Origin of the sequence: Ensifer sp. 22460 (assembly GCF_052044935.1) — a bacterium.
Lineage (GTDB): Bacteria > Pseudomonadota > Alphaproteobacteria > Rhizobiales > Rhizobiaceae > Ensifer.
Genome location: NZ_JBQENZ010000010.1, coordinates 163,211 through 208,016, shown reverse-complemented (window position 1 = coordinate 208,016; position 44,806 = coordinate 163,211). Strand labels below are relative to the sequence as shown.

General features: G+C 63.2%; 45 protein-coding genes (1 of these 45 only partly in view). 25 read left to right on the top strand and 20 right to left on the bottom strand.

Annotated elements, in window-relative coordinates:
* The 6 genes from nirB to ACTJKM_RS15375 all read right to left on the bottom strand — a co-directional run.
* Positions 1-2,094 (bottom strand): nitrite reductase large subunit NirB (gene nirB / locus ACTJKM_RS15400; RefSeq protein WP_440660557.1); only part of this gene is annotated, 2,094 nt, incomplete at its 3' end.
* A gap of 4 nt (positions 2,095-2,098) precedes the next feature.
* On the bottom strand, positions 2,099-2,899 hold the full coding sequence (locus ACTJKM_RS15395) for an ABC transporter ATP-binding protein (RefSeq protein WP_058326260.1): 801 nt from the start codon (positions 2,897-2,899) through the stop codon (positions 2,099-2,101).
* 14 nt (positions 2,900-2,913) lie between these two features.
* A complete protein-coding gene (ntrB, locus tag ACTJKM_RS15390) occupies positions 2,914-3,807 on the bottom strand; it encodes a nitrate ABC transporter permease (protein ID WP_082663437.1) in 894 nt (297 codons plus the stop codon).
* 58 nt (positions 3,808-3,865) lie between these two features.
* On the bottom strand, positions 3,866-5,158 hold the full coding sequence (locus ACTJKM_RS15385) for a CmpA/NrtA family ABC transporter substrate-binding protein (RefSeq protein WP_058326259.1): 1,293 nt from the start codon (positions 5,156-5,158) through the stop codon (positions 3,866-3,868).
* Positions 5,159-5,504: 346 nt separating this feature from the next.
* Positions 5,505-6,806, bottom strand: a complete 1,302-nt coding sequence (locus ACTJKM_RS15380; RefSeq protein ID WP_425986052.1) for a CmpA/NrtA family ABC transporter substrate-binding protein — start codon at positions 6,804-6,806, stop codon at positions 5,505-5,507.
* 38 nt (positions 6,807-6,844) lie between these two features.
* Positions 6,845-7,432, bottom strand: coding sequence for an ANTAR domain-containing response regulator (locus ACTJKM_RS15375; protein WP_058324614.1), 588 nt, complete (start codon positions 7,430-7,432; stop codon positions 6,845-6,847).
* 177 nt (positions 7,433-7,609) lie between these two features.
* Between ACTJKM_RS15375 and ACTJKM_RS15370 the strand changes: the two genes are divergently transcribed.
* The 3 genes from ACTJKM_RS15370 (at position 7,610) to ACTJKM_RS15360 (ending at position 10,157) form a co-directional block, all read left to right on the top strand.
* Positions 7,610-8,416 (top strand): AraC family transcriptional regulator, encoded by an 807-nt coding sequence (locus tag ACTJKM_RS15370; RefSeq protein WP_058324613.1) that lies wholly within the window; start codon positions 7,610-7,612, stop codon positions 8,414-8,416.
* A gap of 91 nt (positions 8,417-8,507) precedes the next feature.
* On the top strand, positions 8,508-9,425 hold the full coding sequence (locus tag ACTJKM_RS15365) for a DMT family transporter (protein ID WP_058326258.1): 918 nt from the start codon (positions 8,508-8,510) through the stop codon (positions 9,423-9,425).
* A gap of 33 nt (positions 9,426-9,458) precedes the next feature.
* The gene (locus tag ACTJKM_RS15360; RefSeq protein WP_058326257.1) at positions 9,459-10,157 is read left to right on the top strand and encodes a B3/B4 domain-containing protein; all 699 of its coding nucleotides are present in this window, start codon (positions 9,459-9,461) and stop codon (positions 10,155-10,157) included.
* 77 nt (positions 10,158-10,234) lie between these two features.
* Here the strand turns inward: ACTJKM_RS15360 and ACTJKM_RS15355 are convergent, their stop codons facing one another.
* Positions 10,235-11,818 carry a peptide chain release factor 3 gene (locus ACTJKM_RS15355; protein ID WP_058324610.1) on the bottom strand — a complete coding sequence of 528 codons (1,584 nt, stop codon included), beginning with the start codon at positions 11,816-11,818 and terminating at the stop codon, positions 10,235-10,237.
* Positions 11,819-11,909: 91 nt separating this feature from the next.
* Between ACTJKM_RS15355 and dut the strand changes: the two genes are divergently transcribed.
* On the top strand, positions 11,910-12,383 hold the full coding sequence (gene dut / locus ACTJKM_RS15350) for a dUTP diphosphatase (RefSeq protein ID WP_058324609.1): 474 nt from the start codon (positions 11,910-11,912) through the stop codon (positions 12,381-12,383).
* 53 nt (positions 12,384-12,436) lie between these two features.
* Here the strand turns inward: dut and ACTJKM_RS15345 are convergent, their stop codons facing one another.
* The gene (locus ACTJKM_RS15345) at positions 12,437-12,874 is read right to left on the bottom strand and encodes an Lrp/AsnC family transcriptional regulator (RefSeq protein WP_057248242.1); all 438 of its coding nucleotides are present in this window, start codon (positions 12,872-12,874) and stop codon (positions 12,437-12,439) included.
* A gap of 131 nt (positions 12,875-13,005) precedes the next feature.
* On the opposite strand from ACTJKM_RS15345, the gene ACTJKM_RS15340 reads away from it, so the two are divergent.
* Positions 13,006-13,920: a DMT family transporter gene (locus ACTJKM_RS15340; RefSeq protein WP_058326256.1), complete on the top strand. Its 915-nt coding sequence runs from the start codon at positions 13,006-13,008 to the stop codon at positions 13,918-13,920.
* Positions 13,917-14,222: an NIPSNAP family protein gene (locus tag ACTJKM_RS15335; protein ID WP_057247940.1), complete on the top strand. Its 306-nt coding sequence runs from the start codon at positions 13,917-13,919 to the stop codon at positions 14,220-14,222. The genes ACTJKM_RS15340 and ACTJKM_RS15335 overlap by 4 nt, the downstream gene beginning before the upstream one ends.
* Before the next feature lie 70 nt (positions 14,223-14,292).
* Here the strand turns inward: ACTJKM_RS15335 and ACTJKM_RS15330 are convergent, their stop codons facing one another.
* A complete protein-coding gene (locus tag ACTJKM_RS15330; protein ID WP_058324607.1) occupies positions 14,293-14,925 on the bottom strand; it encodes a LysE family translocator in 633 nt (210 codons plus the stop codon).
* A gap of 175 nt (positions 14,926-15,100) precedes the next feature.
* Here ACTJKM_RS15330 and ACTJKM_RS15325 point away from each other — a divergent pair, with 175 nt between their 5' ends.
* Positions 15,101-15,718, top strand: coding sequence for a LysE family translocator (locus ACTJKM_RS15325; RefSeq protein ID WP_058326255.1), 618 nt, complete (start codon positions 15,101-15,103; stop codon positions 15,716-15,718).
* A gap of 136 nt (positions 15,719-15,854) precedes the next feature.
* Positions 15,855-16,823 carry a cysteine synthase A gene (gene cysK, locus ACTJKM_RS15320; protein ID WP_058326254.1) on the top strand — a complete coding sequence of 323 codons (969 nt, stop codon included), beginning with the start codon at positions 15,855-15,857 and terminating at the stop codon, positions 16,821-16,823.
* Positions 16,824-16,888: 65 nt separating this feature from the next.
* Here the strand turns inward: cysK and ACTJKM_RS15315 are convergent, their stop codons facing one another.
* The 9 genes from ACTJKM_RS15315 to rsmI form a co-directional block, all read right to left on the bottom strand.
* Positions 16,889-18,421 (bottom strand): YifB family Mg chelatase-like AAA ATPase, encoded by a 1,533-nt coding sequence (locus ACTJKM_RS15315; RefSeq protein WP_058326253.1) that lies wholly within the window; start codon positions 18,419-18,421, stop codon positions 16,889-16,891.
* A 222-nt stretch (positions 18,422-18,643) separates the two neighbouring features.
* Positions 18,644-19,591, bottom strand: coding sequence for a glutathione synthase (gshB, locus tag ACTJKM_RS15310; RefSeq protein WP_058326252.1), 948 nt, complete (start codon positions 19,589-19,591; stop codon positions 18,644-18,646).
* A gap of 146 nt (positions 19,592-19,737) precedes the next feature.
* The gene (locus ACTJKM_RS15305) at positions 19,738-20,727 is read right to left on the bottom strand and encodes an endonuclease (protein ID WP_058326251.1); all 990 of its coding nucleotides are present in this window, start codon (positions 20,725-20,727) and stop codon (positions 19,738-19,740) included.
* Positions 20,724-21,836: a sn-glycerol-3-phosphate import ATP-binding protein UgpC gene (locus ACTJKM_RS15300; protein ID WP_057247933.1), complete on the bottom strand. Its 1,113-nt coding sequence runs from the start codon at positions 21,834-21,836 to the stop codon at positions 20,724-20,726. Before ACTJKM_RS15300 ends, ACTJKM_RS15305 begins: the two co-directional genes overlap by 4 nt.
* Before the next feature lie 66 nt (positions 21,837-21,902).
* Positions 21,903-22,745 carry a sn-glycerol-3-phosphate ABC transporter permease UgpE gene (ugpE, locus tag ACTJKM_RS15295; RefSeq protein ID WP_057247932.1) on the bottom strand — a complete coding sequence of 281 codons (843 nt, stop codon included), beginning with the start codon at positions 22,743-22,745 and terminating at the stop codon, positions 21,903-21,905.
* A 10-nt stretch (positions 22,746-22,755) separates the two neighbouring features.
* Positions 22,756-23,760 (bottom strand): ABC transporter permease subunit, encoded by a 1,005-nt coding sequence (locus ACTJKM_RS15290; protein WP_244495502.1) that lies wholly within the window; start codon positions 23,758-23,760, stop codon positions 22,756-22,758.
* 5 nt (positions 23,761-23,765) lie between these two features.
* The gene (locus tag ACTJKM_RS15285) at positions 23,766-25,064 is read right to left on the bottom strand and encodes an extracellular solute-binding protein (RefSeq protein ID WP_057247931.1); all 1,299 of its coding nucleotides are present in this window, start codon (positions 25,062-25,064) and stop codon (positions 23,766-23,768) included.
* Positions 25,065-25,225: 161 nt separating this feature from the next.
* Positions 25,226-25,594 carry a YraN family protein gene (locus ACTJKM_RS15280; RefSeq protein ID WP_057247930.1) on the bottom strand — a complete coding sequence of 123 codons (369 nt, stop codon included), beginning with the start codon at positions 25,592-25,594 and terminating at the stop codon, positions 25,226-25,228.
* On the bottom strand, positions 25,584-26,513 hold the full coding sequence (gene rsmI / locus ACTJKM_RS15275; RefSeq protein ID WP_057247929.1) for a 16S rRNA (cytidine(1402)-2'-O)-methyltransferase: 930 nt from the start codon (positions 26,511-26,513) through the stop codon (positions 25,584-25,586). Before rsmI ends, ACTJKM_RS15280 begins: the two co-directional genes overlap by 11 nt.
* Before the next feature lie 252 nt (positions 26,514-26,765).
* Between rsmI and dnaN the strand changes: the two genes are divergently transcribed.
* From dnaN to ACTJKM_RS15240, 7 genes are all read left to right on the top strand, one after another.
* Complete coding sequence (gene dnaN / locus ACTJKM_RS15270) at positions 26,766-27,884, top strand: DNA polymerase III subunit beta (protein WP_057247928.1); 1,119 nt, start codon at positions 26,766-26,768, stop codon at positions 27,882-27,884.
* Between the two features lie 237 nt (positions 27,885-28,121).
* Positions 28,122-28,724, top strand: a complete 603-nt coding sequence (pmtA, locus tag ACTJKM_RS15265) for a phospholipid N-methyltransferase PmtA (RefSeq protein WP_082615696.1) — start codon at positions 28,122-28,124, stop codon at positions 28,722-28,724.
* A gap of 4 nt (positions 28,725-28,728) precedes the next feature.
* A complete protein-coding gene (locus ACTJKM_RS15260; RefSeq protein ID WP_058324596.1) occupies positions 28,729-29,316 on the top strand; it encodes a histidine phosphatase family protein in 588 nt (195 codons plus the stop codon).
* A gap of 3 nt (positions 29,317-29,319) precedes the next feature.
* The gene (gene pyrF / locus ACTJKM_RS15255) at positions 29,320-30,024 is read left to right on the top strand and encodes an orotidine-5'-phosphate decarboxylase (protein WP_058324595.1); all 705 of its coding nucleotides are present in this window, start codon (positions 29,320-29,322) and stop codon (positions 30,022-30,024) included.
* A gap of 105 nt (positions 30,025-30,129) precedes the next feature.
* The gene (locus tag ACTJKM_RS15250) at positions 30,130-30,417 is read left to right on the top strand and encodes a DUF1330 domain-containing protein (RefSeq protein WP_057247925.1); all 288 of its coding nucleotides are present in this window, start codon (positions 30,130-30,132) and stop codon (positions 30,415-30,417) included.
* A gap of 121 nt (positions 30,418-30,538) precedes the next feature.
* Entirely contained in the window at positions 30,539-31,519 is a 981-nt protein-coding gene (locus tag ACTJKM_RS15245) for a complex I NDUFA9 subunit family protein (RefSeq protein ID WP_057247924.1), read from the top strand.
* A gap of 239 nt (positions 31,520-31,758) precedes the next feature.
* Positions 31,759-31,920, top strand: coding sequence for a hypothetical protein (locus tag ACTJKM_RS15240; RefSeq protein WP_093236169.1), 162 nt, complete (start codon positions 31,759-31,761; stop codon positions 31,918-31,920).
* 238 nt (positions 31,921-32,158) lie between these two features.
* On the opposite strand, the gene ACTJKM_RS15235 is transcribed toward ACTJKM_RS15240, so the two are convergent.
* The gene (locus ACTJKM_RS15235) at positions 32,159-32,965 is read right to left on the bottom strand and encodes an undecaprenyl-diphosphate phosphatase (protein WP_440660556.1); all 807 of its coding nucleotides are present in this window, start codon (positions 32,963-32,965) and stop codon (positions 32,159-32,161) included.
* A 162-nt stretch (positions 32,966-33,127) separates the two neighbouring features.
* Between ACTJKM_RS15235 and ACTJKM_RS15230 the strand changes: the two genes are divergently transcribed.
* The 10 genes from ACTJKM_RS15230 to ACTJKM_RS15185 all read left to right on the top strand — a co-directional run bounded on the left by ACTJKM_RS15230 (position 33,128) and on the right by ACTJKM_RS15185 (position 44,772).
* The gene (locus ACTJKM_RS15230; RefSeq protein ID WP_057247922.1) at positions 33,128-33,820 is read left to right on the top strand and encodes a glutathione S-transferase family protein; all 693 of its coding nucleotides are present in this window, start codon (positions 33,128-33,130) and stop codon (positions 33,818-33,820) included.
* The gene (gene queG, locus ACTJKM_RS15225; protein ID WP_058326250.1) at positions 33,801-35,003 is read left to right on the top strand and encodes a tRNA epoxyqueuosine(34) reductase QueG; all 1,203 of its coding nucleotides are present in this window, start codon (positions 33,801-33,803) and stop codon (positions 35,001-35,003) included. Before ACTJKM_RS15230 ends, queG begins: the two co-directional genes overlap by 20 nt.
* Positions 34,991-35,866, top strand: a complete 876-nt coding sequence (locus ACTJKM_RS15220) for an SDR family oxidoreductase (protein ID WP_058326249.1) — start codon at positions 34,991-34,993, stop codon at positions 35,864-35,866. The genes queG and ACTJKM_RS15220 overlap by 13 nt, the downstream gene beginning before the upstream one ends.
* 460 nt (positions 35,867-36,326) lie before the next feature.
* Complete coding sequence (locus tag ACTJKM_RS15215; protein ID WP_057247919.1) at positions 36,327-36,701, top strand: septal ring lytic transglycosylase RlpA family protein; 375 nt, start codon at positions 36,327-36,329, stop codon at positions 36,699-36,701.
* A 136-nt stretch (positions 36,702-36,837) separates the two neighbouring features.
* Entirely contained in the window at positions 36,838-38,127 is a 1,290-nt protein-coding gene (locus ACTJKM_RS15210; RefSeq protein ID WP_057247918.1) for an RsmB/NOP family class I SAM-dependent RNA methyltransferase, read from the top strand.
* A 189-nt stretch (positions 38,128-38,316) separates the two neighbouring features.
* Positions 38,317-39,597 carry an imelysin family protein gene (locus ACTJKM_RS15205; RefSeq protein WP_058326248.1) on the top strand — a complete coding sequence of 427 codons (1,281 nt, stop codon included), beginning with the start codon at positions 38,317-38,319 and terminating at the stop codon, positions 39,595-39,597.
* A 46-nt stretch (positions 39,598-39,643) separates the two neighbouring features.
* Complete coding sequence (locus ACTJKM_RS15200) at positions 39,644-41,176, top strand: di-heme oxidoreductase family protein (RefSeq protein WP_440637215.1); 1,533 nt, start codon at positions 39,644-39,646, stop codon at positions 41,174-41,176.
* Positions 41,176-42,291, top strand: coding sequence for an imelysin family protein (locus tag ACTJKM_RS15195; RefSeq protein WP_058326247.1), 1,116 nt, complete (start codon positions 41,176-41,178; stop codon positions 42,289-42,291). Before ACTJKM_RS15200 ends, ACTJKM_RS15195 begins: the two co-directional genes overlap by 1 nt.
* A gap of 327 nt (positions 42,292-42,618) precedes the next feature.
* Positions 42,619-43,608, top strand: a complete 990-nt coding sequence (locus ACTJKM_RS15190) for a magnesium transporter CorA family protein (RefSeq protein WP_110878108.1) — start codon at positions 42,619-42,621, stop codon at positions 43,606-43,608.
* 78 nt (positions 43,609-43,686) lie between these two features.
* Positions 43,687-44,772 carry a DUF1513 domain-containing protein gene (locus ACTJKM_RS15185; protein WP_058326246.1) on the top strand — a complete coding sequence of 362 codons (1,086 nt, stop codon included), beginning with the start codon at positions 43,687-43,689 and terminating at the stop codon, positions 44,770-44,772.
* Positions 44,773-44,786: 14 nt separating this feature from the next.
* On the opposite strand, the gene ACTJKM_RS15180 is transcribed toward ACTJKM_RS15185, so the two are convergent.
* On the bottom strand, positions 44,787-44,806 hold the 3' end of the coding sequence (locus ACTJKM_RS15180; RefSeq protein WP_058326245.1) for a GNAT family N-acetyltransferase. 535 nt of this gene lie beyond the right edge of the window; the window shows 20 of its 555 coding nt (coding positions 536-555); the start codon falls outside the window, past its right edge; the stop codon is at positions 44,787-44,789.

The following is a 44,806-nucleotide window of genomic DNA, read 5'->3' as shown; positions in this document are numbered from 1 at the left end:
GACGCCGATATCCTTGCAGGTGGCTTCGGCACAATTTCGCGGACAGCCGGAGACCGCCATCTTCAGCTTGGCCGGCGTCCACGAGCCCCACATGAACTTTTCGATGCGGATGCCGAGCCCCGTCGAATCCTGAGTACCGAAGCGGCACCAGTCGGAGCCGACGCAGGTCTTCACCGTGCGCAGCCCCTTGGCATAGGCCTGGCCGGAGACGAAGCCGGCCTTGCCGAGATCCGCCCAGACCGCCGGCAGGTCTTCCTTCTCGATGCCGAGCAGGTCGATGCGCTGGCCTCCCGTCACCTTGACCAGGGGGATATCGAACTTGTCGACCACGTCGGCGATCGCCCGCAATTCCCCGGAATTGGTGACGCCGCCCCACATGCGCGGCACCACAGAATAGGTGCCGTCCTTCTGGATATTGGCGTGGACGCGCTCGTTGATGAACCGTGACTGGTAGTCGTCGGCATATTCGTCCGGCCAGTCGCAGACGAGGTAGTAGTTGAGCGCCGGGCGGCACTTGGCGCAGCCGCAGGAGGTCTTCCACTCCAGCTCCTGCATCACGGCAGGAATGGTCTTCAGACCTTTTGCCTTGATCAGCCGGCGCACGTCATCATGGCCGAGCTCGGTGCAAGTGCACATCGGCTGGACGGCAGCGGGATTGTAGGTGTCTCCGAGCGTCAGCGACATCAGTTGCTCGACGAGGCCGGTACAGGAGCCGCATGAGGCGGACGCCTTGGTATGGGCGCGCACGTCGTCGAGCGAGGTCAGGCTCTTGGTCCCGATCGTCGAGACAATCTTGCCCTTGCAGACGCCGTTGCAGCCGCAGATTTCCGCATCATCCGGCAAGGCTGCAACGGCCGCCATAGGGTCCAGCGGCGACCCTCCCTGATAGGCCTGGCCAAAGATCAGCGTGTCGCGCATTTCGGTAATGTCGGTGCCACGCTTCATCAGATCGTTGAACCAGGCGCCGTCGCCGGTCTCGCCGTAAAGCACCGTGCCGATGATGCGGTTCTCCTTGAGCACCAGCCGCTTGTAGATGCCGGCGGTAGCATCGCGAAGGACGATCTCCTCGCGTCCGTCGCCGTCGGCGAAATCGCCGACCGAATAGAGGTTGATGCCGGTCACCTTCAGTTTTGTCGGCGTATCGGAATGGACAAAGGCGGCGCTGCGATCGCCGGCCAGGTGACGCGCGGCAACCCGCGCCATCTCATACAGCGGCGCCACCAGGCCATAGACCATGCCGCCGACCTCGGCGCATTCGCCGAGTGCCATGATGTGCCCGTCGGACGTCTGCATACCGGCGTCGACGACGATGCCGCGGTTGGTGGCAAGCCCCGCCTCCTTGGCAAGGCCGACATTCGGTCGGATGCCGACCGCCATCACGACCAGTGTCGCCGGGATGATCCGGCCGTCGTCGAGTTCAATGCCCTCGACCTTCTCCTCGCCGACGATCCGCTTGGTATTCGCTTTGGTGATGACCTTGATGCCACGCTCTTCGACCGCCCTCTGCAGCAGGTAGCCGGCGGACGGGTCGAGCTGCCGCTCCATCAGCGTCGGCATGACGTGCAGGACGGTGACGTCCATGCCGCGTGCATTGAGACCGGCTGCCGCTTCGAGGCCGAGAAGACCGCCACCGATGACGACAGCCTTTTCGCGCGACTGGGCCGCAAGCAGCATCGCCTGCACATCGTCGAGATCGCGATAGGTGATGACACCGCGCAGGTCCTTGCCCGGTACCGGAATGATGAATGGCACCGAACCGGTCGCGATCACGAGCTTGTCGTAACTCTCGGTGACGCCATGGTCGGAGGTGACGGTCTTGGCGTCACGGTCGATGGCGATGATCTTGTGGCCCTTGTAGAGCGTGATCTCGTGCTTGATGTACCATCCGTCGCCGTGGATGATGATCTGCTCGTAGTCCTTCTCGCCCGAAAGCACCGGCGACAGCATGATGCGGTCGTAGTTGACGCGCGGCTCGGCGTTGAAGATCGTCACCGCGTATCGGCCCGAGGCCTTCTCGAAGAGTTCTTCCAGCATGCGGCCCGGCGCCATGCCGTTGCCGATGATCACGAGCTTTTCAGTGGTGTGTTCAGCCATGGGATCACTCCGCAGCTTCGACGAAGCGGTGGCGCTCGTAGAGGAACTTGAGCACGGCTTCGCGGCATTTGAGGTAGGTTCGGTCGCCGGCAAGCTCGATGCGGCGGCGCGGTCGGGCGAGCGGCACGTCGAGGATTTCGCCGATGCGGGCTGATGGGCCATTGGTCATCATCACGATGCGATCGGAAAGCAGCACCGCCTCATCCACGTCATGGGTGATCATCAGCACCGTGTTGCCGAGCTCGGCATGGATCTGCATCACCTGGTCCTGCAGATGCGCGCGGGTCAGCGCGTCCAGCGCACCGAAAGGCTCGTCGAGCAGCAGCACCTTCGGCTCCATGGCAAGCGCGCGGGCGATGCCGACGCGCTGCTTCATGCCGCCGGAGATTTCGGACGGGCGCTTGTCCGTCGCATGCGCCATCTGCACGAGTTCAAGATTGCGCATCGTCCAGTCGTGGCGCTCGGCCTTGCTCTTGGTGCGCGAGAAGACCTTGTCGACGCCGAGGCGGACGTTCTCGTAGACGGTCAGCCAGGGCAGCAACGAGTGGTTCTGGAAGACGACGGCGCGATCCGGCCCCGGCTCGTCGGCAACGCGGCCGTCGAGCAGCACGACGCCGGTCGTCGCCAGCGTCAGGCCGGCGACGATGTTGAGCAAAGTCGACTTGCCGCAGCCGGAATGGCCGATGATGGAGATGAACTCGCCCCTGTCCACCGACAGCGACACCTGCTTCAGCACGTCGGTGCGCACGCCGCCGCGTTCAAAACTCTTGTCGATCAGTTCCAGCGAAAGATAGCTCTTGGTCATGGCTTTCCCCTCTCTCAAGCGGTTGCGGTGCCGCGGGTGACAACGCGGCCGACGAGGGCGATGAGGCGATCGAGCAGGAAGCCGACGATGCCGACATAGATCAGCGCGACGATGATGTCGCTGATCAGCGAGGAGTTCCAAGCGTCCCAGATGAAGAAACCGATGCCCACGCCGCCGATCAGCATCTCAGCCGCGACGATCGCCAGCCAGGAGAGGCCGATCCCGATGCGCAGGCCCGTGAAGATGTAGGGCGCCGCGGCTGGCAGCATGATCTTGGCAAAATATTCAAAGGCGTTGAGGCGCAGCACCCTCGCGACGTTCTGATAATCCTGCGGGATGTTGCGGATGCCGACAGCGGTATTGATGATGATCGGCCAGATGGCGGTGATGAAGATCACGAAGATCGCCGAGGGGTTGCCGTCTTGGAAAGCAGCCAGCGACAAAGGCAGCCACGCAAGCGGCGGCACAGTGCGCAACACCTGGAAGATCGGATCGAGCCCGCGCATGGCAAGCTGGCTCTGGCCAACCAGTGCGCCGAGCGCGATGCCGACGACCGCCGCGAGCGCATAGCCGACCGCGACGCGCTGAAGGCTCGCCGCGATGTGCCAGAAGAGCCCCTGGTCGACGCCCTGGCCGATATAGAAGGGGTGGGCGATCAGCTCCCAGCTTTCCTCCAGCACCCCGGTCGGCGACGGCAGGCTGGAATCGGGCGCCGAACAGACGACCTGCCAGGTGATGAGGATCAGCGACAGCGTGACGATGAGCGGCGCGATGTTCGCGGCACCGGCGGCGAGTCTTTCGAGCAGCGGACGACTGCTTCCGGGTTTCGCCGAGCGGGTAAAGGCGATCACGCGCGCGGCAGGTCGCGGCGCCGACGGGCCCTTGAGTTTGAGGTTGGTGACGGTCATGCCGTTCTCCTTGGTATTCGAAAGCGGATGCTGGCGGCCGGCCAGCATCGGCGATGGCTCAGGCGACGCGCGAGATCGAAAGGCTCTTGAGGTAGGCTTGCGGATCCGCGGGATCGAAGATCTTGCCGTCGAAGAATTTTTCGACGCCACGCGAGGTGGATGCCGGCACGTCGGTGACACCCAGATCCTTGGCGGCCTCACGCCAGATATCCTCGCGGTTGACCTTGGCGACGAGCGCCTTGACGTCGGTATCGGGCGCGAACTTGCCCCAGCGGATATTCTCGGTGAGGAACCAGGTATCGTGGCTCTGGAAGGGATAGGAGGCGTGATCGCGCCAGAACTTCATGAAGTGCGGGCTCTGTTCGACGACCTTGCCATTGCCGTAGTCGTATTCGCCCTTGAGGCGATCAACGATGTCCTTCGGCGGCACGTTGAACCAGCTGCGCTTGCCGACGATCTTCGCCAGTTCGTCCTTGTTCGCCATGTCGTCGCACCATTGCGCCGCCTCCTGGATCGCCATGGTAAGCGCCTTGGCAGCACGCGGATTCTTCTCCACCCAGTCGGCGCGCATGGCGAAGGACTTTTCCGGATGCTCGTTCCAGATTTCGGCGGTGTTGACGGCGGTGTAGCCGATCTTCTGGTTGACGAGCTGCTCGTTCCAGGGCTCGCCGACGCAGAAACAGTCCATGGTGCCCACCTTCATGTTGGCGACCATCTGCGGCGGCGGCACGACGATGGTTTCGACATCGCTATCGGGATCAATGCCACTGGCGGCGAGCCAGTAGCGGATCCAGAGATCGTGGGTGCCGCCGGGGAAGGTCATAGCCACCTTGGCGGCGGCACCTTCGGCCTTCTTTTTGGCGAAAGCTTCCTTGAGCGCGGATGCATCGAGGCCGACCTTGAGGTCGGCATAGGCCTGGCCGACCGAGATTGCCTGGGCATCGAGGTTGAGGCGCGCAAGGATCGCCATCGGCAGCGGCTGGTTGTTCTGAGTAACCTTGCCGGTCGAGATCAGATAGGGCATCGGCGTCAGGATATGGGCGCCGTCGATGCCGGCGCCGGCGGAGCCGAGCACCAGGTTGTCGCGGGTCGTGCCCCAGGAGGCCTGCTTGACCACCTCGACTTCGGTCATGCCGTATTTGTCGAAGAGGCCCTTCTCCTTGGCGATGATCAGCGGTGCCGAGTCGGTGAGCGCGATGAAGCCGAGCACGGCCTTGGTGGTTTCCGGCCCGGAGCCTTGCGCAAAGGCACCGGATGGGAAGGCCGACTTGACCGCGCCGAAGAGCGCAACGGTCGCGGTGGTCTTCAGCAGGCTTCGGCGGGTCAGACCGCCGGTCGAAAACTTGGTCATGCGCAGGTTCCTCTGCTGGCCGGATAACGGACATAAAAAAACGCCGCTCGGTGCTTGCGTCCGGGATCGGGAGGAACCCTCGGAAAACAAAAACCTTGCGACGTCGGTGTCGTTGGCAAACGCGATCTGGCGTTTGAGATAGCTTCAATCGCCGTTGACCGAAGCATTTCTAGAAAAGCAAGGGCCGTGCCAGTTCGCCGCCACGCCCCTTAGTGGTTTGAATTCAAATCGTAATTTCCGGATGCAGATGCGGCGCCCATAAATGCGCCTATTGTAGACTCTGCTGAATTATTGTGCGGTGCACATATTCCGCATCGGGATTCTGCACAAACATGGTGCGCCATCCTCAACCCTCCTGCTCGACCGAAACGCTCTCCGCCAAAGCGCGAACGGGGAAAGTGCGAACATAGGCCCCGATATCTGCGGGATCGAAAACGTGCCCATCCATGAAGCGTTCGCCCGGCCTCTCGCCTTCGACACGAATAGCGGGAGCGGCGGGAGCGGCGGCCCCGCCGAGCGCCTGGCGATAGAGGTCGGGGCGATAGGCGGCAGCCGCCAGCGCCTGCATCTCGGGCGATAGCCGCACTTGCCCCCAGCGCGCCATCTGGCTGTAGATCCACAGTGCCTGGACGGGACGAGGGTAGTTGGCGTGGTCGCGATGAAAAACGAAGTAGTCGTCGATCACTCGCCTGTTGCCGGCCGCATCGATGGCGAACTCTCCGGCGAGAACCCGGCGGATGATTTCGACCGGGGCACCGATGTAACGGGGGGCGGCAAGCAGTTCGGCAAGCGTGCCGCGATTGTCCGGCTCATCACACCAGCGCGCCGCCTGGTCGAGCGCCACGAGCAGGCGCGATACGGTCTCGGCATTGCTGTCCGCCCACTCCGGCCGCATGCCGATCACCTTTTCCGGCGCCAATGGCCAAATGTCCTGCTTGGCGGCGACGATGCGCCCGAGCCCACGCTCGGAGGCCACCATGTTCCAGGGCGCGCCGACGCAGAAACCATCGATGGCGCCGGCGGCAAGGGCATCCGAGGTTAACGGCGGCGGTACCACCACAAGCTTGACGTCGCGGTCCGGATCGATGCCGCCTGCGGCAAGCCAGTAGCGGACCTCGTAATTGTGCGAGGAGAAGGGATAGGTGACGCCGAGCCTTGGCGCCGCCTCGCCGCTTTGGCGCATGCGGGCAAGCACCGCGGCGAGCGCACGCGCATGGGCGAGCGCATCCTCTACTTCGCCAAGGGCGCCTTCCTCCTGCATGCGGGCGAAGAGCCGATTGGAAAGCGTGATCGCATTGCCGCCACGCCCGAGCGAGAAAGGGGCGATCGTCGGCGAGGGATTGGAGCCGAGGCCGAGCATGGCGGCCACCGGCATCGGCGAGAGCATGTGGGCTATGTCGAACTGACGAAAGGCGAGGCGGTCGCGCACATTGGCCCAGGAGACGTCCTTGACGAGATCGAGCGTCAGCCCCTCCTTGCGAGCGAAGCCGAGTTCCGCCGCCACGATCAGCACGGCGGCATCGACCAGCGGAATGAAGCCGGCTCGGATCGTCCGTGCCCCCTCGCCGCCCAGTCTCACCGGCGCCGGCAGCCCGTCGCCCACCGCCGCGCCGGGTCGCGAATTGTCGATGGTCGTCATGATGTTCACTCCGGTGTCTCCTTCCGACAGCATCGGAAACCGCGCTCTCACATCAGCAGGCCCGCGGCCGTGACCACGCTCTGCGCGATCTCCGACATCTTCTTCTTTTCGTTCATCGCCGTCTGGCGCAGCAGCGCGAAGGCCTCGTCTTCCGAAAGTCCGCGCATCTTCATCAGGATGCCCTTGGCGCGCTCGATCACCTTTCGCTCTTCCAGCGCCGATTTCGCGTCGGCGAGCTCGCGCTGCAGCCGGCTGAAGGCGTTGAAGCGGCTGACGGCCATGTCGAGGATCGGTTTGACGCGTTCCTTCTTCAGCCCGTCGACCACATAGGCGGAGACGCCCGCCTCCACCGCCGCCTCTATCGACGCCGTATCGGAGCGGTCGACGAACATGGCGATCGGCCGCCCGACGGTGCGGGTGAGCTGGAACAGATGCTCCATCATGTCGCGGTTGGGGTTTTCGATATCGATGACGATGACATCGGGCCTGAGCGTGTCGATGGTGCGCGCGACGCCCTGGACCTCGTGAATGACCGTGACCTTGCGATGGCCGGCCTCATGCAAGCCTTCCTCGATGATCGAGGCGCGGATGGCGTTCTCGTCAATCACGAGAATGGTGAGGTCCCGGTGTGTCATCGCTCGATCATGATGCAGCGCAGCATTTTTCGCAACAGGATTTGCCTATTGTTTTGACATTTGTATTATATGCATAAAATTTAGGCGAATCGCCAATCGATTGGGCGAGGTTCGCGACGATAGCGGGATGCGGTCGGACGATGTAAAAGACGTGGGAGCAAAAGGATCGGCGCGCGGATGGCAAAGGGTCAGTTCAGGATGCTGCGCAGCGCTACCGCGGGCATTGACGCGGTGGAGGCGGAAACGCGCCATTCCTTCGCCCGCCATACCCACGAGCAATTCGGCATCGGCCTCATCTACCAGGGCGCCCAGAAATCGCTCAGCGGCCGCGGCATGGTCGAGGCCGGCGCCGGCGACCTGATCACCGTCAACCCCGGCGAGGTGCACGACGGCGCACCGATCGGTGACGCCGGCCGTTCCTGGCGCATGCTCTATTTCGATCCTTCCGTCATTGCCACCGCCGCCGAGGATATCAGCCAGGGCCGCTCGGACGCTGGAGAATTTGCCTTACCGGCTTTTAAGGACGCCGAAGCGGCAAACCAATTCCGGGCACTGTTCACGGCGATCACCGGTCCCAAAGCACAGGATGAGACGATCCGGCGCGAGGAGCGGCTTCTGCTGCTGCTTGCGAGCGTTCTTGCCACCGGCAGACCCCAGCACCACGAAAGACCGGCAACCGTCACCGCTGCAAAAACGATGATCGACGACGATCCGACGGCGACGATCACGCTTACCGACCTCGCCGTCGAAGCAAAGCTCAGCCGCTTCCAGCTCGTGCGCAACTTCGCGAGAGCGGTCGGCCTGACGCCGCATGCCTATATCGTCCAGCGCCGCATCGATCTCGCCCGCCGACTGATCGGCGCAGGCACACCGCTGGCAGAGGCCGCATTCGCGGCCGGCTTTGCCGACCAGAGCCACATGACGCGCGTCTTCGTCAGTAAATACGGCCTTTCGCCCGGCATCTATGCCGAGGCCAGGCGGTAGCACCCGCAATTCCGTTCAAGACCCGCCTCCACCTCCGGCGCATTGCTCGACCTGCGCATCGACAAGCGCGGCACTGCAACGGAGAACGGACATGTCGGAAAAATTTCAGGGCTATCTCTATCTGTCGCTGGCGATGATCCTCGTCGGCAGCACGGTGATCGCCAGCAAGATCATCGCCGCCGGGCTTGCGCCCTTCACCGCGACGGCCATGCGCTTCGCCATCGCCTTCCCGCTGTTCCTGCTGCTGAAGTGGATCACCGAGACGCCGTGGCCGAAACTCGGGCGGCGCGACTGGCTGATCCTCATCGCCCAGGCGGGTGCCGGTAGCGTCGGCTACACCACCCTGCTGATCGCCGGTCTCAGCCTGACGTCCGCAACCGACGCAGGCGTGGTGATCGGGACCCTGCCGATCGTTTCCGCCGCAATCGCCATCCTGCTTCTCGGCGAGCGCCCCGACCGCCGGATGCTTGCGGCGATCGCGCTCGCCGCTGTCGGCGTGCTGACCATCGTCTTCAAGCCCGGCGAAGGCGCCGCGCACTCCCCGTTCGGCATCGCCCTCATCTTCGGCGCCGTCATCTGCGAGGGCCTGTTCATCCTCATCAACAAGCGCGTCAGGGCCGAGATCTCTCCGCTTGCCCTTTCGACGCTGATGGCAGGTCTCGGCCTCGCCGTCGCCCTCATCCCCGCGCTCTTCGAGGCACCTTCGGCCGCACGGATCGACAAGGGCGCGATCGTTGCGGTTCTCTACTATGCGCTCATTCCGACGGTGGCGGGCTTCGTGCTCTGGTATGCCGGCTCCGCACGGGTGAGCGGCACCGAGGCTTCCGTCTTCACAGCGCTGGCGCCCGTCTCCGCCGTGCTCTTTGCCTTTCTTCTGCTCGGCGAGCCGGTCGGCACTCACCAGTTGCTTGGGATCGGCTGCGTGCTCGCCGCCGTACTTGGCCTGACCGTGCCCCAGATCCGCGCCAGCCGAAGGACAGCGCGCGCCTTTCAGGCAGGGAAGGCTTGAGCCAGAATGAACGCATCTAATCCGAGGGCCTCCATGCACTTCCAACACGCAGACGATATCTGGCGCGACTTCCCGGAGCTCAACGTCGGCGCACTCTTCATCGACAACGTACGCAGCGAAGTTTCGGTCGAGGACCATGTTCGCCGCTTCCAGGCGATCGCAGAGGACCGCCTCGGCGCCGGATCGGAAAGCGATCTGCCGGAAATCCAGGCATGGCGCCGAACCTTTGCCAGGATGGGGCTGAAGCCGACACAGTATCGCTCCGCCTCCGAGGCGCTGCTCCGGCGCTTCCGGAAAGAAGGCAGCCTGCCGGCGATCCATCCGCTGATCGATCTGTGCAACGCCGCCTCGCTCGCCTCCGCGATTCCCATCGCGGTCTTCGACCTTTCGAACGTCAGCGATTTTCTGCACGTCCGCCGCGCGGTCGGCAACGAGACCTATCTGACCTTCGCAGACGAAACGGAAAACCCGGAACCCGGCGAAGTGATCTTCGCGGATGCCGAAGGACGGGCCCATGCCCGGCGCTGGACCAACCGGCAGAGCGGCCATTCGGCGATCCGGCCGCAGACGGCGCATGCGCTGATCGTTGCCGAAGCCATGCACGAAACGGCGCGAGAGGACGTCGCGCGTTTGATGACTGCGCTTTCGGAAGCGATCTCTGCAGCTTGGAGCACTCGCCCGAGCATGGCCATGCTGGATCGCTCGTCACGGCGTTTCGATTTTTCGATTTAGGGAAGTCGTTCCGACACGGCGCGGCAGGCGCCGGAAAACCGGCCGATGCCTCAGGCACCGGCCGGACGAGAAATCGATCACGCCGCCTTGGCGACGTGATACTCCTTGATCGCGACCATCTTAATCGCCGGATAGCGTTCCGCCTCGTAGCGCAGCGAGAAGCTGTCCTGCGCCAGGAACACCGGGTCGCCATCGAGGTCGCGGGCGATGTCGCCGCGACGGGCCGTGACGAACTTGTCGAGTTCGGCAGGCTGATCAGCCGAGATCCAGCGGCAGACCGAGAAGCGCGACATTTCGAAGGAAACCGGCAGGCCGTATTCGGCGCTGAGGCGCTCCTTCAACACGTCGAGCTGCAGCGCGCCGACGACGCCGACGATTGCCGGCGAGCCGTCTTCGGGCGAGAAGAGCTGCACGACGCCCTCTTCCGCCATCTGCTGCAGCGCTTCCTTCAGCTTCTTGGCCTTCATTGCATCTTCCAGACGCACGCGGCGCAGGATTTCCGGCGAAAAATTCGGCACGCCCTGGAACACCAGCGACTCGCCCTCGGTCAGCGTGTCGCCGATCCGGAGCGTGCCGTGGTTGGGGATACCGACGACGTCGCCGGCATAGGCGGTGTCGGCGAGCTGGCGCTGCGACGCGAAGAAGAACTGCGGGGCACTGAGGCCCAGCTGCTTGCCGGTGCGCGACAGCCGCGCCTTCATGCCGCGCTCCAGCTTGCCGGAGCAGACGCGGGCAAAGGCGATGCGGTCGCGATGGTTCGGGTCCATGTTGGCCTGGATCTTGAAGACGAAGGCCGTCATCTTGTCGTCGGTGGCGTGCACCGTGCGGATATCCGCCACCTGGTCACGCGGCGGCGGCGCGATGTCGCCGAGCGCGTTGATGAGATCGCGCACACCGAAGTTGCGCAGCGCCGAACCGAAGAAGACCGGCGTCAGGTGGCCTTCGAGGAAAGCCTTCTTGTCGAAGGGCTTGCAGGCCTCGATCGCCAGCGTCAGCTCGTCGGTGAAGGCGTCGCGCTCGTTCTCAGGCAGCCGGTGGGAAGCCATTTCCGGACCGTTGACCTTGGTCGGGATTTCCTGCGTGTCGGAGCCGCGCACGGTGTCGTGGGCGAGATTGTAGGAGCCGCAGAAGGTCTTCGAGCGGCCGATCGGCCAGGTCACCGGCGCGCAGTCGAGCGCCAGCTTTTCCTCGACCTCGTCCAGGATCTCGAAGGGATCGCGGCTTTCGCGGTCCATCTTGTTGACGAAGGTGATGATCGGGATGTCGCGCATGCGGCAGACTTCGAAGAGCTTCAGCGTGCGCGGCTCGATACCCTTGGCGGCGTCGATGACCATGACAGCGGCATCGACCGCCGTCAGCGTGCGGTAGGTGTCGTCAGCGAAGTCTTCGTGACCGGGTGTGTCGAGAATGTTGAAGACGTTGCCGCCATATTCGAAGGTCATCACCGAGGTGACGACCGAGATGCCGCGCTCGCGCTCGATCTTCATCCAGTCCGAACGGGTCTGGATGCGATCCTTCTTGGCCTTGACCTCGCCGGCGAGCTGGATGGCGCCGCCGAACAGCAGCAGCTTTTCGGTGAGAGTGGTCTTACCGGCGTCCGGGTGGGCGATAATCGCAAATGTGCGGCGGCGGGAGACCGCCTCGGCGAGAGTTTCAGCCATGTCGTAGAATCCTGTGAGTTGCCGCGTCCTTTACAGGCTCGGCCCCGATTATGCAATTGACCGAGGCGCCCGCCGCCCGGCTTATGCGGTCATGAGCACGCACCCCTCCGTTTCCCGCCCGACCCTCAACCTCGTTCGCCTGCCGCATGGCGAAGGCCTCGAGCTGCCCGCCTATGAGACGGCAGGCGCCGCCGGCATGGATTTGCGCGCAGCCGTTCCCGGCGATCGGCCGCTCATGCTCACCCCGGGCAAACGCGCCCTCGTTCCGACCGGCTTCATCTTCGAGGTCCCCGTGGGCTATGAAGCGCAGATCCGCCCGCGCTCGGGCCTTGCCTTCAAGCACGGCATCACCTGCCTCAACACCCCCGGCACCATCGACAGCGACTATCGCGGCGAGGTGAAGGTGCTGCTCATCAATCTCGGTGACGAAGACTTCCTCATCGAGCGCGGCATGCGCATTGCCCAGATGGTGATCGCGCCGGTCACGCAGGTCACCGTTCGCGAGAGCGACAATGCCAGCGAGACGACGCGCGGCGCCGGCGGCTTCGGCTCGACCGGGGTTTAATCTACGCAATTCCGGACGGAAAACCGCTTCACACTTTTCCTGGAATTGCTCTCTTAAATTAACGGCGGCAAGCGGCGCTTGACCGGCGAAGACTTGACGATCGAGGTGTTGGTTTGCGCCTTCTCGGCGATCCGGTCGAGGATCGTGTCCAACTGCGCCATGTCGCGCACGAAGAGCTTGGCGATGAAGCAATCGTCGCCGGTGACCTTGTCGCATTCAACGATTTCGGGCGTGTCCTGGATTAGCCGCTCGACGATGTGCAGCATGCCCGGCATCGGCCGCACGCGGATGACCGCCTGCAGGGGATAGCCGACTTTCTGGGGATTGAGAGCGATGGTGAAGCCATCGAGAACGCCGCGCTCTTCCAGCTTGCGCAGACGATCCGCAGCACTCGGCGAGGAAAGGCCTGCCTCCTGCGCCAGCTCCTTCAGCGATACCCGGGCATTGGCTGCCAGAATGTCTAGGATCCGTCGGTCAATCTCGTCCAGCATCACGGCACCATAAGTCATTGCAACAAACAGAACTTCGATAATTAGGCAATCTAACACAATTGCCTTCGTTCATCCATGGGAAAGGCTGCAAGCACCGGCTATTCTCCGATCACCAACATGGAGCGGCGAACATGAATACCGAACTCAAACGCGGCAGCATCGAGATGACAGCCGCGATGCTGATTTCCGGAACCATCGGCTGGTTCGTGCTGAAGTCGGGGCAGCCGGTGACGAGCGTCGTCTTCTGGCGCTGCGTCTTCGGCGCCGTGACACTCGTCGGCATTGCCTGGTTTCTCGGTCTGTTCGACCGCCGCCACTTCAGCCGACGGATGCTGCTGCTTTCGATCGTCGGCGGCGTCGCAATCGTCGTCAACTGGCTGCTGCTCTTCGCCGCCTATTCCCACGCGTCGATCTCGATCGCGACGATGGTCTACAACACCCAGCCCTTCATGCTCTTGGGGCTCGGCGCGCTGTTCCTCGGCGAGAAGATCACGGCCACCAAGATCTTTTGGCTGTCGGTCTCGTTTGCCGGCATGCTGGCGATCATTTCGGCCAAACCCGGCCACGGCTTCGCGCCGGAAAGCTATCTGATCGGCGTAGCACTTTCGATCGGCGCGGCCTTCTTCTACGCGATCGCAGCGATCGCGACGAAGCTGCTCAAGGGCACGCCGCCGCACCTGATCGCGCTGATCCAGGTGATCACAGGCACCCTGATGCTGGCGCCGATGGCGCTCGCAGCGCCCGCCCCGTCTGGTACCGGGCAATGGACGATCCTGGTCACGGTCGGCATCGTCCACACGGGACTGATGTATGTGCTGCTCTATGGCGCGATCCAGCGGCTGCCGACGCATATGACCGGCGCGCTCTCCTTCGTCTATCCGATTGCCGCCATCGTCGTCGATCGCATCGCCTTCGGCCATCAGTTGCAACCGATCCAGATCCTCGGCTCGATCGCCATCCTCATTGCCGCCGCCGGCATGAATCTCGGCTGGAAACTTCGCCTGCCCTCTTCTATCAAGCGGGAGCGCGAAGGGAGAGCCGCATGATCACCTGCTATCTGAAATACGTCATCGACCCTTACAAGGCCGCCGAGTTCGAGCACTATGCCAAGCTCTGGATTCCGCTCGTCAATCGCCTCGGCGGCACGCATCACGGCTATTTCATGCCGCATGAAGGGGCGAACAACATCGCGCTCGCGCTCTTCAGTTTTCCGAGCCTTGCGGCCTATGAAAGCTACCGCCAGGAAATGGCCGCGGATCCGGAATGCCAGGAAGCCTTCGCCTATGCCGAGAAGACGCGCTGCATCGTCAGCTATGAGCGCAGCTTCATGCGGCCGGTTTTCGAGTGAGCAGTTCCAGGAAAAGTGTGAAGCGGTTTTCCGTCCGGAATTGCGTCACCTGAAAGAACGTGAGCGCGGATTAACGCCGCGCCTCCGATGCCATGCTCAGCGCAAAGCCGAAAAGCGCCGTACCCATGGCCCAGCGCTGCACCACCATGAACAGCGGCCGCCCGGCGAGGAAGGCCGCGATGCCGCTGGCGGCAAGCGCGATCATCGCGTTGACGGTAACGCTGGTCATGATCTGGATCGACCCGAAGACCAGCGACTGGCCGAGCACATTGCCGAGTTCCGGCCGGATGAACTGCGGCAGCAACGAGAGATAGAGCACCGCCACCTTGGGATTGAGCAGGCTCGTCAGAAACCCCATGACGAACAGCTTCTTCGGCCCGTCCTTCGGCAGATGGCGGACCTGAAACGGCGAGCGGCCACCCGGCCGCACAGCCTGCCAGGCGAGATAAAGAAGGTAGCCGGCGCCGGCAATTCTCAGCGCATCATAGGCAAAGGGAACGGCGAGAAGCAGCGCGGTGATGCCGAGTGCGGCCGAAATCATGTAGACGACGAAACCGAGCGCCACGCCGCCGAGCGAGATCAATCCGGCGCCCGGCCCCTGGCTGATCGAACGCGAGATCAGGTAGATCATGTTCGGCCCCGGCGTCAGCACCATGCCGAGTGCAAGGAGGGCAAAGCCGATGATATCTTTCAACTCGGGCATTGAGAGGCGCCTTTCGCTCGTTTTCTGCAAGCTCTACCGATCCCGCGTCGGCGGACAACGCCAGACTTGTCACCCGATCAATTTTGTCGTCAGGCGCCCATCGGTCGTCGTTCCTTGATTTCCCTTTTTTGTCCGTCTGCGCTAGAAATCGGCATCGCCACCGGAAGGAATGCCCATGACGCTCGCGGCTCTCATCGCCTATAGCGGCGCACTCTTCATCGCTGCGGCCATACCGGGTCCCGGCGTGACGGCGCTCGTCGCCCGCGCGCTGGGCTCCGGTTTCCGCGAAACCTTCTTCATGGGTCTTGGCATCGTGCTCGGCGACATGATCTACCTGACGGCTGTCGTGCTCGGGCTGGCGTTGATCGCCCAGACCTTCACCACGGTCTTCCTGGTGGTGAAATTCGCAGGCGTCCTCTATCTCGGCTACATCGCCTGGAAACTCTGGACCGCGGGGCTGCTGCCCGAGGACATCAAGGCGAAACCGTCGACGAGTGCCGCCATGTCCTTCCTCTCCGGCCTGCTCGTCACCCTCGGCAACCCGAAGACGATGCTGTTCTATGTGGCGCTGGTGCCGACGCTGATCGACATCGCAGACATCGGCCCCCGCGACTACGGCCTTTTGCTGGCGGCAACCTTCCTGGTGCTGTTGGCCGTGCTGGTTCCCTATATGCTGCTCGCGGCGCGCGCACGGCTGCTGCTCAAGCAGCCAAAGGCGCTGCAAGCACTGAACCGGGTCGCAGCCAGCGTGTTGGCGGGAACGGCCGCCTATATCGCCGTCCGCGCGAGCTGAAAAAACTTTTCCTGAACAACAACTTCGCCGGTGCTTTTTCCTCCGGCGGATCGTCGCTGCGTCTTTGTCGTGCTGGAATTGAGCAGTCATTGTTCCTATTCTCATAGCTGACAGTTCACGCCCAAGGGAGAAACCCATGTCCGACACACGCAAGCCCGGCCGCGGCCGCGTCTATTCCTCGATCACGGAGACGATCGGCGATACGCCCATCGTGCGGCTGGACAAGCTTGCCAAGGAGAAGGGCGTCAAGGCGAACCTGCTCGCCAAGCTCGAATTCTTCAACCCGATCGCCTCGGTCAAGGACCGCATCGGCGTGGCGATGATCGAGAGCCTGGAAGCCCAGGGCAAGATTACTCCCGGCCGCACGACCCTGATCGAGCCAACCTCGGGCAACACCGGCATCGCGCTCGCCTTCGTCGCCGCCGCCAAGGGCTACAAGCTGATCCTCACCATGCCGGAAACGATGTCGGTCGAGCGCCGCAAGATGCTGGCCCTCTTTGGCGCCGAGCTGGTGCTGACGGAAGGTGCCAAGGGCATGAAGGGCGCGATCGCCAAGGCGCAGGAACTGGTCGAGACGCTGCCCGACGCCATCATTCCGCAGCAGTTCGAGAACCCGGCCAACCCGGAAATCCACCGCAAGACGACCGCCGAGGAAATCTGGAACGACACCGAAGGTGCTGTCGACATCTTCGTGTCCGGCATCGGCACCGGCGGCACGATTACCGGTGCCGGCCAGGTGCTGAAGGCGCGCAAACCCTCGATCAAGGTGATCGCAGTCGAGCCGGAAGAGTCCCCTGTGCTTTCCGGCGGCAACCCGGGCCCGCACAAGATCCAGGGCATCGGCGCGGGCTTTGCGCCGGTGATCCTCGACACCTCCGTTTATGACGAGATCGTCACCGTCAACAGCGGCGAAGCGATCGAGGCTGCTCGCCTCGTCGCCAGGCTCGAAGGCGTGCCGGTCGGCATCTCCGCCGGCGCAGCACTGACGGCGGCGATCGAGGTTGGCCAGCGCGAAGAAAACGCCGGCAAGACCATCGTCGTCATCATCCCGTCGTTTGCCGAACGCTATCTCTCGACCGCGCTGTTTGAAGGCCTCGGCGGCTGATCGACAAGCCTTCTCCCACGAAAGGAAAGGGCGCCTCGCGGCGCCCTTTTGTTTCGAACCGACCGCTACGCCGCCGCCTGCAGCCTCTCGCCGGCAATGCGGTAGGAAATCGCTTCGGCCAGATGGATGCGGCCGACGGTCTGCGCGCCATCGAGATCGGCGAGCGTGCGTGCGACCTTCAGCACGCGGTGGTAACCGCGGGCGGAGAATTTCATTTTCTCGGCAGCGTCCCGGAGGAGTTGCAGGCCCGCTGCGTCGGGCTCGGCGATCTTCTCGATCATCGATGTCGAACACCGGGCGTTGCTCGTCAACTCCGGATGACCGAGGGCGGCGAAGCGGTCGGTCTGCAGGGCACGGGCGCGGGCAACACGACGGGCGACGACTTCGCTGCTTTCGGCTGCGGCCGGCTTCAACAGATCGGCGGCGCTGACGGCCGGAACGTCGATGCGGATATCGATACGGTCCATCAGCGGGCCGGAGATGCGCGCCTGGTAATCGGTCATGCAGCGCGGGCCGCGGGCGCAGCTGCGCCCGGGTTCACCGGCCATGCCGCAGCGGCAGGGGTTCATGGCGGCGACGAGCTGGATGGCGGCGGGATAGCTCACCCGGTGATTGGCGCGGGCGATAATGCATTCCGCCGTTTCGAGCGGCTGGCGCAGTGCGTCGAGCACCTGCGGCGTGAACTCCGGAAACTCGTCCAGGAACAAGACGCCATGATGGGCGAGCGAGGCCTCGCCGGGCTTGGCGCGTAAGCCGCCACCGACCATGGCGGCCATGGTTGCGGAATGGTGCGGCGTGCGGAACGGCCGCCGATCCGAGAGTTTGCCGCCCGGCAACTGCCCGGCGATCGAGTGGATCATCGACACTTCGAGCAGCTCGGCCGGATTGAGCGGCGGCAGGATCGACGGCAGCCGCGCGGCGAGCATCGATTTCCCCGACCCCGGCGGTCCCACCATCAGCAGATTGTGGTTGCCAGCAGCAGCCACCTCCAGCGCCCGCTTGGCGCTTTCCTGTCCCTTGATGTCGGCGAGATCGGGCAGGTTGGCAGCGCCCGAGCGGATCGCGGCTTGAGGCCGCGAAAGCACCTGCGTGCCGCGGAAATGGTTGGCGATCGCGATCAGGCTGCGCGGTGCGAGAATGTCGATCTCCGCACCTGCCCAGGCAGCCTCCGCCCCGCTTTCGGCCGGGCAGATCAGCCCCTTGCCGAGCGCATTGGCGCCGATCGCGGCGGGAAGGGCGCCGGCAACGGCGGCAATGGTGCCGTCGAGATTGAGCTCGCCGATCACGACATAGGGTGAGAGCGCATCGCCGGGAATGGCGCCGAGCGCCGCCATCAGGCCCAGCGCGATCGCAAGATCGAAGTGGCTGCCTTCCTTCGGCAGATCGGCGGGGGCGAGATTGACGGTGACGCGCTTGGCCGGCAGCGCCAGACCCGAAGCATGAAGCGCTGCCTGCACCCGCTCGCGGCTTTCGGCCACTGCCTTGTCCGGCAGGCCGACGATCTGCATGCCGACTTTGCCCGGCGCGACCATCACCTGAACGTCGACCGGCAGACCCTCGATACCCTGAAATGCGACCGTGCTGACGCGCGCGACCATGGTTGCTCCCTCGCCCGGGCGGCCCGTCATTACGGGCGCCGCAACCGCCTTGGGTTGCAAGACGGAGCCTTGCACGGTTCACGCACAAAAACAAGAACAATTACGGAACATCTGAGGCAAGACCTACGCGCTGTCGTTGGCAAGGGCACAACCCCGCAGCCGCGGGCGGAAGCCCGCGGCAATCTCCGTCATCTGGAGACAGGTTCTACCGGAAGCGCCGGATCAGGCGCGTTTGCGCTCGATCGCGTCCCAGAGCAGGCTCGCAACATCGGCGCCGCCAAACTTCTTGACTTCGCGAATGCCGGTCGGCGACGTGACGTTGATCTCGGTCATGTAGTCGCCGATGACGTCGATGCCGACGAAGAGGAAGCCGCGGGCTTTCAGCGCCGGAGCGATGCGGGCGCAGATTTCCTTTTCGCGCGCCGTAAGCTCGGTCGCCTCCGGCCGACCGCCGGCATGCATGTTGGAGCGCGCATCATGTTCGGCCGGAACGCGGTTGATGGCGCCGACCGGCTCACCATCGACGAGCAGGATGCGCTTGTCGCCCTTGCGCACCGCCGGCAGGTATTCCTGGGCGATGAAGGGCTCACGGAACATCTGGCCGAACATTTCCAGAAGGGAAGACAGGTTGCGGTCGTCACGGGTCGAATGGAAGACACCGGCGCCGCCATTGCCGTAGAGCGGCTTCAGGATGATGTCGCCCATCTCCTGGCGGAAGCTGGCGATCTCCTGGGGGTCGCGGGTGATCAGCGTCTTCGGCATCAGGTCGGCGAATTCGGTGACGAAGATCTTCTCCGGCGAATTGCGCACCCAGGCCGGATCGTTGACGACCAGCGTCTTCGGATGCAGGCGTTCCAGAAGATGCGTCGAGGTGATGTAGCCCATGTCGAAGGGCGGATCCTGGCGGAGCAGGATGACGTCCATGGTCGACAGATCGACGCGTTCGGCTTCGCCAAGCGTGAAGTGATCGCCCTTGACGTCGCGCAGCGTCATCTGCTGCACGCTCGCATAGACCTTGCCGTCGCGCAGCGACAGTTTTTCGGGCGTGTAGTGGAAAAGGCGGTAGCCGCGCGACTGTGCCTCGAGGCTCATGGCGAAGGTAGAATCACCCGCAATATTGATGCCCGACACATGGTCCATCTGGACCCCGACATTGACGATTTTCGCCATCTTCCCGTCCCCTGTGGATCACGCCAAGCGTGATCGATTTCAAATCGTCAGAACGGAAGAGGACGAGAAAACCGCTGCCCTCTCCCGCACTGGAAAAGCCCTCGACATGTAGAATGCGGGCGTGCCTTAGGCAAGGAGAGCTGAGCCTATTCGAAGCCTTCGACCACGCAGGTGATGAGATCGTGATCCGAAAGCGGCCGGCCGGTTTCATCGAGCGAGGGAATGATCCTGGTTTCGCCGATCTTCAGGCCGCGCGCGAGGAACCAGTCGAGCTTCATCGCGCGCTCCGGCCAACGGGTGATCAGGCTCGGCCGGGTGGTCATCACCTCAAGTGGTCCACCGTGACGGGTGAAGCCGCGGGCAGCGCTCATCGCAAAGAGCCCTTCGGCTTCGAAGTCGCCGCCAGCATGGTTGCCGGTGTTGAGATCGCCGCCGATCAGCACCGGCAGACCGGGAAAGGCTTCGTCGAGCGCATCGATCAATTCCCTGACCTGGCGTTCGCGGTAGGCCGCGGTCGTCGCGCTTTCAAGATGGGTGGAGACGGCGACGAAGGGGCCTGACTCGGTCTCGATAACGGCACCGATCGCGAAACGCTCGCCGAGACGCGGCTGTTCGCCATCGGTGAACCAGAGACGCTCGCCCCAGAGGCGCAGCATGAAGGGCCGGCCGAGCGGCACCGAAGCCATCAGCGCATTGCCGTGAAAGCCCCTGGCGTTGAAATCATCCTCGCAGAACGCGCGCTCGGTATCGGAGCCGAGGCCCATCTCAATGAATTCGATGCCATAGGCATATTGCATGCCGAGTATAGCAGCGACTTCGGCGGTCGGATGGCGCTGGCCGGTGCGGGCCATGCCGTTGTCCATTTCCGATAGCAGCACGACTGGGGCCCTGGTTGCTGCGAGATGTCCAGCACTTTCCGGTGCGAACAGGCAGCGCTCCAGGTTCCAGGCAGCGACGGTGAAGGGAAAGGCGAGCGGCGCGGTCGAGGACGGCGCGGCGCCGACCTCGATGCTGTTCATTTCCGGTCGCGCGGCCATGGCGGCGTCATGGGCCGCAATGGTGCGCAGCATCGAAGCAAATCCTGCACGCAGTTCGAGCGATGGAACGGCAAGCTGCTCAACGGCTTCATGGATCACGATGCCGTCTCCAGCCGAAGGTTCTGCGCCGGTGCATCACCGGCAAAAGACGTGCCCCGTTCCAGCCGCTTGCCGGTTTCGGGCGAGAAGAAGTGCAGGCGGTCGACGGCAATCGTCACGGCGAGATCACCGGAAAGCGGCATTTCCGGAGAGAGCGCTATCGTCAGAGGTTGGCCCTCGATGGTGCCGTGCACGAGCCGCTGAGCACCGAGCTCCTCGACATAGTCGACCTGGAACAGCATCGCATCCTCGCCGACACCGGCAAGCCGGAGGTCCTCGGCGCGCAGGCCGACGGTCACAGCGCCTTCGACCGGGGCGCGGCTGCCAAGCTCAATCCTGTAGAGGCCGATCTGCAGGCTGCCGCCCTCGATCTGGCCCTTGATCAGGTTCATCGCCGGCGAGCCGATGAAGCTCGCGACGAAGGTCGAGGCCGGACGGTGGTAGACGTCGAGCGGACGGCCGATCTGCTCGATCCGGCCGCCGTTCAGCACCACCAGCCGGTCGGCGAGCGTCATCGCTTCGAGCTGGTCGTGGGTGACGTAGAGCGAGGTCGTGCCGAGGCGCTTCTGCAGGCGCTTGATCTCGCCGCGCATCGAGACGCGCAGCTTGGCGTCGAGGTTGGAGAGCGGCTCGTCGAACAGGAAGGCCGCCGGCTTGCGCACGATCGCGCGGCCCATGGCGACGCGCTGACGCTGGCCACCGGAAAGGGCGCGCGGCTTGCGCGCGAGATAGGGCTCGATTTCCAGCATCCGCGCGGCTTCGGCGACGCGGGCATCGATCTCGGCCTTGGGCGTCTTGCGGTTCTTCAGGCCATAGGCGAGGTTGTCGTAGACGGTCATGTGCGGATAGAGCGCATAGTTCTGGAAGACCATGGCGATGTCGCGCTCGGCCGGATCGACGTCGTTGATGACGCGCGAACCGATGGTCACCGTGCCCTTCGAAATCGTCTCGAGCCCGGCGACCATGCGCAAAAGCGTGGACTTGCCGCAGCCGGACGGGCCGACCAGCACGATGAACTCGCCGTCCTCGATATCGATCGAGACGGATTTCACCGCCTCGACATTGCCGTGATAGATCTTCGAGACCTCGGCGATGGTAATGGCCGCCATGGCTGCCTCCGTTAAAATGGTACCGTTTCAGAAGCGGGCGGGACAGTTGTCCCGCCTCCACTCCGCTTACTTGTCGCTTTCGGTCAGGCCCTTGATGAACCAGCGCTGGAAGATCACGACGATCATCACAGGCGGCAGCATGGCGAGGATCGCCAGTGCAAAGGCCTCGTTGTAGTCGGGGATGTTCGAGCCGACCCAGACAAGCAGGATCTGCTTGATGCCGCGAACCAGGGTGAAGAAGCCTTCGTCGGTGGTCATCAATGTGGGCCAGAGGTACTGGTTCCAGCCGTAGACGAACATGATGATGAAGATCGCCGCCATCATGGTGCGCGACAGTGGCACGAGCACGTCGATGAAGAACTTGAACGGCCCGGCGCCATCGATGCGCGCCGCCTCAAGCAGCTCGTCCGGCACCGACTTGAAGAACTGCCGGAAGTAGAACGTACCCGTCGCCGAGGCGAGCAGCGGCACGATCAGGCCGGTGTAGGTGTTGGTCAGCTTCAGCGTGTTCATCACTTCGTAGGACGGAAGGATGCGCACTTCGAGCGGAAGCAACAGCGTGGTGAAGATTACCCAGAAGAAGAAGGTCGCCAGCGGAAAGCGGAAATAGACCAGCGCATAGGCCGCGAGCATCGAGAGCACGATCTTGCCGACGGCGAAACCTAAGCCGAGGATCATCGAGTTCAGCATCATGTTGAAGCCGGTGATCTTGCCGGTGAAGCCGCCTTGACGGGTCAAGACCGTCTGGTAGGTCTCGACGAAATGGCCGCCCCAGGTGAGGCTGAGGCCATTGCGGTGGATATCGGCTGCCTCGTGCGTCGAGGTCATGAAGGCGACGACGACCGGCGCCACCATGATGAAGACGCCGAAGAGCAGGATGACGTGGTCGAAAATCTTGGTGCGATACATCGGCGCCGCCTCAGTTGTAGTGCACGCGCCGCTCGATGAAGCGGAACTGGAAGATGGTGAGAACGAAGACGATCAGCATCAGGATCACCGACTGGGCCGAAGAGCCGCCGAGATCGTTGCCGCGGAAACCGTCCATGTAGACCTTGTAGACAAGGGTGATCGGGTTGTTGGCGGCCTTGTCCTTCACCATCACGTCGATGACGCCGAAGGTATCGAACAGCGCATAGGTGACATTGATGATCAACAGGAAGAAGGCGGTCGGCGCCAAGAGCGGCAGGATCACCGTCCAGAAGCGGCGGAAGCCGGAGCGGCAATCGATCGCCGCCGCCTCGCGCACCGAGACCGGGATGCCCTGCAGGCCCGAGAGGAAGAAGATGAAGTTATACGGGATCTGCTTCCAGACGGAGACGACCACCATGGAAAAGGCGGTGTCGAAGTAATTCAGACCGACCTTGATGTCCCAGCCGAACCAGCGGGCGAGTTCGACGATCGGGCCGATATGCTGGTCGAAGAACATCATGCCGATGAGGCCGGCGACCGGCGGCGCGATGGCATAGACCCATATGAGCAGCGTCTTGTAGGCGGCGTTGCCGCGGATGACGCCATCGGCCTTGACGGCGAGCAGCAAGCCGATCGACAGCGCGAAGAAGGTGACGAGCGCCGTGAAGACGGCAGTGAAGCGGGCGATTCCGAGATACTCGCCCGATTTCAGCACGTCGGTATAGTTCGTCATGCCGACGAAGGTCGAGCCGAAGCCGAAGGGGTCTTCCAGATAGAAGGACGACTGGATCGCCTGAACCGACGGCCAGTAGAAGAAGATGAAGATGATCGCGAGCTGTGGCGCGAGGAAGAGGTAGGGCAGGAACGGCGAGGAGAACTGAACGCGCTTGGCAACGCCTTCTCCTCCGCTCTTCGACTGGCCACCGAAAAACCGGAAGGCGCCGAAGCGACGCCCGCCGGTTTGGGTTCCGGTTCCTCCCCGCGAGGCGGGGAGGAGATCTGTCGCGGTCGACATGGAGATCAGCCGGCCGTCTTGGCGAAGCGAGCGAGCAGCTCGTTGCCTTCCTTTTCGATCGTGTCGAAAGCGTCCTTGACGGTCGTTTCGCCCGAGAAGATGCGGCCGTATTCGCGTTCCATGATTTCGCGGATCTGCGGGTAGAAGCCGAGGCGGTAGCCCTTCGACCAGTCACCGGCCGGCAGCAGCAGCTGCTTGATGCCGACTTCAGCAACCGGCTTTTCCTTGTAGTAGCCGTCCTTCTGGGCGAGCTCGTAGGCTGCCTTGGTGATGGCAACGTAACCGGTGGCCTTGTGGTAGAAGTACTGGATTTCCGGCGAGGTCAGGAACTGGAAGAAGTCGGCAACGCAGTTGTTCTCTTCATCCGACTTGCCGGACATGGCAAACAGTGCCGCGCCGCCGATGAAAGAATTGGTGCCGGCACCCTTGATCGAGCCCCAATAGGGCAGGAAGGTTGCCGAGAACGGCATCTGCGCCGTCTTCTGCAGGCCGCCGAAGGAGCCCGACGAACCGATCCAGAACGCAGCCTTGCCTTCTTCGAAGACCTTCTGGTTGTCGTTCCAGCCGGCGCCGTAGAAAGCGAAGTAGCCTTCGTCCTTCCAGGCCTTGAGCTTGTCGAACATCATGATGAGGTTCGGGTCGGTGACCTTCAGCTGCGTGTCGACGACGGCGTCATAGCCGTTGTTGTTGGTGGCGAACTGGATGTTGTTGCGGGAGAAGAAGTTCTCCGTGAACTGCCAGGTGAGCTGCGACTGGACGAGCGGGATGTAGCCGGCTTCCTTCAGCTTCGGGGCAACCGCTTCAAACTCTTCCCAGGTCTTCGGCGCTTCGACGCCGGCCTTCTTCAGGGCCTCGTCGTTGATGTACATGATCGGCGCGGAGGAATTGAACGGCATGCCGACGAACTTGCCCTCGCTGTCGGCGTAAAAGTAGCGCACGCCGTCAATGAAGGCGTTGCGGTCGAAGTTGTGGCCAGCCTTGATGATCAGGTCTTCGGCCGGAATGACCGCGCCCTTGGCGTTGATGATCGTGGCGGCGCCGGCGTCGAAGACCTGCAGGATGTTCGGCTGTTCGCCCGAACGGAATGCGGCGATGCCGGAAGCGAGCGCTTCCTCGTAAGTGCCCTTGGAAACCGGGGTCAGCGCGCAGGCGCTTTGGGCTTCGTTGAACTTCTTGGAAACTTCATTGATGACTTCGCCGTTGCGGCCGGCCATGCCGTGCCACCAGGTGATATTGGTCGCGGCAAATGATGACGTCGCGGAAAAAGCGAAGCTAAGGGCTGCGAATGAAAACTTCTTGAACATGACTTGGTCCCTCTCCACCGGGTTGCGGATGGCTTGGACTAGTGACGTTCAATGACAGGCCCGTAACGCTTTTATGTCGGAACGATTACAAATTCGCGATTTTGTTCCAAGGCGGGATGCGGGCGGAACACCGCAATCATTTTCCCTCATCCCGCGCCGGTTCAGAAGGCATCCGGCAGATGCCGCGGCCAGCCCCAAGGGGTCACCGTGATGATGTCGTAGCGCACGGAAAGCCTGTTGAAGTCCGGTTGCCTGGCCAGCCAGAGATCGCTCGCAGCGCGAATGCGTTTTTGCGCCGTGGCCGTCACCGCGAATACGCCGTCCTCGGCCGAGCGGCGCGCCTTGACCTCGACGCAGGCAATGAGATCGCCGCGCCGGGCGATGATGTCGATCTCGCCGAGCTTGGTGCGATGGCGCATGGCGACGATGCGGTAGCCCTTCAGCAGCAGGCAGAGCGCCGCGCGGTATTCGGCGAGTTGCCCCCGCCTCAGCGCTTTCAGCTTCCGCCGGTCGCTGCCGTCAGCCGTCATGGCGCTTCTTCAGCTGCAGCAGCCGGTCATAGAGCTCCTTGCGCGGCACGCCCGTCTGGCGGGCGGCTTCGGTCGCCGCCTTGCCGGCCGGCATGTCGGCGACAAGGCTCAGCAGCAGGGCGTCGACATCGGCCGCTTCCGGCTCGGGTGCGGCATCCGGCGGCCCGATGACGAGCACGATCTCGCCTTTGACGGCGCCAGCTTCTCCATAATGTGCAGCAAGCTCGCCGAGCGTGCCGCGGCGGAACTCCTCGAAGGTCTTGGTGAGCTCGCGGCAGACGGCAGCCCGCCTACCCTCGCCCAGCACCTCGGCTGCGGCCGCCACTGTCGCGGCGATGCGGTGCGGCGATTCAAAGAACATGATTGTCGCCGGCACGGCCGCTAATTCCCTGAGGCGATCGCGTTTCGCCTTGTCCTTGGTCGGCAGGAAACCGGCAAAGAGGAAGGCATCGTTTGGCAGGCCGGAGCCGACGAGTGCTGCAAGCGGCGCCGAGGCGCCCGGGATCGGCACGACGCGATGACCGGCTTCGATCGCAAGCTGCCCCAGCCGGTAGCCCGGGTCGGAAACCAGCGGTGTTCCGGCGTCGGAAACGAGCGCCACCGATCGCCCTTCGGCGAGTGCTGCAAGCAGCCGGGGGCCGGCTTCGTCGGCATTGTGCTCGTGATAGGCGTAGGGCCGGTTCACGATGCCATAGCGGTCGAGCAGCACGCGCGTAACCCTCGTGTCCTCGCAGGCGAGCACATCGGCGCCGGCAAGCGTTTCCAGTGCGCGCAGCGTAATGTCGCCGAGATTGCCGATCGGGGTCGCCACCAGATAGAGCGCCGCATCGAGGGGCCGGGCCGGAACGCTGACATTGTGCAGGCGATAGCTACGCTCTCTCTGCCCGCCCGATGCTTCCGATGTCTTCTGCTTTTCCACCTGTAACGTCCTGATCGTGCTCACCGATGCGTCGGTCCGGTCTTTATGAGTGAGCCGGCAGGGCAGGGCAAGGGCAAGGCAATGGTCCAGCGCGCTGCATCTGGGGACAGAAGCCCTTAAACCCCTTGCGTTCCGGGCGCTGTTTCTGCCATTTTGCCGGTCCACATATTTCCGGTCGGTCGGCCGGGACACTCGCAGTTGACGCTCAGGCGGACGCCTCGTCTGCCGGGCAATGGTTGAAAGCGGCATCCCATGCGCATTACTCTCGAGCGGTCCAACCTCCTGAAATCGCTGAACCACGTGCACCGCGTGGTCGAGCGGCGAAACACGATCCCGATCCTCTCGAACGTGCTCTTGCGTTCCGACGGTGCGAGCCTCGAAATGAAGGCGACCGACCTCGACCTCGAAATCACCGAGGCGACACCGGCGCAGGTGGAACAGTCGGGCGCCACCACGGTGCCGGCGCATCTGCTCTACGACATCGTGCGCAAGCTGCCTGACGGTTCGGAAGTGCTGCTCGCCACCAATGCCGAGGGCACGGCGATGACCGTTGCCTCGGGCCGTTCGAAATTCTCGCTGCAGTGCCTGCCGCAGTCCGACTTCCCGGATCTCACCGCCGGCAGCTTCTCGCACTCCTTCCGCCTCAAGGCGACCGACCTCAAGATGTTGATCGATCGCACCCAGTTTGCGATCTCAACCGAGGAAACCCGCTACTATCTCAACGGCATTTTCGTGCACACCGTCGAGAGCAAGGGCGAACTGAAGCTGCGCGCCGTCGCCACGGACGGTCACCGCCTCGCCCGCGCTGACGTTGAAGCCCCGTCCGGCTCCGAAGGCATGCCGGGCATCATCATCCCGCGCAAGACCGTCAGCGAACTGCAGAAGCTGCTCGACAACCCGGACCTCGTCGTCACCGTCGAAGTCTCGGACGCCAAGATCCGACTGACGATGGGTTCGATCGTCATGACCTCGAAGCTGATCGACGGCACCTTCCCGGATTACCAGCGCGTGATCCCGGCCAACAACGACAAGGAACTGCGCGTCGATTGCCAGTCCTTCGCCCAGGCCGTCGACCGCGTTTCGACGATCTCGTCGGAGCGCGGCCGCGCCGTCAAGCTGGCGCTGAACGAAGGCCAGATGACGCTGACGGTCAACAATCCGGATTCGGGTAGTGCCACGGAAGAACTGCCCGTTGGCTACGACCACGACCCGCTCGAAATCGGCTTCAACGCCAAGTATCTGCTCGACATCACCTCGCAGCTGACCGGCACCGATGCGATTTTCATGCTGGCCGATCCGGGCTCGCCGACGCTCGTTCGCGATCTTGCTGCCGAGGATGCGCTTTACGTGCTGATGCCGATGCGCGTGTAACGCGGGCCTGACGCGGTGCGAAATACCAACCCGTCACGCCCGCTCGTGACGGGTTTTTTGTTGATCGATCCATCCGGCGTCTGTTGATAAGGCGACGCTTTCAGGCGCAGACAGACTTGTTTTTGCCGCAGATGGGGACACATTATGATTGCCGCCGCCCGGATCGGCTCGAATCAACGAGCCGGGATCACAGCGGGCGGCCCGAATGAGGAGAGGACGACGGTTTTGAGGGGTTCAATGAATTTGCGCGTGAAGGTGAAGGAACGGCTCGGACGGAAGTTCGATGAGGAAATTCGCTTTTTCAAGGGATGGATGAGCAATGCCAAGGCTGTCGGCGCAATCCTGCCGACCTCTTCCATAACCGCGCGCCGAATGGCGAGCGTCATCAATCCTGCTTCGGGCCTGCCGGTTCTTGAGCTGGGCCCGGGCACGGGTGTCATCACGAAGGCAATTCTGGAACGCGGCCTGCCCGCATCGAGCCTTGTCTCGGTCGAATATTCGACCGACTTCTATAACCAGCTCAGGGCCAACTTCGCCGGCGTCAATTTCGTCAATGGCGATGCTTTCGATCTGGAACATACGCTCGGCGAGCTGAAGGGACAGACCTTCGACAGTGTCGTCTCGGCAGTGCCGCTCTTGAACTTCCCGATGCATCGGCGCGTCGAGCTGATCGACGACCTGCTCTCGCGCATTCCGGCCGGCCGGCCGGTCGTGCAGATTTCCTATGGGCCGCTCTCGCCCGTCGTCGCCATGCCGGACCGCTACAGCATCCAGCATCTCGACTTCGTCGTGCGCAACATCCCGCCGGCACAGCTTTGGGTCTATCGTCGGGCGCACTGACGGGATGTTCGGCGTCTACGTCACCCATCCGCAGGTCTGGATCGATCCGGACGTGCCCGTCCCGCAATGGGAACTTTCCGCTGTTGGCCGCGATCGTGCGGCCCTGACGGCGGCGTTGCCGTGGGTGCGCTCGCTCGGGAGGATCGTCTCGAGCGACGAAACCAAGGCGATCGAAACGGCCCAGCTGCTTGCCGATGCCGCCGGCCTGACGGTCGAAATTCACCATGACATGGGCGAGAACGATCGCTCCGCCACCGGCTTCCTACCGCCGCCGGAATTCGAGAAAGCGGCCGACTGGTTCTTCGCCCATCCGGCGGAAAGTTTTAAGGGCTGGGAGCGCGCGATCGACGCCCAGACGCGGATCTCGGACGCAGTGTTCCGTGTCCTCGAAGGGCACGACACCAAGATCCCAATCGCCTTCGTCGGCCATGGCGGCGTCGGCACCCTTTTGAAGTGCCGGCTGCTTGGCGCGCCGATTGCCCGCAGTTCCGACCAGAAGGGCGGTGGCGGCGGCAACGTCTTCGCTTTCCGCCTTGCGGATCGCGCCGTCGCATGCGACTGGACCCCGATGGAAAACTGGCAGGGGATCTAGACGATGACCGAAACCGCGCGCGACAGATTGATCGTAGGCCTCGACCTTCCGACGATCGCCGATGCCGAGAGGATCGTGTCGACGCTCGGGAACGACGTCTCCTTCTACAAGATCGGCTATCAGCTGGTCTTTGCCGGCGGGCTTGAATTCGCGCGCGACCTTGCCGCCAGCGGCAAGAACGTCTTCCTCGACATGAAGCTGCTCGATATCGACAACACGGTTGCCAAGGGTGTCGAGAACATCGTCAAGATGGGCATGTCGATGTTGACCCTGCACGCCTATCCGAAGGCGATGAAGGCGGCCGTCGAAGCCGCTAGAGGTTCCGATCTCTGCCTCCTCGGCGTCACCGTGCTCACCTCGATGGACGAGCAGGACGTGATCGATGCCGGCTACGAATACGACCCGCACACGCTGGTGCTGCGCCGGGCCGAACAGGCGCGCGCCGCCGGCATGGGCGGCATCGTCTGCTCGGCGGAAGAATCCGCAGCGGTCCGCAAGATCATCGGACCGAACATGGCGCTGGTGACGCCGGGTATCCGCCCTGCCGGCGCCGACAAGGGCGACCAGAAGCGGGTGATGACGCCGGCCGAAGCCTTGAAGGCCGGATCCAGCCACCTCGTCGTCGCGCGCCCAATCGTCGCAGCCGCCGAGCCGCTTGCGGCCGCCCGCGCCATTCTCGCGGAAATGAACGGCGCGCTTGCCCGCTGATGCGGGCGGCGCCAGGAACCCATCGCGATCCGCTTGACCTCAATCAAAATTTGCCGGAAGTAAGTCTCCCGTCAGCCTTCAGCGGTGCAAGACGAGGAGTTCACTATGGCCAAGGGATACTGGATCGCACGGGTCGATGTCCGCGACCCCGAGCGCTACAAGGATTATGTGACGGCAGCAAAGCCGGCCTTCGAGAAATACGGCGCGAATTTTCTCGCGCGCGGCGGCGAACATCATCGCCTTGAGGGCGGCGTGCGCGCGCGCAACGTCGTCATCGAATTTCCGTCGCTGCAGGCAGCGGTCGACTGTTACAACTCGCCCGAATACCAGATTGCCGCCGCGATCCGCCAGGAAGTCGCCGACGCGGAGATGGTCGTCGTCGAAGGCGTCTGACGACCCGGCATCCCCATCTTCCGACAGACCCGACAAGCCGCGTGGATTGGCCTTCACCTCTCGCGGCTGTTGGGCTATGTAGCAATCAATTCTTTCCTCTGCGATCAGGAGTGCGTTTCCCATGACCTTGTCCAACCTTCCGCCGCTGGTGACGATTTTCGGCGGATCCGGGTTCGTCGGCCGTCATGTCGTGCGCGCACTCGCCAAGCGCGGCTACCGCATTCGCGTTGCCGTTCGCCGGCCCGACCTTGCCGGCCACCTGCAGCCGCTCGGCAATGTCGGCCAGATCTCCTTTGTCCAGGCGAACCTGCGGTACCGGAAATCCGTCGATCGCGCCGTCGAAGGCTCCGACCACGTCATCAACTGCGTCGGCGTGCTGTTTGAAAAAGGCCGCAACACGTTTGACGCCGTCCAGGATTTCGGCGCGCGCGCGGTGGCAGAAGCGGCACGTAGCGTCGGCGCCACGCTGACGCACATTTCGGCGATCGGCGCGGACGCTTCCTCGCCGTCGCAATACGCCCGCAGCAAGGGCCGCGCCGAGGCGGCGATCCTGGAAACGAAGCCTGACGCGATCATCCTGCGTCCGTCGATCGTCTTCGGTCCCGAGGACGGCTTCTTCAACAAGTTCGCCAACATGGCCCGCTTCTCGCCGGTCCTGCCGCTGATCGGCGGCGGCCACACCAAGTTCCAGCCCGTCTACGTGACCGATGTCGCCGAGGCCGTGGCGCGCGCCGTCGACGGCAAGATCACCAAGGGCAAGATCTACGAACTCGGCGGCCCGGATGTCTTAAGCTTCCGCGACTGTCTCGAGATCATGCTGAACACGATCGACCGCAAGCGCACGCTCGTCTCGCTGCCCTTCGGCGTCGCATCCTTCATCGGCAGCATCGCGTCGATGGTCCCCTTCATCACGCCGCCGCTCACCCCCGACCAGGTGGTGTTGCTGAAATCCGACAATGTCGTCTCGGCAAAGGCGGTTTCCGAGGGACGTACGTTCGCCGGCATTGGCATCGATCCGACCATGCTGGAGTCGATCCTGCCGACCTATCTGGTGCGCTATCGCCCGCAGGGCCAGTACACGCGCAGCGGCCGCGGCGCCTGATCGCCGCAAAGCCCATCTTATTTTGAACGGCCGCCGGTACCCACGGGCGGCCGTTTGCTGTGGTATCCAGGCAACAGCGTTGCAGTTCTGCCGCAGTTAAGAAAGCGAATGGCATTTACCGCAAATTCAACATGTCCTGATATTGATCATGTCATATCCAGCGACTAAACACCGCCTCGCGCCCCGATCGCAAGGCATGACGGCGGGCGGCAGCAGCAATCTCGAAAGGCATAGCGTCCATGGGCAAGTCGATCGCAATCTTTTTTGCGTCTGCGGCACTGATCATTCTGGCTGGCTCATTCATCGCGCCGAACACGGTCGCGAGCAGCGGCAAGGGTTGCGCGCCGGCCTATGGCGTCGATCCGTGCACGACGGCATCGATCGATCTTTCCGGCAACTAAGGCCGGCGCCCTTTAGATCAGGCAATTCCGGACGGAAAGCGGCTTCGCGCTTTTCCTGGAATTGCTTTGGAAGGGCATAGTTAGAGTTATTGGCGGGGGCCAGTGGCCGCGTGCGTTTCACCTTGAGACGCACGCGGCTTTGTTTTTGAGGCCTTATCCGAGTTCGAAGAAGACTGAGGTCAAAGAAAAAGGCGCGTCCAGAACGCGCCTTTTTCATTTGAGATCGTTGATCCCGAGATCAGCCGAGCAACCAGAGGCCGATCAGGCCGGCCGTGCCGACGACGATGCGCCAGATGGCGAAGGGCGTGAAACCGCGCCGCGAGACGAAATCGAGCAACGAACGCACGACGAAGATGCCGGCGACGAACGCCGCGATGAAGCCGACGGCGATCAGGGTGAAATCGTCGAAGGAGAGCGCGTCGCGGTTCTTATAGAGGTCCAGCGTGAAGGCGCCGAGCATGGTCGGCATCGCCAGGAAGAACGAGAACTCCGCGGCCGAGCGCTTGTCGGTCCCCATCAGCAGGGCGCCGGCGATCGTGGCACCGGAACGCGAGGTGCCGGGGATCATCGCCAGGCACTGGAACAGGCCGATCTTCAGCGCCAGCGACGGCGGATAGTCCATGACGTCAGTGTAGCGCGGCTTCAGCGGCAGGTGGTCGATCACGTAGAGGATGAAGCCGCCGACGATCAGCACGACACAGATGAGCATCGGCGTTTCGAACAGCACCGTCTTGATGAAATCATGGGCGATTGCGCCGATGACGGCCGCCGGCAGGAAGGCGATCAAAACGGACAGGACGAAGCGGCGCGCCTTGATGCTCGTCGGCAGCGCCAGCGCGATCGACAGAAGCTTCTGGAAATAGACGAGCAGGATGGCCAGAATGGCGCCGAGCTGGATGAGGACGGCGAAGGTGTTGCCCGGCGACCTGAAGCCGAGGAAGTGGCCGGCAAGGAGGACGTGCGCCGTCGACGAAACAGGGATAAACTCCGTCAAGCCCTCGATGAGTCCGAGGACAAGCGCGCTGATGATCGATTGATCCGCCATATATGAGATTTTCCTGACAAGTTTTGGAGTGGGAGGAAAAGGCTGATTCGCTTGTGTTTGCCACCACAAATTTCTATAGCTCTATCACAGGAGCCGTGGCCAGACGCTTGCGCCGCCACGCTGACGCCCCCAGCAAAAAGACTCTGAGAAGCCAGATCATCGATGCCGACACTGTATCATCACCCCATGTCCTCCGCTTCACGGTTCGTTCGCCTTATCCTCTCGGAATATGGCTATCAGACGGAATTGTCCGAGGAACAGCCCTGGGAGAACCGGCGCGACTTCCTGGCCTTGAACCCGGCCGGGACGCTACCGGTCTATGTTGACGACAGTATGAGAGCGCTCTGTGGCGCCACGATCATCTCGGAATATCTCGACGAAACGAACGGAATCATGAAGCGGGATCGCCGGCTTCTGGCCGAGGACCCGTTCCAGCGGGCGGAAATCCGCCGCCTGGTCGAGTGGTTCCTGCACAAGATGGAAGCGGACGTGACGCGGCCGCTGGTGCGCGAGCGGATCTTCAAGCTGCAAATGACACCGGACCAGGGCGGCGGCGCGCCCGACAGCAAGGTCCTGCGCACCTCGCGCGCCAATATCCGCCAGCATATGAAGTATCTCTCCTGGCTCGCCGGTTCGCGCACCTGGCTTGCCGGCGACCGCATCTCCTATGCGGATCTCGCCGCGGCCGCGACGGTGTCCGTGCTCGACTATCTCGGCGAGATCGACTGGTCGGATGCCCCGACCGCCAAGGAGTGGTACCAGCGGCTGAAGTCCCGCCCCTCCTTCCGCCCGCTGCTTGCCGAGCGTGTGCGCGGCGTGACTCCGGTTCCGCACTATGCGGACCTCGACTTCTGAGGATGAATCCGTGCCCGGCATCGCTGCCAAGGCTGACAATGGGGATCGACGGCGGCTGAAGCTGACCGAATTCCTGAAAGCCGAGGCGGCAGACAAGGGCTTCGATCTCTGTCGCATCACCCGCCCGGACGCCATTCCCGAGGCGCCGGCTCGGCTCCAGGACTTCCTCGACGACGGCTTCCACGGCACGATGGACTGGCTGGCCGAGACTGCCGAGCGACGCTCCGATCCGCGCACGCTCTGGAGCGACGTGCGCTCGGTGGTGATGTTCGCGATGAATTACGGGCCGGAAGACGATCCGCGCGGGATTCTCGAAAAGACCGATCGCGGCGCGATCTCGGTCTATGCCCAGAACCGCGACTATCATGACATCATCAAAGGCAAGCTCAAGGAAGTGGCGACCCGCTTCGCCGCGCGCGCCGGCGAGGACGTCAAGGTCTTTGTCGACACCGCCCCGGTGATGGAGAAACCACTCTCGGAGAAGGCCGGCCTCGGCTGGCAGGGCAAGCACACCAATCTCGTCAGTCGCGAATTCGGCTCCTGGCTGTTTCTCGGCAGCCTGTTCACCACGGCGGACCTCGTCATCGACGAGCCGGAGCGCGACCATTGCGGCTCCTGCCGCGCCTGCCTCGATGCCTGCCCGACCGGCGCTTTTCCTGCGCCCTATCAGATCGACGCGCGGCGCTGCATTTCCTACCTGACCATCGAGCACAAGGGTCCAATCGACCCGGAGCTGCGCCCGTTGATGGGCAACCGCATCTATGGCTGCGACGACTGTCTCGCCGCCTGCCCCTGGAACAAGTTCGCGCAGGCAGCCTCCGAAATGAAGCTGAAGGCGCGCGAGGACCTGAAGGCGCCATCGCTGGAAGCTTTGCTCGGCCTCGACGACCCGGCCTTCCGCAGCCTGTTCTCGGGCTCGCCGGTCAAGCGCATCGGCCGCGACCGTTTCGTGCGCAACGTGCTGATCGCGGCCGGCAACTCCGGCAACCAGGCGCTCGTGCCTGCCGTCAAGGCGCGCGTCGGCGATGCCTCGCCCGTGGTGCGGGCGATGGCGGTCTGGGCGCTGTCACGATTGGTCGCGCCGGTGGCGCTTGCGCAATTTGCCGAACAATGCGAGCCAGAGACGGACGAAGACGTCCTCAACGAATGGCAAATGGCGGGAGTGAGCCGATGCATGTCCTGATCCTTGGCGCCGGTTACTCCGGTATGGCAATCGCGCGGACCATGGCCCCGACGGCGACAAGCGTTGTCGGCACCACCCGCACCGAGGAGAAGGCAGCGAAGCTCGAAAAGGCCGGCATCCGTCCGATCCTCTTCGACGGTGAGACCATATCCGATGACCTCGCTGCCGCGCTTGGCCAGGCGACGCACCTGATCCAGTCGATCGCGCCCGGCCGCGACGGCGATCCGATGTTTCGCACTTCCAGCCCGGATCTCGCGCAGCTGGCGCCGAACCTCAAGTGGATCGGTTATCTCTCGACCGTCGGCGTCTATGGCGACCACGGCGGCGAATGGGTCACCGAGGACATGCTGCGCAAACCGGTCTTGGCCCGCTCGGTCGAGCGGGTGGAGGCGGAGGATGCCTGGATCGCCTTCGGCGCGAAGCAGGGCATTCCGGTTGCCGTGTTGAGGCTTGCCGGCATCTACGGCCCCGGACGCAACGCCTTCTGCAATCTCGCAAACGGCACGGCCCGGCGCCTGATCAAGCCTGGGCAGGTGTTCAACCGCATCCGGGTCGAAGATATCGGCGCGGCCACCCTGTTCCTCGCCAACAACGGCACGAGCGGCGTCTTCAACATCACCGACAACGAGCCGGCGCCACCACAGGACGTGGTGCTTGAGGCCGCGCGGCTGATGGGCGTCGAACCGCCGCCGGAAATTCCCTTCGAGCAGGCGGAGCTGTCACCGATGGCCCGCTCCTTCTATGGCGAGAACAAGCGGGTATCGAACGCCCGCATGCGCGCCACCGGTTTCGAGTTCGCGTATCCGGATTATCGCGTTTCGCTTGCGCAGCTCTGGCAATCCGGCACATGGCGCAACGCCTGAAACGCAACTCGGCGCTCAATCAATAACATAACCCGAAATGCTTATAGAAAGCCGATAGTCAGTCCATCAGTAATGGCGGCGGCAGCGCCGCCAGAATTGTGACTTTCTCTGGATATTCATTCGATACTTGACGAATTGAATACAACCTGTGCGCTAGTAACGAGTTTTCGACCATCCGGATTCCGGAAATTTCGTCCAATTCGAAATTTTTAATGAAATTTTTCGTTTACCACTGAGTTGCGCCTGCGTGCGGAAGGCTGTGAGCGTTCAACCGCTGATTCCAAAGAACTTCCTGGCTCCATTTAAACTATTTCAAACAATCTTCGTTTTTGAATTTTCGTCATTTTTTAATAAATCCTAATAGATCGTAAATGGTTGAAGCACGTTTTCGCCATTTTTCGCCCCAATTAGCGGTTCCCAGAAGATTTTTATTCAACCATTTGACCGAGGGGATCGCCAGTTGACGCCAGCGAAGATCAAGGCTGCTGCCGCTGCAGCGCTGTTCACGACCGCTATCGGTCTCGTTTCCGTTTCCGATAGCCATGCAGCCGGCGCCGGCTGCGGCGGCGCGTCCTGGTACGCGCTGAGCTCCAAGACCGCCTCCGGCGAGCGCATGAATGCCGCCCGCCTGACCGCCGCCCACCGCAGCCTGAAGTTCGGAACCAAGGTTCAGGTCACCAACAAGCGCAACGGCAAGAGCGTGATCGTTCGGATCAACGACCGTGGGCCATTCATTCGTGGCCGCGTGATCGACCTTTCCAAGGCTGCAGCCTCGCAGATCGGCATGATCCGCTCCGGCCACGCCAGCATCTGTTATCGCGTCATCAATTCCTGATTTTTGAAATACTGCCATCCGACCGATCGTCAGGTGGGTTTACTTGAGAAAGACCATTCTCGGCGGTTAATCTTCTCCGCCGTCTTGCTCTTCGATGCCATCGCCGTTACCACGGCGAAAAAGGAGTTGATCGAAGATGCGTTTGGGCGGCAGGCTCGCTGGAGCCATTGAGGTTCTTGAGGATATCGAAAAGCGGAAGCGCCCGGTCGCCGACGCGCTCAAGGATTGGGGCCTCTCCCATCGCTTCGCCGGATCCGGCGATCGCTCGGCGATCGGCAACATCGTCTACGACGCCCTTCGCATGAAACTCTCGCACGCCTTCCTGATGGACAGCGACAGCGCGTCGGCGCTCGGCCATGCCGTCATGTACCGGCAATGGGGCTTCACCCCGGAAGCGCTCGCTGCCGAACTCGACGGCGACAAATTTGCGCCTGAGATGCCGTCAGCCGAGATGGCGCAAGCCTTCGCCACGCGCCGCCTCGAAGACGCCGCAGCCCACATCCAGGGCGACATTCCCGAATGGGTCCAGGCCTCCTTCGAGGAAAACTTCTCCGACGATTGGCTCGATGAAGCGAAGGCCCTCGCCGGCCGGCCGACGCTCGACCTGCGTGCCAATACGCTGAAGGCCTCGCGCGCCAAGGTGCTGAAGGCGCTGGAGCGCAGCGGTGCCGAACCGGCGACGATCGCCCGCAACGGCATTCGCATTCCGGCCGGCGAAGGCGCCTCGCGCCTGCCGAACGTGACGGCGGAGCTTTCCTTTCAGAAGGGCTGGTTCGAAGTCCAGGACGAAGGCTCGCAGATCGTTGCCGATCTCGCCTTTCCGCAGGAAGGCGAACAGGTGCTCGACTATTGCGCCGGCGGTGGCGGCAAGACGCTCGCCATGTCGGCGGCGATGAACAACAAGGGCCAGGTGCACGCCTACGACACCGACCGCAAACGCCTCGCGCCGATCATCGAACGGCTGAAGCGCGCCGGCACCCGCAATGTCCAGGTGCATGAATCCACTGACAGCCTCGCGCCGCTCGCCGGCCGCTTCGACCGCGTACTGGTCGATGCGCCCTGCACCGGCACCGGCACCTGGCGCCGCCGGCCCGACACGAAATGGCGCCTCAATCAGAAGAATCTTGAAGAGCGCATCTCCCAGCAGGAGGAAGCGCTGGCGAGCGCTGCCCAGTTCGTCCGCCCGGGCGGCCACCTCATCTATGTCACCTGCTCGGTACTGCCTGAGGAAAACGAGGCCCAGGTCTACGGCTTCTGCGAAGACAACCCGGAATTCGAGATCCTGTCGGCAGCCGACATCTGGGCGACGCTCTTTGGAACCGACAAGCCGCAACCCTGGTCGGCCGACATGAAGACGGTGACGCTGACGCCCGCCTCGACCGGCACGGACGGCTTCTTCTTCTGCCTGATGCAACGCAAGGGTTGACGCCTTTTGACAATGGTCAGAACACGCGCATCAGATTGAAAACGTTCTAAACTATACACTTTGACACAAGTTTGCTTTTGGTTCATGAGAGGCGGGCCCGGCCGGGCCCTTTCTCATGGCCCGACGCCTGAACGATGCCGCGTTTGCGCACTCGCTCGGCTGCGCCGAAGGAAGCAACAGGAGAGGGTCATGACCAAGAAATTCATCCGCGGCGCCGCGCTGGCGTTCATGACGGCAACGTCGGCGTTGGCCCTGCAGCCGGCCCACGCCGCAACCGATGCCGCCGCCGTGGTGAAGCATTACACCGCCGTCGCCCATGCCAAATTCGAAGATGCGCTGACGACGGCCGAGGCACTCGACAAGGCGGTCGACGCGCTGATCGCGACGCCGAGCGAAGAAACGCTGAAGGCCGCGCGCGACGCCTGGCGGAAGGCCCGCAACCCCTACCAGGAGACCGAAGTCTACCGCTTCGGCAACGCGATCGTCGACGAGTGGGAAGGCAAGGTCAACGCCTGGCCGCTGGACGAAGGCCTGATCGACTATGTCGACCCGAGCTACGGCAGCGAAAGCGACGAGAACGCGCTGTTCACCGCCAACGTCATCGCCAACAAGACGATTAAGATCGACGGCAAGGACGTCGATGCCAGCAACATCACGCCGGAATTCCTGGCGGGCACGCTGCAGGAAGCCGGCGGCATCGAGGCGAACGTCGCCACCGGCTACCATGCGATCGAATTCCTGCTCTGGGGCCAGGACCTGAACGGCACCAAGGCTGGCGCCGGAAACCGCCCCTATACCGACTATGACACCAAGGCCTGCACCGGCGGCAATTGCGACCGCCGCGCCGCCTATCTGAAGGCCGCGACCGAGCTCCTGGTTTCCGACCTCAAGGAAATGGTTGCCAACTGGACACCGGACGGTGCCGCAACCAAGGCCGTCGAGGCTGACCCGAAGGCTGGCCTCGTCGCCATCCTCACCGGCATGGGTTCACTCTCCTATGGCGAACTGGCCGGCGAGCGCATGAAGCTCGGCCTGCTGCTGCACGATCCGGAAGAAGAGCATGACTGCTTCTCCGACAACACGCACAACTCGCATCTGCACGACGCGATCGGCATCCAGTCGGCCTATAGGGGCGAGTACACCCGCGTCGACGGTACGAAGATGACCGGCCCGTCGCTTTCGGAACTCGTTGCCGCCAAGGACGCAGCACTCGACAAGGAAATGACCGGCAACCTTTCGACCACAGTCGAGAAGATGCAGGCAATGGCCAAGCGCGCGGAAACCACCGAGGCCTACGACCAGATGATCGGCGAAGGCAATGCCGAGGGCAACGCCACCGTGCAGGCGGCGATCGACGGCCTGATCGCCCAGGCAAAGACCGTTCAGCGCGTCATTGCGTCACTGGATCTCGGCACGATCGAGCTTGAAGGTTCCGACAGCCTGGACAATCCTAACGCCGTCTTCCAATAAGCTGAAAAGGCGGGCCGCGCCGGCACCGGTGCGGCCCGATCCTCTACTGATGAAAACTGGCGCTCCTCGCCTTCTCGCGCTTCTTTTTGCGCAGGCGCTCTTTACCGCCTTGCCCGCCCTTGCCGGCGACGGCCTTCCGATCGAACGCACTGACCTCGACATCAAGGACCGCCAGCGCGTCCTGACGGTCACACGGCCGACCGATGACTTCTCGAAGGCGGAAAGCTTCGAGGCCATGTCCGGTGGTGCTGCGACCTCGATCGCGCCCGTCAATGCCGACAGCTTCTCGCAGTTTTCGGCCAATCTCACCTTCCAGGAAGAGGGAGGCTTCAAGCTCGGCAACGCGCTGTTCCGCAAGCTCTGGGTCTCCTCGCCCTCCTCGACCCAAGCCTCCGACGGCCTTGGCCCGCTCTACAACGCCCGCGCCTGCCAGAGCTGTCACCTGAAGGACGGACGCGGACGCCCGCCGGAGGGCTCCACCGATGCGACTTCGATGTTCTTCCGTCTGGCGCGCCCTTCGCGCGACGACGACGAGCGACGGTTGATCGAGACGCATCAGGTCGTCAACTTCCCGGACCCAGTCTATGGTGCCCAGCTTCAGGATAGCGCCGTGCCGGGCCTTGCTGCCGAAGGGCATCTGAAGGTCAGTTACACCGAGCAGCCGTTCACCTTCCCCGACGGCGAGACCGTTTCGCTGCGCCGGCCAAGTTATTCGGTGGCCGATCTTGCCTACGGGCCGCTCGATCCGGCAACGACGCTCTCGCCGCGCGTGGCCCAGCCGATGATCGGGCTTGGCCTCATCGAGGCGATCCATGAGGCGGACATCCTCGCGCTTGCCGATCCTGACGACGCCGACGGCGACGGGATCAGCGGCCGCCCGGCGCTCAGACGTGACGCGAAGACCGGCAGGCTGACCATCGGACGTTTCGGCTGGAAGGCACAGAATGCCACCGTGCGGCAGCAGAGTGCCGATGCCTTTGCCACCGATATCGGCATCTCCTCCCCCGACGCCGACCGGCCGCATGGCGACTGCACTGCCGCCCAAGCGAAATGCCTCACCATGGCGACCGGTGTGCAGGAACGGCTTGGTCCGACCGAAGCGCCCGATCCGGTGCTTAACCTCGTGACCTTCTATTCGGAGAACCTTGCCGTTCCGGCGCGTCGCAAGGCGAGCTTTGCCGAAACGCTTCGCGGCAAGAAGGTCCTCTACGACCTTGGCTGCACGAGCTGCCACACGCCGAAATTCGTCACCCGCCGGGATGCAACAAACAAGGCGCAGTCCTTCCAGCTCATCTGGCCCTATTCCGATTTCCTGCTGCACGACATGGGCGAAGGTCTCGCGGACGGCCAGGAAGTGGGCGTCGCCACCGGCCGCGAATGGCGCACCCCGCCGCTCTGGGGCATCGGCTTGACGAAGACCGTCAGCGGGCACACTTTCCTGCTGCACGACGGACGCGCCCGCAATTTCACCGAAGCGATCCTCTGGCATGGCGGCGAAGGGCAGACGGCCCGCGATGCTTTCGCCGCCCTTGCCGCAAGCGATCGCCACGATCTCCTTGCCTTCCTGGAGTCACTCTGATGCCCTCTACGCATACGCTCACCCTCGCATTCTCCCTGGCGCTGACGACCGCATTGCCCGCAATGGCTCAGGAGGGGAGCGCGCTCTCGCCGCGTGTCGTCAACGAGGCCGCCGTGCCCGCCGTCATGGCCAAGGCCGTCGACGACTTCATCATTCCCGGCTACCGCAATCTGTCGGAAAAGACCGCCGCTGCAAGGCAAGCGACCGCGAAGCTCTGCGAGGCGCCGTCGCAGCCGGCACTCAAGAACGCGCAGAGTGCGTTCTCCGACCTGGTCGGCGCCTGGTCGGCGATCGAGGTCGTGAGGCTTGGTCCGGCTCTCGAACAGAACCGCTTCGAACGCTTCCTCTTCTACCCCGATCGCAAGAGCACCGGGCTCAAGCAGGTGCAGGCGATCCTTTCGAAGGCGGACGAAAGCGCAACGGACGAAGCCAAGCTCAAGGGCAAGAGCGTCGCGGCGCAAGGGCTGGGCGCACTCGAATATGTTCTCTATGGCACGGGCGCCGAGGTGCTTTCGGGCAAGGACGGCGACTTCCGCTGCCGCTATGGCCTGGCGATCACTGGGAACCTCGATGACATCGCCAACGAATTCCTGGCCGCATGGCAGAAGCCCGACGGCATCCAGGCCGCCTGGAAAAACCCAGGCCCCGACAATCCCGAATTCCGCGACAATCGCGAGGCGGCCACCGAACTGCTCGGCATTCTCGTCCATGGCGTCGAGACGGTGAAGGACCAGCGGCTGAAGCCGTTCTACGAAGGCAAGGACGACAAGGGGCATCCGAAGCTTGCGATCTACTGGCGTTCCGGCAACACCATGGCCTCGATCGCCGGCAACGTGCGCGGGCTGAAGACGCTGTTCGACGTCGCCGACATGCAAAGCCTGCTGCCGGAAGACAGCCGCTCCGTGGCGGGTTCGGCCGACTTCGTCTTCAAGTCGGTGATCAGCATGGCCGGCAACATCGATGGACCGATCGACACCGCGCTCACTGACGACGACAAGCGCGCCAAGCTCGCCTTCCTGTCGCTCAACACCAATGACCTCCTCAACCGCCTGAACAGGGATTTCGGCGGCGCGATCGGGCTTGGCGCCGGCTTCTCCTTCGCCGACGGCGACTAGAGCATCCCGCTCGCAGGTGTAGGCACCGGAGCGGAAAAGATGCTCTCGCATCAAAGTGCGTTCAATTGAACGCACGCGCTCCAGAGCGGGATGAGGAAAAGTGTGCGCGGTTTTCCACCCGCATCCCGCTCAAACTCAGAGTGTTGACAATCAAGGCTTTTAGGCGCAAAGCGCTTCCCGTGTCCGCTCTCGCGGGCACGTTTCACCACAAGGACCAACTCACAATGAACCCCGACAGTCGAAGTCGAGCCTTCACGCTCACGGCCGTCGGTCCTGATTTGATCAGGGCTCCGTGGCGGTCGGATGACTCGCCCTATGGAGCCCAATATGCTGCGCATCTACAAAAGCCAGAACAGCCACCTCGTGCTCGTCGACATGCTTGACGGCATCGCATCGCCGACGCCCGCCATCTGGTTCGACCTCTTCAATCCGTCCGTTGAGGAAACGCGCCTGGTCGAGGGCCAGCTCGGCATCGAGATCCCGACCCGTGACGAGATGCAGGAAATCGAGCTTTCCGACCGCCTCTACCAGGAGAACGGTGCCGAGTTCATGACGATGACGGCGACCGCCAAGCTTGACAGCGAGTATCCGGTCAAGGTGCCGGTGACCTTCATCCTCAAGGGCGCGACGCTGGTCACCGTACGCCATGCCGACCCCAAGCCGTTTCAGACCTTTTCCAACCGCATCCAGAAGGCGAACGGCCAGATCTGCGAGACCGGCGAACTGGTGATGCTCGGTCTTCTCGAGGCGATCATCGACCGCACGGCAGACGCGCTGGAGCGTGCCGGCAGCGAGGTCGATGCGATTTCTCGCGAGGTGTTCCGCAAGACGAATGCCAGCGCCACCAAGAAGACACGCGACCTGCAGTCACTGATCGAGCAGATCGGCCAGAAGGGCGACCTCCTGACGGTCATCCGCGAAAGCCTCGTCAGCATCGGTCGGCTCGTCGCCTATCATGTGGCGCTCGAAGGCATGGGGCCACGCAAGGCGGGAAAGGAAAGCCGGCAGCGGATCAAGCTGATCCAGCGGGATGCAACTTCGCTTGGCGACCACGCGCTGTTCCTGTCGAACAAGATCAACTTCCTGCTCGACGCGACGCTCGGCCTCATCAATCTCGAGCAGAACCAGATCATCAAGATCTTCTCGGTCGCCGCCGTCGTCTTCCTGCCGCCGACGCTGGTCGCCTCGATCTACGGCATGAACTTCGGCGTGATGCCGGAGCTGCAGTGGGAGTTCGGCTATCCTGCGGCACTGATGCTGATGGTGATGTCGGCGATCGTGCCCTATTTCTACTTCAAGCGCCGGGGCTGGCTCTGACCCGGCAACCTGCTATATCGCAGCCCTGAGCGGCACCCCCGTTCAGGGCCGCAGATTTCCACGACGAGCGAGGATGGCATGACAGCCGCCACGGGTCTGATCGACCGGCGCAGTTTCCTGAAAATGGCAGGCGCAGCCTGGGTGGCAAGCCTGGCGCCCGACCGGGCTTTCGCCCTAGGCAGAGCCGATGCCGTCTTTGCCTCGGCCTTCATGGCGCCGGATGGAAGCTATGGCGTTGCAACGCTGACGGAAGCCGGCGAGATCATCGACCGCACGGCGCTGCCGGCGCGCGCGCACGGCATGGCCTATTCAGCGGTCAGCCGCCGCGCCGTCGCCTTCGCCCGCCGGCCCGGCACCTATGCGATGATCCTTCCGACCGACGGCTCAGCGGAACCAGTGGTCATCGCTGCAGCAGAAGGCCGGCACTTTTACGGTCACGGTTGTTTCTCGGCGGACGGCAAGCTGCTCTATGCCACCGAGAACGACTTTGCCGGCAATCGCGGCATGGTCGGCATCTATGACGGCACCGACAACTTCACCCGCATCGGCGAATTCCCGACCTACGGCATCGGTCCGCACGACATGACACTTGCTGCCGACGGACGCCTGCTTGCGATAGCCAATGGCGGCATCGAGACCCACCCGGACTTCGGCCGCACCAAGCTCAATCTCGACCATATGGAGCCGAGCCTGACGCTGGTGGACACGAAAACCGGTGCGCTCGTGCAGAGGCACGGGTTACCTGCTGACCTCAGCCGTCTTTCGACGCGGCACGTCGATATCGGCCCAAAGGGCGAGATCTGGTTTGCCTGCCAGTACGAAGGCGCGCGCAACGATCTGCCGCCGCTCGTCGGATCCTTCTCCAAGGGCGAAGACCTGAAATTCCTGTCGTTACCCGAGCGCACGACGGAAGCGCTGGCGAACTATGTCGGCGCGATCGCGGTCAACCGGCACGAAGGGCTTGTTGGCCTGACCTCGCCGAAGGGCGGCGTGGCCGTGACGCTCGATGCCCGAACCGGCACGGTGCTGAAGGAAGAGCGCGTCGTCGATGCAGCAGGGGTCGCCACCGCGGAGCACGGCTTTGCCGTTTCGTCCTATGACGGCCACTTCAAGGCGCGCGAAAGCCGCGTCGCCTGGGATCAGCACATCGTTCGTTTGGCATAGGCCGGAGACATGCCTCAGGCCGAAAAGCGGCCCG

Excerpts from the sequence above, each read along its gene's own strand:
- ACTJKM_RS15395 (WP_058326260.1), bottom strand. The coding sequence starts at position 2,899 with ATGACCAAGAGCTATCTTTCGCTGGAACTGATCGACAAGAGTTTTGAA.
- ntrB (WP_082663437.1), bottom strand. The coding sequence starts at position 3,807 with ATGACCGTCACCAACCTCAAACTCAAGGGCCCGTCGGCGCCGCGACCT.
- ACTJKM_RS15385 (WP_058326259.1), bottom strand. The coding sequence starts at position 5,158 with ATGACCAAGTTTTCGACCGGCGGTCTGACCCGCCGAAGCCTGCTGAAG.
- ACTJKM_RS15375 (WP_058324614.1), bottom strand. The coding sequence starts at position 7,432 with ATGACACACCGGGACCTCACCATTCTCGTGATTGACGAGAACGCCATC.
- ACTJKM_RS15370 (WP_058324613.1), top strand. The coding sequence starts at position 7,610 with ATGGCAAAGGGTCAGTTCAGGATGCTGCGCAGCGCTACCGCGGGCATT.
- ACTJKM_RS15365 (WP_058326258.1), top strand. The coding sequence starts at position 8,508 with ATGTCGGAAAAATTTCAGGGCTATCTCTATCTGTCGCTGGCGATGATC.
- ACTJKM_RS15360 (WP_058326257.1), top strand. The coding sequence starts at position 9,459 with ATGCACTTCCAACACGCAGACGATATCTGGCGCGACTTCCCGGAGCTC.
- ACTJKM_RS15355 (WP_058324610.1), bottom strand. The coding sequence starts at position 11,818 with ATGGCTGAAACTCTCGCCGAGGCGGTCTCCCGCCGCCGCACATTTGCG.
- dut (WP_058324609.1), top strand. The coding sequence starts at position 11,910 with ATGAGCACGCACCCCTCCGTTTCCCGCCCGACCCTCAACCTCGTTCGC.
- ACTJKM_RS15345 (WP_057248242.1), bottom strand. The coding sequence starts at position 12,874 with ATGCTGGACGAGATTGACCGACGGATCCTAGACATTCTGGCAGCCAAT.
- ACTJKM_RS15340 (WP_058326256.1), top strand. The coding sequence starts at position 13,006 with ATGAATACCGAACTCAAACGCGGCAGCATCGAGATGACAGCCGCGATG.
- ACTJKM_RS15335 (WP_057247940.1), top strand. The coding sequence starts at position 13,917 with ATGATCACCTGCTATCTGAAATACGTCATCGACCCTTACAAGGCCGCC.
- ACTJKM_RS15330 (WP_058324607.1), bottom strand. The coding sequence starts at position 14,925 with ATGCCCGAGTTGAAAGATATCATCGGCTTTGCCCTCCTTGCACTCGGC.
- ACTJKM_RS15325 (WP_058326255.1), top strand. The coding sequence starts at position 15,101 with ATGACGCTCGCGGCTCTCATCGCCTATAGCGGCGCACTCTTCATCGCT.
- cysK (WP_058326254.1), top strand. The coding sequence starts at position 15,855 with ATGTCCGACACACGCAAGCCCGGCCGCGGCCGCGTCTATTCCTCGATC.
- ACTJKM_RS15315 (WP_058326253.1), bottom strand. The coding sequence starts at position 18,421 with ATGGTCGCGCGCGTCAGCACGGTCGCATTTCAGGGTATCGAGGGTCTG.
- gshB (WP_058326252.1), bottom strand. The coding sequence starts at position 19,591 with ATGGCGAAAATCGTCAATGTCGGGGTCCAGATGGACCATGTGTCGGGC.
- ACTJKM_RS15300 (WP_057247933.1), bottom strand. The coding sequence starts at position 21,836 with ATGGCGGCCATTACCATCGCCGAGGTCTCGAAGATCTATCACGGCAAT.
- ugpE (WP_057247932.1), bottom strand. The coding sequence starts at position 22,745 with ATGTATCGCACCAAGATTTTCGACCACGTCATCCTGCTCTTCGGCGTC.
- ACTJKM_RS15290 (WP_244495502.1), bottom strand. The coding sequence starts at position 23,760 with ATGTCGACCGCGACAGATCTCCTCCCCGCCTCGCGGGGAGGAACCGGA.
- ACTJKM_RS15285 (WP_057247931.1), bottom strand. The coding sequence starts at position 25,064 with ATGTTCAAGAAGTTTTCATTCGCAGCCCTTAGCTTCGCTTTTTCCGCG.
- ACTJKM_RS15280 (WP_057247930.1), bottom strand. The coding sequence starts at position 25,594 with ATGACGGCTGACGGCAGCGACCGGCGGAAGCTGAAAGCGCTGAGGCGG.
- dnaN (WP_057247928.1), top strand. The coding sequence starts at position 26,766 with ATGCGCATTACTCTCGAGCGGTCCAACCTCCTGAAATCGCTGAACCAC.
- pmtA (WP_082615696.1), top strand. The coding sequence starts at position 28,122 with ATGAATTTGCGCGTGAAGGTGAAGGAACGGCTCGGACGGAAGTTCGAT.
- ACTJKM_RS15260 (WP_058324596.1), top strand. The coding sequence starts at position 28,729 with ATGTTCGGCGTCTACGTCACCCATCCGCAGGTCTGGATCGATCCGGAC.
- pyrF (WP_058324595.1), top strand. The coding sequence starts at position 29,320 with ATGACCGAAACCGCGCGCGACAGATTGATCGTAGGCCTCGACCTTCCG.
- ACTJKM_RS15250 (WP_057247925.1), top strand. The coding sequence starts at position 30,130 with ATGGCCAAGGGATACTGGATCGCACGGGTCGATGTCCGCGACCCCGAG.
- ACTJKM_RS15245 (WP_057247924.1), top strand. The coding sequence starts at position 30,539 with ATGACCTTGTCCAACCTTCCGCCGCTGGTGACGATTTTCGGCGGATCC.
- ACTJKM_RS15240 (WP_093236169.1), top strand. The coding sequence starts at position 31,759 with ATGGGCAAGTCGATCGCAATCTTTTTTGCGTCTGCGGCACTGATCATT.
- ACTJKM_RS15235 (WP_440660556.1), bottom strand. The coding sequence starts at position 32,965 with ATGGCGGATCAATCGATCATCAGCGCGCTTGTCCTCGGACTCATCGAG.
- ACTJKM_RS15230 (WP_057247922.1), top strand. The coding sequence starts at position 33,128 with ATGCCGACACTGTATCATCACCCCATGTCCTCCGCTTCACGGTTCGTT.
- queG (WP_058326250.1), top strand. The coding sequence starts at position 33,801 with ATGCGGACCTCGACTTCTGAGGATGAATCCGTGCCCGGCATCGCTGCC.
- ACTJKM_RS15220 (WP_058326249.1), top strand. The coding sequence starts at position 34,991 with ATGCATGTCCTGATCCTTGGCGCCGGTTACTCCGGTATGGCAATCGCG.
- ACTJKM_RS15210 (WP_057247918.1), top strand. The coding sequence starts at position 36,838 with ATGCGTTTGGGCGGCAGGCTCGCTGGAGCCATTGAGGTTCTTGAGGAT.
- ACTJKM_RS15205 (WP_058326248.1), top strand. The coding sequence starts at position 38,317 with ATGACCAAGAAATTCATCCGCGGCGCCGCGCTGGCGTTCATGACGGCA.
- ACTJKM_RS15195 (WP_058326247.1), top strand. The coding sequence starts at position 41,176 with ATGCCCTCTACGCATACGCTCACCCTCGCATTCTCCCTGGCGCTGACG.
- ACTJKM_RS15190 (WP_110878108.1), top strand. The coding sequence starts at position 42,619 with ATGCTGCGCATCTACAAAAGCCAGAACAGCCACCTCGTGCTCGTCGAC.
- ACTJKM_RS15185 (WP_058326246.1), top strand. The coding sequence starts at position 43,687 with ATGACAGCCGCCACGGGTCTGATCGACCGGCGCAGTTTCCTGAAAATG.